General features: G+C 58.5%; 60 protein-coding genes (1 of these 60 running past the window's edge). 22 read left to right on the forward strand and 38 right to left on the reverse strand.

Annotated elements, in window-relative coordinates:
* On the forward strand, positions 1–716 hold a 716-nt coding region (locus tag AC2FND_RS00765), incomplete at its 5' end, for an adenylate/guanylate cyclase domain-containing protein (protein ID WP_496767337.1).
* Positions 717–792: 76 nt separating this feature from the next.
* On the opposite strand, the gene AC2FND_RS00770 is transcribed toward AC2FND_RS00765, so the two are convergent.
* The 6 genes from AC2FND_RS00770 to AC2FND_RS00795 form a co-directional block, all read right to left on the reverse strand.
* The gene (locus AC2FND_RS00770; protein ID WP_496767338.1) at positions 793–1,587 is read right to left on the reverse strand and encodes a DUF1217 domain-containing protein; all 795 of its coding nucleotides are present in this window, start codon (positions 1,585–1,587) and stop codon (positions 793–795) included.
* Positions 1,584–1,985, reverse strand: coding sequence for a flagellar biosynthesis repressor FlbT (gene flbT / locus AC2FND_RS00775; protein ID WP_480871141.1), 402 nt, complete (start codon positions 1,983–1,985; stop codon positions 1,584–1,586). Before flbT ends, AC2FND_RS00770 begins: the two co-directional genes overlap by 4 nt.
* Positions 1,985–2,359 carry a flagellar biosynthesis regulator FlaF gene (flaF, locus tag AC2FND_RS00780; RefSeq protein ID WP_267366590.1) on the reverse strand — a complete coding sequence of 125 codons (375 nt, stop codon included), beginning with the start codon at positions 2,357–2,359 and terminating at the stop codon, positions 1,985–1,987. The genes flbT and flaF overlap by 1 nt, the downstream gene beginning before the upstream one ends.
* A gap of 77 nt (positions 2,360–2,436) precedes the next feature.
* Positions 2,437–3,648, reverse strand: coding sequence for a flagellin N-terminal helical domain-containing protein (locus AC2FND_RS00785; protein ID WP_209505009.1), 1,212 nt, complete (start codon positions 3,646–3,648; stop codon positions 2,437–2,439).
* 209 nt (positions 3,649–3,857) lie between these two features.
* Positions 3,858–4,217, reverse strand: coding sequence for a flagellar biosynthesis protein FlgN (locus AC2FND_RS00790; RefSeq protein ID WP_209598372.1), 360 nt, complete (start codon positions 4,215–4,217; stop codon positions 3,858–3,860).
* Positions 4,207–4,482 (reverse strand): rod-binding protein, encoded by a 276-nt coding sequence (locus tag AC2FND_RS00795; RefSeq protein ID WP_209598373.1) that lies wholly within the window; start codon positions 4,480–4,482, stop codon positions 4,207–4,209. Before AC2FND_RS00795 ends, AC2FND_RS00790 begins: the two co-directional genes overlap by 11 nt.
* A 110-nt stretch (positions 4,483–4,592) precedes the next feature.
* Here AC2FND_RS00795 and AC2FND_RS00800 point away from each other — a divergent pair, with 110 nt between their 5' ends.
* Genes AC2FND_RS00800 through AC2FND_RS00810 form a run of 3 tightly spaced genes read left to right on the forward strand, consistent with a single transcriptional unit; the run spans position 4,593 to position 7,441 of the window.
* Entirely contained in the window at positions 4,593–5,837 is a 1,245-nt protein-coding gene (locus tag AC2FND_RS00800; RefSeq protein ID WP_496767339.1) for a flagellar hook-length control protein FliK, read from the forward strand.
* A gap of 3 nt (positions 5,838–5,840) precedes the next feature.
* A complete protein-coding gene (locus tag AC2FND_RS00805) occupies positions 5,841–6,503 on the forward strand; it encodes a flagellar hook capping FlgD N-terminal domain-containing protein (protein ID WP_496767341.1) in 663 nt (220 codons plus the stop codon).
* A gap of 50 nt (positions 6,504–6,553) precedes the next feature.
* Positions 6,554–7,441 (forward strand): phosphotransferase, encoded by an 888-nt coding sequence (locus AC2FND_RS00810; protein ID WP_496767343.1) that lies wholly within the window; start codon positions 6,554–6,556, stop codon positions 7,439–7,441.
* Here the strand turns inward: AC2FND_RS00810 and AC2FND_RS00815 are convergent.
* The 5 genes from AC2FND_RS00815 to AC2FND_RS00835 all read right to left on the reverse strand — a co-directional run bounded on the left by AC2FND_RS00815 (position 7,434) and on the right by AC2FND_RS00835 (position 12,722).
* Positions 7,434–8,738 carry an NAD(P)/FAD-dependent oxidoreductase gene (locus tag AC2FND_RS00815; protein ID WP_496767345.1) on the reverse strand — a complete coding sequence of 435 codons (1,305 nt, stop codon included), beginning with the start codon at positions 8,736–8,738 and terminating at the stop codon, positions 7,434–7,436. The two genes, AC2FND_RS00810 and AC2FND_RS00815, sit on opposite strands and share 8 nt — an antisense overlap.
* On the reverse strand, positions 8,735–9,553 hold the full coding sequence (locus AC2FND_RS00820) for an ABC transporter permease (RefSeq protein WP_496767347.1): 819 nt from the start codon (positions 9,551–9,553) through the stop codon (positions 8,735–8,737). Before AC2FND_RS00820 ends, AC2FND_RS00815 begins: the two co-directional genes overlap by 4 nt.
* The gene (locus tag AC2FND_RS00825; RefSeq protein WP_496767349.1) at positions 9,550–10,440 is read right to left on the reverse strand and encodes an ABC transporter permease subunit; all 891 of its coding nucleotides are present in this window, start codon (positions 10,438–10,440) and stop codon (positions 9,550–9,552) included. The genes AC2FND_RS00820 and AC2FND_RS00825 overlap by 4 nt, the downstream gene beginning before the upstream one ends.
* Positions 10,440–11,567 (reverse strand): ABC transporter ATP-binding protein, encoded by a 1,128-nt coding sequence (locus AC2FND_RS00830; RefSeq protein WP_496767351.1) that lies wholly within the window; start codon positions 11,565–11,567, stop codon positions 10,440–10,442. Before AC2FND_RS00830 ends, AC2FND_RS00825 begins: the two co-directional genes overlap by 1 nt.
* A gap of 69 nt (positions 11,568–11,636) precedes the next feature.
* Positions 11,637–12,722 carry a polyamine ABC transporter substrate-binding protein gene (locus tag AC2FND_RS00835; protein WP_496767353.1) on the reverse strand — a complete coding sequence of 362 codons (1,086 nt, stop codon included), beginning with the start codon at positions 12,720–12,722 and terminating at the stop codon, positions 11,637–11,639.
* A gap of 140 nt (positions 12,723–12,862) precedes the next feature.
* Between AC2FND_RS00835 and AC2FND_RS00840 the strand changes: the two genes are divergently transcribed.
* Complete coding sequence (locus tag AC2FND_RS00840) at positions 12,863–13,546, forward strand: GntR family transcriptional regulator (protein ID WP_496767355.1); 684 nt, start codon at positions 12,863–12,865, stop codon at positions 13,544–13,546.
* A gap of 77 nt (positions 13,547–13,623) precedes the next feature.
* On the forward strand, positions 13,624–15,021 hold the full coding sequence (locus AC2FND_RS00845; protein ID WP_209505020.1) for an aspartate aminotransferase family protein: 1,398 nt from the start codon (positions 13,624–13,626) through the stop codon (positions 15,019–15,021).
* Positions 15,022–15,070: 49 nt separating this feature from the next.
* Here the strand turns inward: AC2FND_RS00845 and AC2FND_RS00850 are convergent, their stop codons facing one another.
* Positions 15,071–16,363 carry a lytic murein transglycosylase gene (locus AC2FND_RS00850; protein ID WP_496767356.1) on the reverse strand — a complete coding sequence of 431 codons (1,293 nt, stop codon included), beginning with the start codon at positions 16,361–16,363 and terminating at the stop codon, positions 15,071–15,073.
* An 87-nt stretch (positions 16,364–16,450) separates the two neighbouring features.
* On the reverse strand, positions 16,451–17,164 hold the full coding sequence (locus AC2FND_RS00855) for a helix-turn-helix transcriptional regulator (RefSeq protein WP_209505022.1): 714 nt from the start codon (positions 17,162–17,164) through the stop codon (positions 16,451–16,453).
* 84 nt (positions 17,165–17,248) lie between these two features.
* Between AC2FND_RS00855 and AC2FND_RS00860 the strand changes: the two genes are divergently transcribed.
* The gene (locus AC2FND_RS00860; RefSeq protein ID WP_480900485.1) at positions 17,249–17,947 is read left to right on the forward strand and encodes a glutathione S-transferase family protein; all 699 of its coding nucleotides are present in this window, start codon (positions 17,249–17,251) and stop codon (positions 17,945–17,947) included.
* Entirely contained in the window at positions 17,944–18,330 is a 387-nt protein-coding gene (locus AC2FND_RS00865; protein ID WP_496767359.1) for a DUF1801 domain-containing protein, read from the forward strand. Before AC2FND_RS00860 ends, AC2FND_RS00865 begins: the two co-directional genes overlap by 4 nt.
* On the opposite strand, the gene rnr is transcribed toward AC2FND_RS00865, so the two are convergent.
* Genes rnr through dapE form a run of 4 tightly spaced genes read right to left on the reverse strand, consistent with a single transcriptional unit; the run spans position 18,321 to position 22,760 of the window.
* Positions 18,321–20,579, reverse strand: a complete 2,259-nt coding sequence (gene rnr / locus AC2FND_RS00870; protein ID WP_496767360.1) for a ribonuclease R — start codon at positions 20,577–20,579, stop codon at positions 18,321–18,323. The two genes, AC2FND_RS00865 and rnr, sit on opposite strands and share 10 nt — an antisense overlap.
* Positions 20,580–20,626: 47 nt before the next feature.
* Positions 20,627–21,202: a TIGR04282 family arsenosugar biosynthesis glycosyltransferase gene (locus AC2FND_RS00875; protein WP_496767361.1), complete on the reverse strand. Its 576-nt coding sequence runs from the start codon at positions 21,200–21,202 to the stop codon at positions 20,627–20,629.
* On the reverse strand, positions 21,199–21,624 hold the full coding sequence (locus AC2FND_RS00880) for a GNAT family N-acetyltransferase (protein WP_496767363.1): 426 nt from the start codon (positions 21,622–21,624) through the stop codon (positions 21,199–21,201). Before AC2FND_RS00880 ends, AC2FND_RS00875 begins: the two co-directional genes overlap by 4 nt.
* The gene (gene dapE, locus AC2FND_RS00885) at positions 21,621–22,760 is read right to left on the reverse strand and encodes a succinyl-diaminopimelate desuccinylase (protein ID WP_496767365.1); all 1,140 of its coding nucleotides are present in this window, start codon (positions 22,758–22,760) and stop codon (positions 21,621–21,623) included. Before dapE ends, AC2FND_RS00880 begins: the two co-directional genes overlap by 4 nt.
* Before the next feature lie 209 nt (positions 22,761–22,969).
* Between dapE and AC2FND_RS00890 the strand changes: the two genes are divergently transcribed.
* On the forward strand, positions 22,970–24,028 hold the full coding sequence (locus AC2FND_RS00890) for a transporter substrate-binding domain-containing protein (protein ID WP_209505028.1): 1,059 nt from the start codon (positions 22,970–22,972) through the stop codon (positions 24,026–24,028).
* Here the strand turns inward: AC2FND_RS00890 and AC2FND_RS00895 are convergent.
* On the reverse strand, positions 24,025–24,369 hold the full coding sequence (locus AC2FND_RS00895; RefSeq protein ID WP_496767368.1) for a DUF8846 family protein: 345 nt from the start codon (positions 24,367–24,369) through the stop codon (positions 24,025–24,027). The two genes, AC2FND_RS00890 and AC2FND_RS00895, sit on opposite strands and share 4 nt — an antisense overlap.
* Before the next feature lie 115 nt (positions 24,370–24,484).
* On the opposite strand from AC2FND_RS00895, the gene AC2FND_RS00900 reads away from it, so the two are divergent.
* Positions 24,485–24,820 (forward strand): cupin domain-containing protein, encoded by a 336-nt coding sequence (locus tag AC2FND_RS00900; protein ID WP_209598382.1) that lies wholly within the window; start codon positions 24,485–24,487, stop codon positions 24,818–24,820.
* 226 nt (positions 24,821–25,046) lie between these two features.
* The gene (locus AC2FND_RS00905) at positions 25,047–25,481 is read left to right on the forward strand and encodes a hypothetical protein (protein WP_496767369.1); all 435 of its coding nucleotides are present in this window, start codon (positions 25,047–25,049) and stop codon (positions 25,479–25,481) included.
* 117 nt (positions 25,482–25,598) lie between these two features.
* Here AC2FND_RS00905 and dapD read toward each other — a convergent pair whose 3' ends face one another.
* The 3 genes from dapD to AC2FND_RS00920 form a co-directional block, all read right to left on the reverse strand.
* A complete protein-coding gene (dapD, locus tag AC2FND_RS00910; RefSeq protein WP_496767371.1) occupies positions 25,599–26,426 on the reverse strand; it encodes a 2,3,4,5-tetrahydropyridine-2,6-dicarboxylate N-succinyltransferase in 828 nt (275 codons plus the stop codon).
* Positions 26,427–26,535: 109 nt separating this feature from the next.
* Positions 26,536–27,135: a GntR family transcriptional regulator gene (locus tag AC2FND_RS00915; RefSeq protein WP_209598385.1), complete on the reverse strand. Its 600-nt coding sequence runs from the start codon at positions 27,133–27,135 to the stop codon at positions 26,536–26,538.
* Positions 27,136–27,179: 44 nt separating this feature from the next.
* Positions 27,180–28,091: a threonine/serine dehydratase gene (locus tag AC2FND_RS00920; RefSeq protein WP_496767373.1), complete on the reverse strand. Its 912-nt coding sequence runs from the start codon at positions 28,089–28,091 to the stop codon at positions 27,180–27,182.
* 79 nt (positions 28,092–28,170) lie between these two features.
* Between AC2FND_RS00920 and AC2FND_RS00925 the strand changes: the two genes are divergently transcribed.
* Positions 28,171–29,013, forward strand: a complete 843-nt coding sequence (locus AC2FND_RS00925; RefSeq protein WP_496767375.1) for an LOG family protein — start codon at positions 28,171–28,173, stop codon at positions 29,011–29,013.
* Between the two features lie 3 nt (positions 29,014–29,016).
* The gene (locus tag AC2FND_RS00930; RefSeq protein WP_496767377.1) at positions 29,017–30,117 is read left to right on the forward strand and encodes a cystathionine gamma-lyase; all 1,101 of its coding nucleotides are present in this window, start codon (positions 29,017–29,019) and stop codon (positions 30,115–30,117) included.
* Here the strand turns inward: AC2FND_RS00930 and AC2FND_RS00935 are convergent, their stop codons facing one another.
* Positions 30,118–30,501: a hypothetical protein gene (locus tag AC2FND_RS00935; protein ID WP_496767379.1), complete on the reverse strand. Its 384-nt coding sequence runs from the start codon at positions 30,499–30,501 to the stop codon at positions 30,118–30,120.
* Positions 30,502–30,661: 160 nt separating this feature from the next.
* Here AC2FND_RS00935 and AC2FND_RS00940 point away from each other — a divergent pair, with 160 nt between their 5' ends.
* The 3 genes from AC2FND_RS00940 (at position 30,662) to AC2FND_RS00950 (ending at position 33,640) form a co-directional block, all read left to right on the forward strand.
* The gene (locus tag AC2FND_RS00940) at positions 30,662–31,582 is read left to right on the forward strand and encodes a DnaJ C-terminal domain-containing protein (protein WP_496767380.1); all 921 of its coding nucleotides are present in this window, start codon (positions 30,662–30,664) and stop codon (positions 31,580–31,582) included.
* Positions 31,579–31,917, forward strand: coding sequence for a hypothetical protein (locus tag AC2FND_RS00945; RefSeq protein ID WP_209505039.1), 339 nt, complete (start codon positions 31,579–31,581; stop codon positions 31,915–31,917). The genes AC2FND_RS00940 and AC2FND_RS00945 overlap by 4 nt, the downstream gene beginning before the upstream one ends.
* A 64-nt stretch (positions 31,918–31,981) precedes the next feature.
* Positions 31,982–33,640, forward strand: coding sequence for a U32 family peptidase (locus tag AC2FND_RS00950; RefSeq protein ID WP_496767382.1), 1,659 nt, complete (start codon positions 31,982–31,984; stop codon positions 33,638–33,640).
* Here the strand turns inward: AC2FND_RS00950 and AC2FND_RS00955 are convergent.
* The 4 genes from AC2FND_RS00955 to AC2FND_RS00970 all read right to left on the reverse strand — a co-directional run bounded on the left by AC2FND_RS00955 (position 33,637) and on the right by AC2FND_RS00970 (position 36,478).
* Positions 33,637–34,257 (reverse strand): cytochrome P460 family protein, encoded by a 621-nt coding sequence (locus AC2FND_RS00955; RefSeq protein WP_496767383.1) that lies wholly within the window; start codon positions 34,255–34,257, stop codon positions 33,637–33,639. The two genes, AC2FND_RS00950 and AC2FND_RS00955, sit on opposite strands and share 4 nt — an antisense overlap.
* A 286-nt stretch (positions 34,258–34,543) precedes the next feature.
* Positions 34,544–35,731 (reverse strand): dual-specificity RNA methyltransferase RlmN, encoded by a 1,188-nt coding sequence (rlmN, locus tag AC2FND_RS00960; protein WP_496767384.1) that lies wholly within the window; start codon positions 35,729–35,731, stop codon positions 34,544–34,546.
* 93 nt (positions 35,732–35,824) lie between these two features.
* Complete coding sequence (locus tag AC2FND_RS00965) at positions 35,825–36,202, reverse strand: lysozyme inhibitor LprI family protein (protein WP_496767386.1); 378 nt, start codon at positions 36,200–36,202, stop codon at positions 35,825–35,827.
* 108 nt (positions 36,203–36,310) lie between these two features.
* The gene (locus AC2FND_RS00970) at positions 36,311–36,478 is read right to left on the reverse strand and encodes a hypothetical protein (protein WP_209598391.1); all 168 of its coding nucleotides are present in this window, start codon (positions 36,476–36,478) and stop codon (positions 36,311–36,313) included.
* Positions 36,479–36,916: 438 nt separating this feature from the next.
* Here AC2FND_RS00970 and AC2FND_RS00975 point away from each other — a divergent pair, with 438 nt between their 5' ends.
* Positions 36,917–37,414 carry a DinB family protein gene (locus AC2FND_RS00975; protein WP_496767388.1) on the forward strand — a complete coding sequence of 166 codons (498 nt, stop codon included), beginning with the start codon at positions 36,917–36,919 and terminating at the stop codon, positions 37,412–37,414.
* Between the two features lie 82 nt (positions 37,415–37,496).
* Here the strand turns inward: AC2FND_RS00975 and AC2FND_RS00980 are convergent, their stop codons facing one another.
* A complete protein-coding gene (locus AC2FND_RS00980) occupies positions 37,497–38,033 on the reverse strand; it encodes an invasion associated locus B family protein (RefSeq protein ID WP_209505046.1) in 537 nt (178 codons plus the stop codon).
* 179 nt (positions 38,034–38,212) lie between these two features.
* Between AC2FND_RS00980 and AC2FND_RS00985 the strand changes: the two genes are divergently transcribed.
* A complete protein-coding gene (locus AC2FND_RS00985; RefSeq protein WP_209505047.1) occupies positions 38,213–39,211 on the forward strand; it encodes an asparaginase in 999 nt (332 codons plus the stop codon).
* 5 nt (positions 39,212–39,216) lie between these two features.
* Here AC2FND_RS00985 and AC2FND_RS00990 read toward each other — a convergent pair whose 3' ends face one another.
* From AC2FND_RS00990 to AC2FND_RS01040, 11 genes are all read right to left on the reverse strand, one after another.
* Positions 39,217–39,537: a YciI family protein gene (locus tag AC2FND_RS00990; protein ID WP_209505048.1), complete on the reverse strand. Its 321-nt coding sequence runs from the start codon at positions 39,535–39,537 to the stop codon at positions 39,217–39,219.
* A gap of 22 nt (positions 39,538–39,559) precedes the next feature.
* On the reverse strand, positions 39,560–39,988 hold the full coding sequence (locus AC2FND_RS00995; protein ID WP_209505049.1) for an SRPBCC family protein: 429 nt from the start codon (positions 39,986–39,988) through the stop codon (positions 39,560–39,562).
* Positions 39,976–40,305 carry an ArsR/SmtB family transcription factor gene (locus AC2FND_RS01000; RefSeq protein ID WP_496767390.1) on the reverse strand — a complete coding sequence of 110 codons (330 nt, stop codon included), beginning with the start codon at positions 40,303–40,305 and terminating at the stop codon, positions 39,976–39,978. The genes AC2FND_RS00995 and AC2FND_RS01000 overlap by 13 nt, the downstream gene beginning before the upstream one ends.
* A gap of 41 nt (positions 40,306–40,346) precedes the next feature.
* Positions 40,347–41,225 (reverse strand): phosphoserine phosphatase SerB, encoded by an 879-nt coding sequence (gene serB / locus AC2FND_RS01005; RefSeq protein WP_496767391.1) that lies wholly within the window; start codon positions 41,223–41,225, stop codon positions 40,347–40,349.
* A 35-nt stretch (positions 41,226–41,260) separates the two neighbouring features.
* Positions 41,261–41,989: a metallophosphoesterase family protein gene (locus tag AC2FND_RS01010; protein ID WP_496767393.1), complete on the reverse strand. Its 729-nt coding sequence runs from the start codon at positions 41,987–41,989 to the stop codon at positions 41,261–41,263.
* 121 nt (positions 41,990–42,110) lie between these two features.
* Positions 42,111–43,706 (reverse strand): phosphoglycerate dehydrogenase, encoded by a 1,596-nt coding sequence (serA, locus tag AC2FND_RS01015; protein ID WP_496767395.1) that lies wholly within the window; start codon positions 43,704–43,706, stop codon positions 42,111–42,113.
* A 64-nt stretch (positions 43,707–43,770) separates the two neighbouring features.
* Entirely contained in the window at positions 43,771–44,925 is a 1,155-nt protein-coding gene (locus AC2FND_RS01020; RefSeq protein WP_496767397.1) for a phosphoserine transaminase, read from the reverse strand.
* 196 nt (positions 44,926–45,121) lie between these two features.
* Positions 45,122–47,977 carry an aminomethyl-transferring glycine dehydrogenase gene (gene gcvP, locus AC2FND_RS01025; RefSeq protein ID WP_496767399.1) on the reverse strand — a complete coding sequence of 952 codons (2,856 nt, stop codon included), beginning with the start codon at positions 47,975–47,977 and terminating at the stop codon, positions 45,122–45,124.
* A gap of 113 nt (positions 47,978–48,090) precedes the next feature.
* Complete coding sequence (gcvH, locus tag AC2FND_RS01030; RefSeq protein WP_209505056.1) at positions 48,091–48,456, reverse strand: glycine cleavage system protein GcvH; 366 nt, start codon at positions 48,454–48,456, stop codon at positions 48,091–48,093.
* A 17-nt stretch (positions 48,457–48,473) separates the two neighbouring features.
* Entirely contained in the window at positions 48,474–49,568 is a 1,095-nt protein-coding gene (gene gcvT, locus AC2FND_RS01035; RefSeq protein WP_209598397.1) for a glycine cleavage system aminomethyltransferase GcvT, read from the reverse strand.
* A gap of 288 nt (positions 49,569–49,856) precedes the next feature.
* Positions 49,857–51,053: a Zn-dependent hydrolase gene (locus AC2FND_RS01040; RefSeq protein WP_496767401.1), complete on the reverse strand. Its 1,197-nt coding sequence runs from the start codon at positions 51,051–51,053 to the stop codon at positions 49,857–49,859.
* 139 nt (positions 51,054–51,192) lie between these two features.
* On the opposite strand from AC2FND_RS01040, the gene AC2FND_RS01045 reads away from it, so the two are divergent.
* The 4 genes in view from AC2FND_RS01045 to AC2FND_RS01060 are tightly spaced (at most 18 nt apart) and all read left to right on the forward strand, a layout consistent with a single transcriptional unit that may run on beyond the window.
* On the forward strand, positions 51,193–51,843 hold the full coding sequence (locus AC2FND_RS01045; protein ID WP_480506483.1) for a histidine phosphatase family protein: 651 nt from the start codon (positions 51,193–51,195) through the stop codon (positions 51,841–51,843).
* Positions 51,844–51,861: 18 nt separating this feature from the next.
* The gene (locus AC2FND_RS01050; protein ID WP_496767403.1) at positions 51,862–52,476 is read left to right on the forward strand and encodes a glutathione S-transferase family protein; all 615 of its coding nucleotides are present in this window, start codon (positions 51,862–51,864) and stop codon (positions 52,474–52,476) included.
* A gap of 14 nt (positions 52,477–52,490) precedes the next feature.
* A complete protein-coding gene (locus tag AC2FND_RS01055) occupies positions 52,491–53,546 on the forward strand; it encodes a saccharopine dehydrogenase (RefSeq protein WP_496767405.1) in 1,056 nt (351 codons plus the stop codon).
* Between the two features lie 3 nt (positions 53,547–53,549).
* On the forward strand, positions 53,550–54,044 hold the 5' end (the start) of the coding sequence (locus tag AC2FND_RS01060; protein WP_496767407.1) for a saccharopine dehydrogenase family protein. Its footprint extends 648 nt past the window's final position; 495 of the gene's 1,143 nt are visible here — the first part of the coding sequence; it begins with the start codon at positions 53,550–53,552; its stop codon lies off the right edge, out of view.

A 54,044-nucleotide genomic window follows, 5' to 3' on the forward strand; every position in this document is an offset into this window, starting at 1 on the left:
GCCTAGTGTTCGAATGCTCCTCGGTGATCGCCCGCTTTTACGAAGTGTTCATGCAACGCGAGAATGCGCAGGTTTTGCTGGAAACATATGTTGGAAAACGCTCTGGCGCACGCGTATTGGGGGGCGAGATCCGGCGCGGTGACGGGGATGAAATCGACGCTGCAATCATGTTCTGTGACCTCCGCAACTCGACAAGCCTAGAAGAGAAACTGGGGCGGGGCGCATATATCAGTGTTTTGAATGAGTTCTTTGAAACCGTCTCGGGTATCGTTCACGAAAACGAAGGCGAAGTTCTGAAATTTATTGGTGACGCTGTTTTGGCAGTTTTCCCGGCAACCGATGAAAACGCCAGCGCGGCCCGGGCTAACGCCCAGCGCTCGGCAATCAAAATCGTCGAAACGTTGGGAGAATTGCGCAAAGCAGGTACCGACATACATTGCGACTGTTCGATTGGCGTGGCTTATGGGCGTGTCACATATGGCAATGTGGGCTCTCGTGAACGTCTTGATTTTACGGTTATTGGACAAGCAGCTAACATTGCTGCGCGCTTGGGCGAATATGGGAAAACCGAAGGGCATCGCATAGTCGTATCCGAAGATATCGAGCCTGCCTGTTCTAACGCTATACCGTTAGGCGCGGTCAACCTGCACAACGTGTCTCGACCCGTTGTATGCTACGCTTTGCACACCACAGCCGACGAGATTTTGAACGGTTAACTTTTGGTTTATGCAGACCAAATGTGAGACCTAGGATACTAGATTGCGGCCCAGGCTTTTGCCCCGCGTCTTCTAATCACACAGCCCCAAGCAAGATTAAAGCGGTCTGCGCTGGCGATATCGTACTCTGAAGGCCCGCGATTTGACTTCTGGCCAGATAGGCGTCGGTCAGGTTCTCCACCGCCTTCTGGTCCGAAAACTGTGCCAAATCATCCGATCCGGTAAGGCGGAAAAGCCGACTTTTAAACTCGACCAATTGTTTGTCGATATCCAGTTGGGCGAATGACTGCGGCAGCCCAAGCGCCGTTTCCATCATTTTGCGCAGTGGTGGCAATCCCATTAGATCGAACCATTTCGTGTCTGTACTGTTTCCACTTTTCGCCAGGTCAGACAGCTCGCGCTGGGCATAGAGCGAAATGCGCATCGTTTCATCCGACTGTCCGACCGCAATCTCAAACCGCGCAGACAGATTGGCCTGAGCTATCTTTTCCATATTGGTTACCAGCACCGTTTTTCGAACAGCCCCTGGCCCAAACCCGAAAGCATCTGAAAATTCCCGGTACCGTTTATCCGCCAAACGATTGGACAAAGCGTCATCCGCCCGTGTTCCATCCTCCAGGATTTTCCGGATAAAGAACCGGTTATCCACATCCCCTTCCAGCCCAAATGCACCCAAAGCGACCTGCAACAATCTGCGGTCCGAAACCAACTGTTCGGCGGTCTTCACTTTCCCGATGTTGTCCAGGAAATACCTTGTCTCCCTCTCATTCACTGCCGAAGACGAGAAACTTTGAAACTGACCTTGATAAGTACGTTGCAGAAACCGCCAGCCAACGATTCCGCCAGTCGGAATGACAGGTTGAAAGCTCATTGCTGATAGGCCATCAACCGTTCTTCGCGCGGAAGAAGCGAGCGAAGTGATTTGAGGCATTTATAATATTGCTCGGCCACCAACGCATCTGTCACCTCGGACAATACACGGCGGCTGTCTGTATCTGTAAAAACCTGGCTCAGCTCTTCGACGCTGCGCAACAGATGTTGACGTGCCCGAGCCGGATCCATGTCTCCGGACAGAACAAGCTGTGCGGCATAGCAGACACGGCGCACCGGAGTATTTACTTCATCCGGGTGTATCGCATCGCGCAACCGCAGGACATTGGCCTGCGGCGTCATGATCGAAAACCGGCCACGGCGGTCGCCGTTTTCAATCACAACACCATTGATCAGCACCCTTTCCTTCGGGGCGAGTTTCAGAACCAGCCCGCTCATCAGGTTGCCCTCATCTGGCGCAATCCGCGCAAAATCGCCGTGTTTATTTCAAGCAATGGTTCGATCGACGCGCCATCCGCCAAAATGCGGCTGCTGTGCAGTTCCGTAAACTCGGCAAGGTAAAAGATCCTGGCGCGAATATCGTTTGGCAACGCGTTTGCCGAATCCGCGACACCCGTCGCCAACACGCCCCATAACCGGCGGTTTTCGTGCACGGCCTGAACAAACGCTGAGAAATCCGTTGCCTTGCGCGCTGTAGCCGCCTTGAGACGCCGTGTAATCCTGGAAATTGCCTCATATTCAGTATCACGGGGCGTTCGCGTCGGCGCGGCGGCTTGCGCATAGGTGTATTGAGCGAGGGTTTGCGGGGTCACTTGAAATCCTTCCAAAAAGCCGTCGTCAGGTGGTCACGACCGGGGCGCGAAAACCGCGCCCCGGACCGCGTTGCGTATTAGCGGAACAGCGACAGGATCGACTGCGGTGCCTGGTTGGCGATCGAAAGCGATTGTGTTGCCAACTGCTGCTGCACTTGCAGAGCCTGCAAACGCGCCGAGGTTTCTTCCATGTCAGCGTCGACCAGCGCGCCGATACCGGATTTGAACGAGTCAGAGAGATTCGAAATGAACTCTTTCTGGGTCTCGATCCGACCCTGTGCCGAGCCAAAGGCGGCCGAGGCATCAATCGAAGTATCGATAAGCGATTCGACAGCCGCCAACGCAGCGGTTGCCCCCGCACCTGTCGACACATCAATACCTGCCAGCGCACCCAGACCACCGGCACCCGCATTCACGAACTGAGCCGAGAACGAGATGTCAGATCCTGTGCCGTTTGTAACCGACAACGTACCCGCAGTGCCGGAGTCGTAATCGACGGTCAGGCCGGTAATTCCCAGCTCTTCGATCTTCGATTTCAATCCGACAGCAACAAGGTCACCGGTCGTCGTCGCAGCAGCATCTTCCGCGGAAACGGTATAGGAAACAACCTGATCGTTAATGGCGACCACAACCTTGTCTCCCGCCGCGAAAGCGCCACTGGATTCATCGGTAACCAACGCCGTCGCAGCCGTCGCACCATTGTCAATGGTTGCCCCCACGCGGTCATTGCCGGTCGATGCGCCGGTAGAGCCATCGAAAACCTGTTTGGTGACATATCCACCGGTCGACAGGTTCTGCCCCGAGACTGAGATTGACGACGCAGTCACCGCCCCGGTGTTGTCACGATCCAGCGATGCGAGGATCGATGCAGAGCCGGTCGAGCCATCGACAAGGTTCAGACCGTTGAACTGGGCCGCGCTGACAACCGATGCGATCTGATCCTTCAGTGCAGTCACATCGTCATTGATCTTACCGCGGTCAACGTTGTCTTCCTGCGCCGCGACGATCTTGCTTTTCATCTGTGTCAACAGGTCGGTGACTGTTTCAGACGCATTTCGCGCAACCGCAACAGTCGATTCGCCCAGCGCGAGGCTGTCTTTGATCGCGTTGAAGCCCTTGACGTCGGATTCCATCACCTTCGAGATCGCCCAAACCGCCGAGTTATCCTTGGCAGTCGCGACGTCCTTACCGGTCGAGATCGCGTTCTGGGTCATTGCCAGGTTCTTGTTGACCGACTTGAGAGTTTGCAGCGCAACCATCGCGCCATTGTTTGTCAGAATGCTGGACATTGCCTTTTCCTTTTACCTTCGGGCCATTTTCGCCCATGTTCACCCCGCTGTATCTGCGGGCATTGGTGTCTTTCTGACTTGTGCGACGCGCCGCGTGGCTGTTCGCGCCACCTGATGTTTCCAGGTGCAGCATCACTCTTGAGCCCGATCCCCTAACGGAGTGCTAAAACGCCCGGACCAGGTGTTTCAGATTTGAATCAAACCCAGGCCTATGCGCGTTTTTCCAGCTTTGCCGTATTTCGAACGGAAAACTCACTTCGTTGCCCATCCGCGCCGTACGTGCTGAATTCCTGCCGAACCCGTCGCAGTTCAGCCATGCGGCTGGCGACGGCCCGAATCCCGTCGGCGGCACTGTTCAGCAATGCCTGATTGCGTTCGACTTTCTGCTGCACTCGAACCAATGCATCACTGTCAAGCACCTGAAGGTCGTTGATCGCGCCGATCAGTTTTTCTTTTTCCGGCACCATATGCGTCAGTCGATCCAGATCGCCCTGGATAAGCGCCGCACGCTCCAGATCCAGAACTTCTTCCAGAGATTTGATCAGTGCCATGTCGACCTCAGACGTCATCGGTTTTCTCCATCAGAGATTTCAGCAGAATTTCTGACAAACCCACCCCACCAGCGCGGGCCAGTTCGCGTGCCTGATGCTGAACAAGAAACGAAGAGAACTGGTCTTCACCGGCCCCTCCTCCAAAGGACTGGCGCGTCTTGCCCAATCCGGCCGACTTCATCATTTCGCTCAGGAATGCGGCCTCCAACTCGATGGCCGCGTCTTTCAGTCGGGTCTGGGCCAAGGGCGTTTGAGCCACCTGGGGAGTTGCTGAGACTTGCATGGTTTTCTCCGAAAATGCTTTGAACTTTCTCGATCAAAGGTGAAAGCGGTTAAAATAAACGTAACTTCCTGCGGGCAGAGTTCTGATCAATTACACGGAGCCAGAGCAAAATGCCCAACCCACTAACGCTGGCGGCCGCAGCGCCAACAGCAATTGCGAGACCCAATTCGCCCGCCAAAGAACCGGGTCGGGATGACGGGGCGAGCAGTTTCGAGGACATCCTTGAACAGGGAAACGAAACAAGTCCCGCCACTGACAGTACGCTTTTGGATGCTTCTATCGAAACCACCGACGAAACTGCCGAGATTGAGGTTGAGGCCGTTCTGCCAAACACGGATGAAGCATCTGTCGAGGCGATTTCACCTTGGGCACCAGAGTTGGCAGATAACATTTCACCGCAGGCCGAAATGGCCGGGACATATGAAACGCCTGGGGCGGATTCGGTGCGTCCCGCGCCGTTTTTTTCTGCCGCAGCGGACATCCCTGCGACAGGCGCGACAGAACCGGAACAAACCGTTGCGTCAACGGGTTTGCCCCGTCAGACCGACATTCAACCCTTTGTGGCCGGGCAACCAACCGAAGGGCAGGTTCACACCGCTTCGACCCAGGTCACGCCAGCCCCAAAACCCTCAGAGGCTTTGCCTGTGCTGAGCCAGCCAACCCGATCAAAGGACCAGACAGCCGGGTTGAAAGCCGAACCCCTCGTTGAAAGCACAAAGGTGGCGCCCGAGACAGCAGAAGTCGCTGCCACGCCCAATCCGACAAGTCCAAACCGCGCGACACCCGTTGCACAGCTTCAACTGATCCTCAACTCAATCGAAGCGGAACAGGCGGCACCGGCACAGGAGGTTGACTCTGTGCCCATCGCCTTAGACGAACCCGTTCAGCAAGCCCCCCGCGAGGTGGCACAACACTCGGCGATGCCTTCTCCGTCCGCCCGTGCTGAAATTGCCCGTGCCATAGCTGGGCAATTGGCGGCAACGATTCAGACCCGACCGGGAACCGGTATCATGGAAATCTCGCTCAGCCCTGAAGAATTGGGGCGCGTATCCATTGTGCTGAACGGTCGGTATGACGGGCTGCAGATGACAATCGCCACCGAACGCCCGGACACGATGGAGCTTATGCGCCGCCACCTGTCCGTTCTTACGGAGGAGTTTCAGAAACTGGGCTATGAAAACCTGAACATCGATCTGGGGACTCCGTCGGATTCAGGTGCACGGGATCAGTGGGCAGATGAATTCGATGCTCAGGCCGCACCGGAATCCGAACCGGTTCAGTACGTACACCTCGCGCAAGCCGAGCCGCATCCACAAACTCTTGCCCCGGTCAGGGGCATCGATATGAGATATTGAAAGATGATCACACCCGTCACCGCCGTACAGGCTGCCACCTCTCAGCAAACTGCCGGTCCGTCCCGGAGTTCTGCGATCACCTCGGATTTCGAAACGTTTCTGCTGATGCTGACCGCGCAAGCCCAGAATCAGGACCCGCTGGAGCCGATGGATTCAACCGAATACGCATCGCAACTTGCGCAGTTTTCGATGGTTGAGCAACAGGTTCAAACCAATGACCTGCTTTCCGCCCTGACCAGCACGCTTGGCAGTGTCAATCTGAACGACCTTGCAAGCTGGGTTGGAATGGACGTCCGATCTGCATCGGGGTTCCACTTCAACGGCCAGCCGGTAACCTTGTTCTCGCACGCGGACCCTGACGCGGACGCAACCAAACTGGTGATCCGTGATCATGAAGGCACAGTCGTCGACACGGTTTCTGTTCCCACAACAGCGACGGAGTTTGCTTGGGCAGGTGTGAGTTCCTCAGGCGATCCGATGGCTGCTGGCAACTACACCGCGACGCTGGAAAGCTACAAGAATGACCGGCTGATTTCCGAGAATCCGGTCGCTGCCTATAACCGCGTCGTCGAAGCGCAGGTGGGAGAGGATGCTGTTCTGCTGACCCTGCAAGGTGGTCAAGTGATTTCCGCAGATCTGGTCACTGCGGTTCGAACGGGCGCTTGATCTGTCGGGCAGGACGGGCCAAAGGTTGGCAACTCGACTCGCCAGAAGAAGTGAAAAGACCTCTGCCCGACCTGCCTGTCCCCCCTCATGATCTGGTTGAACACCTCAGCACTTTGGGGTTGGTCAACATGTATGCGCAGTTCGAAATCCTGTATGGCGGTCGGACCAACAGGGTTTGGAAAGTGCTAGGGGACAACGGCGACAAAGTGCTGAAGCTCTACAGCCCGACCTTACGCAACCCCTTGTTTCGAAATGATGCCAAGCTGGAAGCCCTCTGCCTCAAGGCGTTTGGTCCGACCGGTTTTGTGCCCAGGCTACGCGCCGCAGGGCAATACAAAGACGCGCATTGGGTGTTTTACGACCACGCACCCGGAACACCTTGGCAGAATGGCTCGGACAAAGTTGGTGACCTGCTGCGCAGGCTGCATTCGCTGCCCAACACTATTCCAGCGCCTGTGGGGTGCAACGGCAGCGCGGACCTGATGGCCCATGGATGCAGAATTCTGCAAGGGTGCAGGTCAGAAACCCGAAACGAACTGGCAAAACTGCAACCTTCGGTATCCGTCCCCCCCACGACCAAGACTTGCCTGATCCATGGCGACCCGGTCGCTGGAAATATTCTGGTTGCATCCCGCGGCCTGACCTTGATCGACTGGCAATGCCCAGCCTTTGGCGACCCGTGCGAAGACCTTGCGATGTTTCTGTCCCCGGCGATGCAAAGGTTGTACCGGTGCTCACCTTTGTCGAACGCGGAAGAAGTACAGTTTCTGTCCGCCTATCGCAGACCCGAAATTGTTGCCCGCTATCAACGGCTCAAGCCATGGTATGCTTGGCGCATGGCCGCTTATTGCCTGTGGCGCGCGGAAAACGGTGCACCCGACTATTCCGAAGGGTTGAAACTGGAAATCGAAACCCTGAAACCGATTGAGTTTACCTGAGGTCGGAAAGCGCAAACAGGGCGTATGCCGGTGGCATCAATACGCGACGCCAGCGACCCAACGGAAACCGTTCAGGCGTTTGCTTCATCGGGGCTGGCAAACGGGCATCCTGGCCCAAAGCCAGCCGCGCCAATGCGCGCCCGCTGTAAGTACCCATAGCGACGCCGTTGCCATGATACGCAAATCCGGCAAACATGCCTGGCTGCTTGGGTACGGCACCGACATAAGGCATCAGGCTTCGCGAAAGGCACACCATCCCCGACCAGATATGAGTCGCCTCAACCGACGCCCAGGCCCGGAACATGCGTTTGAAATCCTGTTGAACCTTTGCCCGGATCGCGGCCTCGGACCGGGGCGACGACAACAAGCCGCCTCTCATTCCGAACAAAAAGCGCCCATCCGGCATTAGGCGAAAATAGTGCAGAAGATTACGCGTGTCGTAACATATCTGGTCCGAGTTCCAGCCCTGCGCCGATAGTTCTGCCTGGCTAAGCGGGCGTGTTACCATCACCGTCGATTGCGCAGGCAAGTAGCGTCCGGACATCCAATCAGGGATGTCTTCGCTGGAATACCCGTTGGTACAAATCAGCACGACCTGTGCGTTAACCTGCCCCGCGCTTGTTTGCAGCCTGAAGCCGGACGTCGTTTTTTCAATGTTCAGAACGGGGCTGTTCTGAAAGAAATTCACACCCGAAGCTGCCGCAGCGCTGGCCAGTCCGAACAGGTATTTCCGGGGATTGAGCCCAAAGCCGACCGGCAGAGTATACCCTCCGAAGAATGCACCACCCATACCAAGCGCTGGCAAATCAGCAGCTTGGTGCAGAATGCCGGTCTCGTCCGCGTGTCGGCGCAGGACATCCATCGCATGTCGCGAGTGGGCCAGTTGGGTCTCACCACTGGAATGCGTATCCGCATCTATCCGATGCCGCGCCAGCAGATCAGCAACCAGCTGGACCGCATCCTGTTCAGCCGTCTCATAGGCTTGCGCCGCTTCGCGGCCATAGCGGCGCACCATAGACTTTTGCCCTAGCTTCGATCCACCAAGACAGCAGAAACCGCCATTGCGACCTGATGCGCCCCACCCCGGTGGGCCTGCCTCGAACACAGCTACCGAGGTCGCGTTTTCGGCCAGATGCAAAGCCGCTGAGACCCCTGTAAAGCCGCCACCGACGATAGCAACATCAACCTTCAGGTCGCCGGAAAATTCCGGCCAGCTCGGGCTGGAAACGGTTTCGTCCCACCAGCATCCACCACGAGGCCCCGCGCCATAGGTGTACTCGGGAAATATCCGTTTCATTCGGTGCGCGCAGCGGCCTGCTCGTCCTGCCGTTGACGCATCATCGCGCTTTTGGTCACAAGTGAGGCCGTAATCACCCCAACCGTCACGACCGCGATCATAATCGTCGACAGCGCGTTTATCTCGGGGCTGACGCCCAGCCGCACGGCCGAAAAGATCTTGATCGGCAGGGTCGTCGCCGACGGACCCGATGTGAACGACGCGATAACCAGATCATCCAGCGACAATGTGAAAGCCAGCAGCCAGCCCGAGATTACCGCAGGCGCGATGATCGGCAGGGTGACCAGACCAAAGGCCTGCGCGGGTGAACAACCCAGATCCAAAGCGGCTTCTTCCAGCGACTTGTCGAATGTCACAAGCCGTGACGAGACGACGACCGACACAAAACACATCGAAAAGGTCGTGTGGGCCAGAACGATGGTCAGGATACCCCGGTCCAGCCCGATCCCGATAAACAGCAACAGCAGGGACAGGCCGGTGATCACCTCGGGCATCACAAGCGGTGCATAGATCATGCCGGAAAACAATGTCCGGCCAAAGAACCGCTTGCCCCGAACCAGCACATAAGCGGCCGTAGTCCCCAGAATCGTTGCCAGTGTCGAGGAAAACACCGCAACCCGGACCGTGACCCATGCAGCATCCAGAAATGCCTCGTTCTGAACCAGTTCGCCATACCATTTGGTCGAAAACCCGGCCCAGACCGTGACCAGCTTGCTTTCATTAAAGCTGAAGATGATCAGGATGATCATCGGAATATACAGGAACGCAAAACCCAGCGTCAGCGAAACCGTGTTGAACCAGCTTAATCTGTTCATCCGTCAGCCTCCGCCTGTTTCTGCTGGTTGCGCTGGAACAGCACGATGGGAACGACCAGAATAAGCAACAGCACGATCGCGACAGCACTTGCCACGGGCCAGTCTCGGTTCGAGAAAAATTCTTCCCACAACACCTTGCCGATCATCAACGTGCCGGACCCACCCAATAGTGACGGGATCACAAACTCACCGATCACGGGGATCATCACCAGAAAACAACCTGCGATGATGCCCGGTCTGGACAGTGGAATGGTGACCAGCCAGAAGGCTTGTGCCCTCGAGCAGCCCAAATCCTCGGCCGCCTCGATCAGCGAACCATCCATGCGTTCCAATGACGAATAAATCGGCAGGATCATGAACGGGAGATAGGTGTAAACAATACCGATATAGACAGCGGTCGAGGTGTTCAGGATCGTCAAAGGCGTCGAAATGATGCCCGTCCACAGAAGCAGTTGGTTAAGGTACCCTTCATTCGACAGAATGCCCATCCACGCATAGACCCGGATCAGGAATGACGTCCAGAAAGGCAGGATCACCAGCATCATCAGCGTTGGCCGCCATTCCTCGGGCGCGCGGGCCATGCCATAGGCGATGGGATAGCCAACCAGCAAAGTCAGAAAGGTTGAGATCAAAGCGATCTTGACGCTGGACAGGTACGCTTTCCAGTACAGGTCGTCCTCGGTCAGCCAGACGAAGTTTTCAAGATCAAGCTGGCTGAAGAACTCTTTGATCCCCGACCAACCAGCTGAAAAATCCAGTGTCGGTGTATAGGGCGGGATCGCAAGCGCGGTATCCGACAGCGAAATCTTCAGAACGATGAAGAATGGCACCATGAACAGCGCCAACAGCCAGACATAAGGTATGGCGATCAGAACAGCGCGGCGCATCAGTCGGCCAGCAGAACCGCAGCCGTGGCCGTCCAGGACAGCCAGACCGGGTCTTCCCAGGTGAATGAACGGCGCGAGATGCGGCGGGTGTTGGCCGTCTGTGCCTTGATGATTGTGCCGTTTGCAAGTTCAACGTGATAAGTGGACAGATTGCCCAGATAGGCTATGTCGTGAACCTTGCCCTGCACGGCGTTGACCGCATCGGCGGGCCGTTCGGCAGAGATCGTCACTTTCTCGGGGCGGATCGCCAGATGACACAACTGACCGTTTTCAAAGTTTTTTGCTGACCCAGCGGTCAGCGGCGCATGTCCTTCGGCCCAGTCTACCTGATAGGTATCCTCTCCGACAGATGTCGCGCGCCCTTCAATGATGTTCACGTCCCCGATGAAATCAGCGACATAGACCGAGGCAGGATTCTCATAAATCCGGTCCGGAGTGGCAACCTGCATAAGCTGGCCCTGATCCATCACCGCCACACGGCTGGCGACTGTCATGGCCTCTTCCTGGTCGTGCGTAACGATCACGAATGTGGTGCCGGTTTTTTCCTGAATATCCATCAGTTCGAATTGGGTGTCCTGGCGCAATTTCTTGTCCAGCGCGCCCAGCGGTTCATCCAGCAGCAAAAGCTTGGGTGCCTTGGCAAGCGAGCGCGCCAGCGCCACACGCTGTCTCTGCCCGCCTGAAATCTGATGCGGTTTGCGGCGGGCGAACTTTTCCAGCCGGGTCAGGCGGAGCATCTCTTCGACACGGTCTTCCAGATCGTGTTTGGGCATTCTGTCCCGGCGCAGGCCAAAGGCGATGTTTTCCCAGACGCTGAGATGCGGAAAAAGGGCATAGGACTGGAACATCATGTTTACGGCCCGCTTGTTGGGCGGGATCGGGTCGATATCCTTCCCCCCAAGCAGGATTTGGCCTTCGGTCGGTGTTTCGAACCCGGCCAGCATCCGCATCATCGTCGTTTTGCCACATCCCGACGGACCAAGCAGGGCAAAGAACTCTCGCTCGAAAATATCCAGAGACAGGTTGTCGATGGCAGTAAATTCACCAAAACGCTTGGTCACGTTTCGGAACTGGATCAAGGGTTTTGCCTGCGGGTCATCCCATGGCGCAAAGACGTCAGAATTCACTACGGCCCTCGTTCGAATAGCTGGAAAGAGAGGCAAGGCGGCGGAGCCGCCCTGCCGGTGCAATTCGGATCAGGTGCCCGATTTGACCTTGGTCCACAGACGCGTCACGACCCGCTGCGTTTTCGCCGGATAAGGTGTCGTGATGTACAGGTTTTGCATCGTGGCATCATCCGGGTAGATGGCCGGATCGCCGATCACGTCCTCTTCCAGAAATTCCTGAGACGCTTTGTTGCCGTTGGCGTAATACACATAGTTCGATGCCGCCGCCATGTTGTTGGCGTCCAGAATGAAGTTAAGGAACGTGTGCGCGCCTTCGGGATTTGGAGCATCGACAGGAATTGCCATCTGGTCGAACCACATCAGCGACCCTTCGGCGAAGGGGTGGTATTCGATCTCCACTCCGTTATCTGCTTCAGCGGCGCGGTCGCGTGCCTGAAGGATGTCACCCGACCAGCCAACAGCAACGCAGATGTCGCCATTTGCCAGTGCATTGATATATTCCGAGCTGTGGAATTTCTGGATATGCGGGCGGACTGCTGTCAGAACCGCTTCGGTCTTGCCGATCACGTCCGCGTCGTGGCTGTCAGGGTTTTCTCCAAGGTATTGCAGCACCATGGGAATGATCTCGGCCGGGGCATCCAGGAAATGCACACCGCATGTGGCCAGCTTCTCCATGTTCTCGGGTTTCAAAACCAGGTCCATGCTGTTCAGGGCAATGTCGTCGCCCAGAACCTCTTTGACCTTACCGACATTCACGCCGATCCCGGTTGTTCCCCACATGTAGTTGATCGAATACGCGTTGTCCGGGTCATAACCGGCGGTTCGCTCTTCGATTACATCCCAAAGGTTTCCGGCGTTCGAAAGCTTGCTTTGGTCCAGCTGCTGAAACGCACCAGCCTGGATCTGGCGCTGAAGGAATGTACCTGACGGCACCACCACATCATAGCCCGAGCCACCAGCCAGCATTTTGGTTTCCAGAACCTCGTTGCTGTCAAACACGTCATAGATCAGGGTCAGACCTGTTTCTGCTTCGAACTTGCTCAGCAGTTCTTCGTCGATGTAGTCGGACCAGTTGTAAACACGCACCTCTTCGGCGAATGCCGCCGAAGTCCCCAATGCGACGACCGCTGTCATGGTCAGCGTTTTGATTGTCATATTCTTCTCCCTGCAAGTGTACGGGTATTTTCCCGTTTTTTTGGATTTGATCAAGTTTTGCGTTTTCCCTCGATCCAGCGTATGGTTTCACGTGGCCTGTCACCTGACAAGTCAGGCTTAGTCGAAATGGGAAGAACCAATTGGATTTGATCAAAAATAAGGCATCTGCGTCGACATTCGACAAAGGGAAACAGCCCGCACATGAGCAGGTTTATCAAACGCTCAGATCACAGATCCTGTTCGGTGAACTGGTCCCAGGTCAGCCCGTCACAATCCAGGGTCTGACTGATTCGCTGGGTGTTGGCATGACCCCGGTCCGCGAAGCGATTCGCCGGTTGATCTCGGATGGAGGGTTGGTTTTCCAGGGCAATCGGCGCGTCAGTGTACCGCTGCTGAACTCCAACGATATCGAAGAGATGATCTTCGCCAGAATTTCAATAGAATCAGAGCTTTCAAGACGTGCAACCGCCAACCTGAAAACACAGGACATTGATCATCTGGAACGTTTGGACAGGCATTTGGATCGCATGATCGCTGATGGCGATGTCGGTGGCTATCTGCGTTTGAACCAAGCTTTTCACGAAACGCTGTATTCTTATGCAAACGCGCCGATCCTCAGTGACCTGGCCGAAAGACTTTGGTTGCGGTTTGGCCCTTCTTTGCGTGTTGTCTGCGGGCGCTTCGGCACTCAGAGCCTTCCGGATCGCCACAAGGACATTATTGCCGCTTTGCGCGTGGGTGACGCTGAAATGACCGCAAAGGCAACCGCCCAAGACATCGAACAAGGTATGGACCTGATGGCAGAAGCATTGACGTCCGTCTGATTCAGCCTGATTCGATTGACAGGAAAAAATTTGATCATATTGTGATCCGCAACTGCGTTCTTGTAGGAGATTCTCCGATGTCTACCATCACCAACCATATGCCGACCGCCGAGTTGCAGGCGCTGGATGCGGCGCATCACATTCACCCCTTCTCGGCCAATGGTGCGCTGGGGAAGGAAGGGGCGCGCGTGATCACACGTGCCAATGGTGTTTATCTGACCGACAGCGAAGGTGAGGAAATTCTGGACGCGATGGCGGGTCTGTGGTGCGTCAATATCGGGTACGGGCGTAATGAGTTGGCCGATGTTGCCGCGCGCCAGATGCGCGAGCTGCCCTATTACAACACTTTCTTCAAAACCACCCACGTCCCGGCGATTGCGTTGGCCGCCAAGATTGCCGAACTGGCACCGGGCGATCTGAACCATGTCTTTTTCGCAGCAGGCGGGTCCGAGGCAAACGATACCAATATCCGCCTCGTGCGCACCTACTGGGCCCAGAAAGGCCAGCCCGACAAGAACATCATCATCAGCCGCAAGAACGCCTATCACGGCTCATCCGTGGGCTCGGCCTCGCTGGGTGGTATGGCCGGGATGCACGCGCAGGGCGGCATTCCGATCCCGAATATCCACCACATCAACCAACCGAACTGGTGGGCCGAAGGCGGCGACATGTCCCCCGAAGAATTCGGTCTGGCCCGCGCGCGCGAGTTGGAAGAGGCGATTGAAGAGTTGGGCGAAGACAGGGTCGCCGCCTTTATCGCCGAGCCGGTTCAGGGCGCAGGTGGTGTAATCGTGGCGCCCGATACATACTGGCCGGAAATTCAGCGTATCTGCGACAAGTACGATATCCTGCTGATAGCTGACGAGGTCATCTGCGGATTTGGCCGGACAGGCAACTGGTTCGGGTCGCAAACCGTTGGTATCAAGCCGCATATCATGACCATCGCCAAGGGCCTTAGCTCGGGTTATGCACCCATCGGCGGGTCCATCGTGAACGACGAAATCGCCGAAGTAATCGGCGGTACCGAATTTAACCACGGCTATACCTATTCCGGCCACCCGGTCGCGGCCGCCGTGGCATTGGAGAACCTGCGCATCCTCGAAGAAGAGAAGATCGTTGAGCATGTGCGCGACGTTGCCGCCCCCTATCTGAAAGAGAAATGGGAGGCACTGGCAGATCATCCGCTGGTGGGTGAAGCCAAGATCGTTGGCATGATGGCATCCATCGCGCTGACCCCGGACAAAGCCAGCCGCGCCAAATTCGCATCCGAACCCGGCACGGTCGGCTATATCTGCCGTGATCGGTGCTTTGCCAATAACCTGATCATGCGCCATGTTGGCGACCGGATGATCATCTCACCCCCGCTGATCCTGACACCTGCGGATATCGACGAAATGTTCGTGCGGATCTACAAGTCGCTGGACGAAGCTCAGGCCGAGATCATTGCGCAGGGGTTGATGAAAGCTGCATCCTAACTCAGCGATTTATGCGTCTTTTTAGGCGGCCCATTCGGGCCGCCTTTTCTTACCGCAACCTCTCCAGCAGGTTTGGTGTGGGGTATCCGTCCGGGACCAGCCCCTGCGCCAGTTGATACGCCCGAACGGCGTTGATCGTATTTGGCCCGGTGCGCCCGTCGACACCCTTTGTGTCAAAGCCCGCATCCGTCAGACGGGTCTGAAGTTCCTTTTTCTCGGCAAAGCTCAGCACCCGGTCGCCGTGCGGCCAGTCGGATTGAAACGGTGCGCCCCCTGCAAGCCGGTCGGACAGATGCCCGATGCCGATCACATAGGCGTCGGCCCCGTTATACGCCTCGATCACGCTGAAATTTTCGAAAATCATCAGCGCAACGCCCTGACTTCCGGCCGGAAGCAGGATAGCGGCCTTCCCATGATCCGGCACGACGGTACCATCCCGCGCCACAACACCCTGAGCGGCCCATTCAGACGGCATCAGCGTAAAATCACGACGGGCTGAGGCGTAATCGAAATCGGCGGGCAGACGAACCTCCACGCCCCACGGCTGACCTTTCGTCCAACCATGCCGCGCCAGATAAGACGCCGCCGAAGCCAGCGCATCCGTCGGGTCATCCGACCAGATGTCCCGCCGGCCATCACCGTCAAAATCCACCGCGTGATCCAGATATGACGTGGGCATGAATTGTGTATGCCCCATTGCGCCCGCCCAACTGCCAAGCATGTTGCCGGCGCTGATATCGCCAGCCTGCACGATCCGCAGAGCAGCGACCAGCTGCGTTTCAAAGAATTGTGCCCTCCGCGCATCAAAGGCAAGCGTTGCCAATGAACGAAGCGTTGGACTGCTACCGCGATAGGACCCGAACGAGGTTTCAAGCCCCCAGATGGCAGCGACCACCTCTTTTTCGACACCGTATTCAGCCTCGATCCGGTTCAACACCTGCCGATGCCGCTGCAGGGCCGCACGCCCGTTCGACAGGCGCGTTTCCGACACTGCGGTCTCAAGATACTCCCAGATGGGTTTCGAAAACTCAGCCTGATTGCGATCCCGTTCCAGGACATCTTCGTCATAGCTCATCCCCGAAAACACCTGAGTCAGTGTTCCCTGCGAAATACCCTGCCGTCGCGCACGTCCCTGAAAGGCGCCAAGCCAGGACTGAAACCGTGCCGTTGTCGCAGAAGCCACGGGCAAGGCCTCAATCAACGGGCGCGAGACCGGGCGGATCGAAACGGTTACATCCGCCGAAGCCAGTTGCAGCACATCGCGCGATTTCCCGCCGTCTGCCCATCTGGAGTTTTCTGTTATTTCCGCCTGCACTATGGATGCCCACAATGCGACGGTCATGACGCCGCCTACGCATTTTCGCATTCCGTTTTTTCCTGATTACTGCTCGACCACAGGGTAGCGCAAAATCGGAAATTCACAAAGTGCTCAGACGTTCGCCTCACGCTCCTGCGCGGCACGCTCTGCCCGAATGCGTTCCAATGCCTCGCGCAGCAGTGGCACGCGGTTCGGCCTGAAGCTTTGTTCAGTCACTGACATGTCCTGCAACCGATCCAACCGGAAAACGCGGAAATCCTGTCGCAGGTGGCACCAGCCCAACAACACGTTCGAGTGATCCAGATAGACGATGCTCAAAGGGTTGACGCGCCTGTGCGTAGCATCGCCTTTCGCATCCGTATAGAAAAACTCGACCGCGCGCTCATCCCACGTCGCCTGCCGGAGAGTGGCCACGTCAATCGAGGGTTCAGGCGGGCGGTTGAACCGCGTAGCCGCCAGAACCGCATGGCTGAGCCGATGGGACTGGCGTTGCGGCAAGCGTCCCTGAAGTTTCCGCAGGGCCGTACCCGCCGCGCCCGACAAAGCCGGATCGCCAATCACCTGAACTTCGCGCAGGCCAAGAACCAACGCTTCAAGCTCATCATCAGTGAACCCCAATGGGGGCAGGGTCGCGTCCTCGATCAGGGTAAAGCCAAACCCCGCTTCGCCGTCGATCACGGCACCCAGCCCGCGCAATGCATCAATATCCCGATGAATTGTTCGGGACGAAACACCCAAATCCTGCGCCAGCTGTTCGGATGTTCTGGGCGAAGGGCCAGAACGCAGGGCTTGCATAAGTTGGAACAATCGGGCGGTGCGGGACATGATGTACAATAGCTTACCCCTAATGACAGAAACTGTCATTAGGTCCCGATACTCAGTCAGCACACAATGACACGGAGCCTCATAATGCTGACCCTTCTCACCTTCCCCTCTGCCTTCGGCCTGTTCAGTGCCAGCCCCTTCTGCGTCAAGACAGCATTGATGCTTCAGCAGTCCGGTCAGACTTGGCAACGCTCGGATATGCTTGACCCCCGCAAGATGCCCCACCAGAAGCTGCCCGTTTTGCGAACGCCGGAACGCCTGGTTCCGGACAGTGACCTGATCCGCGAATGGTTGGAACAGCAGGGCGCGGATTTCGACAAAGGGTTGACAGATGTCGAAAAGGCGCAGTCCCGCGCACTGGTGCGCATGGCCGAAGAGCATCTGTATTTTCACATCGTTCTGGATCGTTGGGGCAATGACGAAGTCTGGCCAGTCTTACGCGATACGTTCTTTACCGGAATTCCGGCGTTGATCCGGAAACCGGCATCCAATGCGATCCGGAAATCCGTTCTGAAGGGGATTACGTCACAGGGAATCGGGCGGTTTTCGCTGTCCGAACGGTTGGACCGGATCGAACGTGACCTCGAGGCGATCTCAGCCTATCTGTGGCAATCCTCTTTCCTGCTTGGGGACCGTCCGACATCGGCTGACATGAGCGTTGGTCCAATGCTTGCCGCGATGCGCGCCACACCTGCGGACACCCCCCTGACCCGCCGGATCAAACAGGATAACCTGCTGAACAGCTACGTGGACCGGTTGGAACAGGCGATACCAATTGCATGAAACCCTTTGAGAACCCTTTGGTCGCTTCGGCCTTTGAAGCCCTGCCCCCGCAAACCCGTGCGGGGGCTCTGGCCTTGCGGGAGCTTGTGTTTGACACGGCAGCCTCTCTGCCTGCCGTCACCACGGTGCAAGAGGAGCTGCGCTGGGGTCAGCCCGCCTATCTTGCACCCAAGGGGTCAACGATCCGGCTGGGCGCGCACAAATCGGCAAGTTTCGCCTTGTTTGTGCACTGTCAGAGCCGGTTGATAAGCGATTTCACATCCGCCTTTCCGGGCGAGGACCGGATCGATGGGAACCGTGCCGTTCTGTTTGATGACACCGCACAAATCGATCCAACACGCCACGGATGGCTGATTGCCCGCGCGTTGACCTATCACCTCTGACGACGCTTGCGTTCGACCTTGCGCTTGATCTTGTCTTTCTTGCGCTTGGTGCTGATCGCTTTGCGCCGGGATGATCGCCCTTTTGGCCCATGTCCGCGCGGCAAGGCCTGGTCATCGATGGACAGCAGCTCCAGCTCCAACCCGCCGGTCACAGGTGTCGCTTCGGTCAGTCGAACGGTGACACGTTGGCCGATGGCGATAATCAGCCCCGTGTCCGCCCCCATAAGGGTCCCGGCCTCGCGGTCGAAATGGAAGAACTCGCGCCCCAATGATCGCACCGGAACCAAGCCATCCGCGCCGGTTTCGTCCATTTTGACAAATGCACCAAACCGGGCAATGCCGCTGATCCGGCCAGTGAACTCATTGCCAACCCGTTCGCTGAGATACGCGGCCAGATAACGGTCAGTCGTGTCCCGTTCAGCCATCATGGATCGGCGTTCGGTATCTGAAATATGAGTCGCCGTTTCTTCGAGCCGGGTAATCTCGTCTTCGGTCAAACCGTCCGTGCCCCAACCGTGGGCTGAGATCAGCGCCCGATGCACGACCAGGTCGGCATAGCGCCGGATCGGCGAGGTGAAATGCGCGTAGTTCCGCAGCGCCAGCCCGAAATGGCCGAAGTTTTCTGGGTTGTAATAGGCCTGTGCCATCGACCGCAGGGTGGTCAGGTTGATCAGTTCCGCATCCTCGGTCCCGGCGGCGGCGTTCAGCAGCGCATTCAGGTGTCGGGTTTGCAGCACCTGCCCCTTGGCAAGGTTCAATCCGGCAGCCTGCGCCGTTTCCCGCAGGCTTTCCAGCTTCTCGGGCGCGGGTTCCTCGTGCACGCGAAACAGCAGCGGACGGCGCTTGGCGATCAGTGTCTCGGCAGCCGAGACGTTGGCGAGGATCATGAACTCTTCGATCAACCGATGCGCATCCAACCGGTCGCGGAACGCCACGCTTTCAACATGACCCGTCTCGCTGAGCACGATCTTACGCTCGGGCAGGTCCAGTTCCAGTGGCTGTCGCACAGCCCGCGCTTTCTTTAGCGCGGCATAGGCGGCATAAAGCGGTTTCAAGACCGTCTCCAGCAATGGCCCAGTGCGGTCGTTCGGGTTGCCGTCGATGGCCTCCTGCACTTCGGCATAGTTCAGTGACGCAACCGAACGCATCAACCCCCGCACAAAACGATGACCAATCTTGTTACCGTTCGCGTCAATCTGCATCCGCACAGCGACACAGGCACGCGGGACGCCTTCATGCAGGGAACACAGATCACCCGACAGCCGATCAGGCAGCATCGGCACCACTCGGTCAGGGAAATAACTTGAATTGCCCCGCTTGCGCGCCTCGCGGTCCAGGGCCGAGCCGGGCAGCACATAAGCAGCAACATCGGCGATAGCGACCCAGATCACATGTCCACCAGGGTTCTTGGGGTCTTCATCCGCGTGCGCGTAACAGGCATCATCACGATCGCGCGCATCCGAAGGGTCGATGGTCAGCAGCGGCATGTCCCGCAGGTCCTCGCGGCCCTTCAGGCCAACGGGTTTGGCATTGTCTGCTTCTGCAATGACCTTGTCGGGAAAGTCATCCGGGATACCGTGCTGGTGGATCGCGATCAGCGAAACAGCCTTGGGCGCGGTCGGATCACCCAACCGTTCAACAATGCGCGCACGCGGCAGGCCCATGCGATTTTTCGGCCCGGCCTGTTCGGCCTCGACCAATTCGCCGTCTTTGGCACCATGCACCGCGCCATCGGCAACCAGCCATTCAGTCTGGCCTGCCTTGTCGATAGGAACGATTCTGCCCCCTTCGGCCCCTTTACGGAATATGCCCACAATCTTGCGCGGGTTGGTCCCGATTCGGCGGATCAGGCGGGCTTCGTAATTGTGATCTTCTTCGTGCACGACGGTCAGGCGGGCCAGAATGCGGTCACCCTCACCCAGGGCCGGGTCGCTGGCCCGCGCGATGATCAGAACGATGGGCTCGACGCCTTCGCCATGCCATTCCAGTGGGCGGGCAAACAGATCACCATCGGCATTCGGGGCCTTCACCTGCAAGACACTGACAGGTGGAAGACGGTCTGGATCGCGATAGCTGCGCTTGCGTTTTTCAAGGTGTCCTTCGGCCTCAAGCTCTTTGAGGATGCGCTTGAGGTCAATGCGATCCGCGCCCTTGATACCAAAGGCTTTAGCGATGTCGCGTTTCGAGGTCAGGGTGGGGTTCGCCGAGATCCAGTCAAGGACCTCCTGCTTGGTGGGGATGCGAGTCATGCTTCCGGCGTAGCACGCGTTTGCGACCGCGTCATGACCAAAAAACCTCAGGGTTTCAGATCAGCAGCCGTATCCACATCGCGTAGCTGATCCAGCAGGGTCACACGGCAGTTTGGGATTGAGGCAAGTGTGTCGCCCAAAGCATGTTCTGTCGACCAGCGCACATCGCGGAACAGACCTGCGGGCAGCGCGCCATAACGCTGCGCACCGACCAGCCAATAGCCGCCATCCGGCGCGGGGCCGAACACCATCTGGGATCGCCCAAGCGCACCAAATGCACGGGCAATATGTGCACGCGAAATACCCGGAATATCCGCACCAATCAGGCAAACCGGCCCTTTGGGCATCCCGCGCAGCATCCGCCCCATGCGATCCCCCAGGTCGCCACGCCCCTGCGCCGCGCGCGGCAGGTCAGCAGGCCAGACACGGCTGGTCAGACCCTGGTGATCGGGCGAGACGGCCAACACGATCTGCCAGCGGGGATCACGCAATCTTCGGATCAATAATCGGGTCTGGTGCCTGAACCACCATGCTGCACCGACCATTCCAATGTCCCGCCCCAGGCGCGTTTTCACACGACCCGGATGAGGTTCCTTCACCATGATCACCAATGTACGGGTCACGGCAATTCCTGTACCATGTCGCGATGCTCAATCCCGGCGTCCAGATAAACCGGACCCAAAGCGGTAAAGCCGAGTTTTTCATAAAAACTGATGGCGTGTGTCTGTGCTCCGAGTATTACCTGATGGATCGCTGGGTCGGCTCGGACAATATCGACAGCCTTGCGTATCAGGTCGGCGCCCAACCCCTGTCCCCGGACTCGGCTCAGAACGCAAACGCGACCGATCTTGGCCGCACCCTCGCCACAGACAATACGTGCTGTTCCCACAGGCCCTTGAACGTCCCGCGCCAGAAGATGGATCGCGAAACTGTCCAGCGCGTCCTGTTCTTCCGAGACAGGGACCCCCTGCTCGAGAACGAAGACCTGATGCCGCAAAGCGAAACAAGTTGGTAAGTCCTGGGTAACTTCAATGTCAAAACTCATTCAAAATAATCCGTCAGGATACGGGAGTAGATCGCTTTGAGCTGCTCAATCTGCGCCACCTCAACACACTCGTCGACCTGATGCATCGTGCGCCCGACTAACCCGAACTCAACAACCGGGCAGTGGTTCTTGATAAAACGCGCATCCGACGTACCGCCGGTTGTCGAAAGCTCGGGCGCTACGCCTGTTTCAGCCTCTACCGCTTTGGCCACCAGATCCGACAATGGTCCGGGTGGGGTCAAAAAACTTTCGCCCGAAATCCTGATTTCAGAATCAATTTCAACACCGTACTGAGCAGCCACCTGATCAGCTTCCAACTTCAGCCAGCCACTTAATCCGACCCCAGAGTGCAGGTCATTGAAGCGAATATTCACCGTTCCGCCGCACTGGGCCGGGATCACGTTGGTTGCGGTATTTCCAGTGTCGATAGTGACCACTGCCAACGTGGAAGCATCGAAGTGATCTGTACCCTGATCCAGTTCGTGACTCGCCAACCGATCCATCAGCCGGGCCATGGCCGGCAAAGGGTTCTTGGCCCGATGCGGATAGGCCGAATGCCCCTGAACGCCTGTGATCGTAAACCAGGCAGTCATCGAGCCCCGACGGCCGATCTTCATCATCTCACCCATCTTGTTCGGGCATGTCGGTTCACCCACCAGGCAGACGGACATATGCTCATTCGCACCGGCCATGTAGTCGAGCAGGGCGGTGGTGCCATCCAGCGCATCGCCTTCCTCATCACCGGTGATCGTCAGGACAATTGCCCCGTCCGGCGGGGTGTCACGCACGAAATCCATTGCGGCAGCCGCAAAAGCCGCAACTCCGGATTTCATATCGGTGGTGCCGCGCCCATACATCACACCATCCCGCACCTCGGCCCCGAAGGGCGGCGCAGTCCAGGCAGCTTCGTCGCCGACAGGAACGACGTCCGTGTGACCATTGAATCCGAAACTGCGCGCATGACCTTTCGGCCCCCAACGCGCGAACAGGTTGCTGATACCGCCGCGATCGACGCGCGTGCATTCGAAACCTGCATCCGACAGCACTGTCTCAAGCAAGACAAGCGCTCCGCCTTCTGAAGGTGTTACCGAAGGGCAACGGATCAGTTCGGCTGTCAATTGGACGGGATCAGTCATACGGGGACCTCTGGGACTGTGTCTGACGCGGGTTCGCGCACAGATTCAACGATTTGGCCGATTTTCCAACCCCAATCCGTCAAAAATCGGTAATCCGAATATTTAGATGTCAAAGCGGCACCCCAATAAAACATGGAACTTTACCCCGCGACCACCTTGCCGCCCGCCACAAATTCGCGTTACAGGGCCGCGAAACAGGTGTATTGAATATGAAGCGCGCCTTCTTCGCACTGATCTGCCTGACTTTCGCCGTCATCGCACAGCAAAGCCTGGCACAGTCCCTTTCGGTCACAACCGTGACCCGCCCGCCATTTTCCTATGTCGAGGATGGCGACGAAACCGGTTTCTCTATGGATTTGCTGGCGGCTTTGGCCGAGGCTCTGAACTGGGACTACACGGTCAACCGCGTCGACGCCTTTTCTGACATGTTGGGTGCCGTGCAGAGCGGATCTGCAGACCTTGCCATCGCCAATATCTCGATCACTGCCCTGCGCGAAACGCAAATGGATTTCTCTCAACCGATCTTTGAGGCCGGTCTTCAGATCATGGTACCCTCGGACGCGGTACGAAAACCATCGCTGTTGCAGGCCCTGCTATCGAAAGAACTGTTCATCGCAATCGGGCTGGCCTTTGCCATTCTCCTCGGTGGCGGCATGTTGATGTGGAGCTTTGAACGCCGCGCCCAACCCTATTTCGACCGCGACCTGAACGAAGCATGGTTCCCATCGTTCTGGTGGGCGCTGAACTTGGTTGTGAATGGCGGTTTCGAAGAGCGAATGCCGCGCACTCCGTTCGGTCGAATGTTGGGTGTCGTGTTGGTTGTGTCATCCTTGTTCATCGTGTCGGTGTTCACCGCCCGTATCACCTCGGTCATGACTGTGGACGCCATTACCGGCAGCGTGAATTCGGTGAACGACCTGTACGGCAAGACTGTCGGGACAATATCAGGGTCGACTGCGGCCAGTTTTCTGAACCGGCGCGAGATCGAGTTTACCAGCTATCCGGGGTTGAATGAGATGCTGGACGCATTCAAGGCCGAAGATCTGGATGCTGTCGTGTTCGACGCGCCGATCCTGTCCTATTTTGCAGCCCATGAAGGCCGGCGGATTGCGTCGATGACAGGCGGTGTTTTCCTGCGCGAGAATTACGGCATCGCTTTCCCGACCGGATCACCACTGGTCGAGGATGTAAACCAGGCATTGCTTGGCTTGCGCGAAGACGGAACCTATGACGAAATCTATCGCAAGTGGTTCGGGTCGCGGAACTAGACCTGCGCCTCGTCTCCGAAGAACGGTGTCATCTGCGCGACGATCACTGCGTTTTCATCCAATGCCCTCTGCATCAGCGCACGTTCGTCCGCCTCGATATCGTGACCTTGCGCTTCACGCTCGGCCAATGTGCCGTATCCGGTGACATCCAGCGGTGCGGTGTCCGCCTGCTTCAGGATCGCAACCGTCTCACGCACGGCCTCGGCCTCATCCACGCCGCTGGCATAGCACATCAGCGCCGCACCGGTCGCCCCATCAGGCAGCCCGTCGCCCTCCTTGCGGCCAATCTGGACCAGAAGGGTGTAGACTTGCTGACGCGAGGGTTTCTTTTGCTTATCCATGCACCGGGCCATAGCCCCACGCCGGTTCGCGGTCAAGCAGCCAACAATTGCAGGAATCCCGCCTTGCGCCCATAGTACCCAGAATAAACCGATCCCGGATACAAAGGACACCTTCATGCCCTACCCAGATTTCATAGCAAGTTTTCCTAGCCTCGACGTACCATTCCCTGACGACGTGGTGCAAACGGCCGTGATCCGGTCGGATGCGGGCTTGGTGGCGTTCTTTACGTTTCTTCAGGATTTCGAATTGCCCTTACATTCTCACAAAGCCCAGTGGGGCACAGTGGTCGAGGGTGAGATTGAATTGACCATCGACGGGCAGACCCGGACCTACCGCTCGGGCGACAGTTATTCGATCCCATCAGGCGTGGAACATGGCGGCAAAATCAAGGCTGGCACACGGGTCATAGATGTTTTCGAGGAACCGGACCGATATCCGATCAAGGGATAAGCTGGGTGAGAGACTCAGTGAACGCGAGTCTCGGCCTCCCTTATTGATTGAAGGCCTCCGGCCTGAAAAGCTGTTGAGTTGAATCCGGCACTTTTGCGCCAGTCTTCCTCTTCATTTTGGGCCAATTCCCGCTAGCCGGGACACGACGCCAGCAATTCACAACTAAGCGTCGATGCCGGCCCTACGCTGTGGGTACTGCAAAAGTCATTTTCAAAGGAGAGTTGAGATGAGTGTTCTGTCCAGATTGATGACAACAACAGCAAGCGTGATTGTACTTTCCGGTATACCGGCTGTTGCAATTCTGTCCTTTGTAACAAGTGATGCTGCTTATGCCCAAGAAGCGGGCGGTGAAGGCGGCGAAACCACCGGTGGCGGCGAGGCCGAAGGCGGCGCGCAGACCGAAGGCGGAGGTGAATCCGGCAGCGATGGTGAGGCCGAAGGTGGCAGTGAAACCGAGGGCGGTAGCGATTCCGAAGGCGGTAGTGAGGCCGAAAGCGGAGGCGAATCCGGCGGCGATGGTGAATCCGAAGGTGGCAGTGAAGCCGATGGCGGTGGTGAGGCCGATGGCGGTGGTGAGACCGATGGCGGTGGTGAGGCCGATGGTGCGGAAACCAATGCAGGAAGCACAGAAGTGGAAGCCATGCAGGGTGAGAGCCGCTAAGCAGCACTTCAAGGCAGGCTAGGGCCACAAGCTTGGGATCTGCCTTAGCCGACCTGACCCAAAGAACTAATAAGGCCGGAGCGTAACTGCTCCGGCCTTATGACATTCCCAGAACGATCAGTCCCGCAGCAATTCGTTGATGCCCGTTTTCGAGCGGGTCTTTTCGTCAACCCGCTTCACGATCACCGCGCAATAGAGACTGACATTGTTCTTTGACGGCATGGAACCCGCGACCACAACCGAATAGGGCGGAACCTCGCCATACATGACTTCTCCGGTTTCTCGGTCCACGATCTTGGTGGACTTACCAATGAACACGCCCATCCCCAGAACCGAGCCTTCGCGGACGATACATCCCTCGACCACTTCCGAGCGCGCGCCGATAAAGCAATTGTCTTCAATGATTGTTGGGCCAGCCTGCATCGGCTCAAGCACTCCACCGATGCCAACGCCGCCCGACAGGTGCACATTCTTGCCAATCTGCGCGCAGGATCCGACGGTGGCCCAGGTATCAACCATCGTGCCTTCGTCAACATAGGCCCCGAGGTTCACGAAAGACGGCATCAGCACCACGCCCGGTGCAATATATGCCGACTTGCGAACCACACAGTTTGGAACCGCGCGGAACCCGGCAGACCGCCACTGGTTTTCACCCCAACCGGCGAACTTGCTGTCTACCTTGTCCCACCAGCCGCCGTCCTGCGGACCGCCCGGCTGGATTTCCATGTCCTTGATACGGAAGCCCAGCAGAACCGCCTTTTTGGCCCATTGATTTACGTGCCAGTCACCGGTTTCCAGCTTTTCCGCCACGCGCAACGAGCCTCTGTCCAGCGCATTCAGCGTTTCTTCGATCGCCTCGCGCTGCTCGCCTGTTGTGGCGGGCGTAATGGTCTCGCGTGCCTCCCAGGCGGCTTCGATGGCGGCTTCCAGTTGCGCGTTGGACATGGGGTGTCTCCCTACAGAATCTGTTCACGTTGATTTGGCCTATACGCAAGCCCGACCCATGGCGCAATGCGACGTAGACGGGCCCAATTGCGTCTGAGGCAAAGGGTCATCAGCTTGCGCGCCGGATATGGCGGGTCAGGATCGCCGTTGCTGTAGCCATTTCCTTGCGCTTCAACGCCCGCACAATGGCAGCATGATCCGTGTCAGCCCGTTGCACCCATTTCAACCGCCATTGCGCGAACAAATGGCGTGCGCTTGCGATATGCAGATCGTCGATTGCGTGTAAAAGCCGAGGCAACCCGCAAGGTGTCAGGATGGCGCGATGAAACGTTCTGTTCAGAGCCTCCCATTGCGGCATCGACTGCGCCTCGTCACAGGCAATGCGTGCGTTTTCGATCTTTTCTAACGCGACCGGAGACATGTTTTGCATCGATTGCTGCAACGCCAGCGTTTCCAACGCCACGCGCATTTCGATCACCTCCCGAACCTCTGCCGGGTCCAGCGCCGTAACCCGCATTCCCTTGCGTGGTTCATGCCGGGCCAACCCATGCGCCTCAAGCCGCAACAAGGCTTCGCGCACCGGAACATGGCTGGTGTCGAAGGTACGGGCAATATGGTCTTGCCGCAGCTTTTCACCGGCCGCCAGCTCTCCGGTGATGATCCGCTGGCTGAGGCTTTGGTAAATCGTGTCGGAAATCATTGCAGTCATGGATTATAGATAAAATCCACCATCCACATCCACAACCCGATAATTTACCCAGCGAACGGGTCCGGCGCGATATTTGCACCGCACACCAGAACGGCCACGCGTTCACCCGGTTCAGGCCGATACGCACCCGAGGTCAAGGCTGCCAATGCGGTCGCGCCCGCAGGTTCTACCAGAATGCGATGCGCGCGCCAAAGCGCCAGTTGTGCCGCAGCGATGGCATCGTCAGACACCAGAACCGAACTCATACCCTGTGCCAGTTCAAAACAGATTTCGCCGATCCGCCGCGCGCCCAGCGCGTTTGCGGCGATGCCCGACACGGAAACATCAACCGGCTCACCAGCGCGCAACGCTGCATTCAACGCACAGGACGTTTCCGGCTCGACCGCCACAACCTTGCGCGCGCCACCGAACCAGGCCAGCGCCCCGGCGATCAGCCCGCCGCCGCCAACAGCGACCAGTACCGTATCCGCCTGCAAGCCCTGGACGTCCCATTCGGCAAAACAGGTCCCTTGCCCCGCCACCGTGGCCGGGGCGTCATAAGCATGGATCTGCATTGCACCCGTCGTTGCCTCATGCTCTTGCGCTGCGGTCAGCGCGTTCGCGTATTCACCGGAAACAACACTCAGGTCGGCACCGGTTTGCCGGATCAGTGCGATCTTGGACGGGCCCGCCAGTTCCGGCACAAATATTTTTGCAGGATACCCCAGCGTCTGCGCTGCATAGGCCGCCGCCGCACCATGATTGCCACCGGATGCGGCGACCACACCCGCAGCCGGCACGTCCGAGCTGAGCAGCGTATTGAACGCACCCCGCGCCTTGAAACTGCCGGTATGCTGCATGTGCTCGAGTTTCAGCTCAACCGGATAGCCGGGAATGTTGCTTTCCATAACCGGGGTTACCTGCGCATAACCCGCGATGCGGTCCCGTGCTGCCGATATTTCACTTTTCCAATTCATTCTCGTCTTTCCGTGACTGGCACTCTGCCCGCGAACCCTATAGCTGTTTGTCAAACACGCAAGCAGGGATCGATCACCGATGAGAGAAGACCGCCACAGTCCGTTTCGCGATGCGCAGACCGACCGCTCGACCGCAAAAGAGGTTCCGGACACACCGCAAACACGCTCTCCGGCCTACCGTCTGGCTTTCGCGGATGACGAGTTTCTGTGCCGGGACGAGCTGCGCCCTGTACGCTTGCAGCTTGAGTTGCTGAAACCCGAAATGATCATGACCGAGCGTGAGATCACGTCGACCATCGTCATGTTCGGCGGTGCCCGCATTCCCGAACCTTCGCAAAAGCACACCGCGCGGACAGAAACCCTGGCCGGTCTGTCGAAATATTACGATGAGGCGCGCGAGTTTGCCCGGCTGATGACCGTGAAATCGAAAGAAACCGGCTGCCGCGAGAATGTGATCGTCACTGGCGGCGGCCCCGGTGTAATGGAAGCCGGCAATCGCGGGGCACACGAAGCAGGCGGGTGCTCGATCGGGCTGAACATCGTGCTTCCGCACGAACAGGCGCCAAACAGTTTCGTGACGCCAGCGCTCAGCTTCAACTTTCACTATTTTGCGATCCGCAAGATGCATTTCCTGATGCGCGCCCGCGCCATCACCATCTTTCCCGGTGGGTTTGGGACTCTGGATGAACTGTTCGAATCCCTGACCCTGATCCAGACCGGCAGAATGGATCGCGTGCCATTCCTGCTGTTTGGCCGCGCGTTCTGGGAAAAGGTCATCAACTGGGACGCACTGGCGGATGCCGGTACGATCTCGGACGAGGATCTAGACCTGTTCCGCTTTGTCGATACCGCGCAGGAGGCGGTCGATATCATCAACAACTGGGAACCCGCACCGCCCCGCGACGAAATTCCGGGGCGCTGAGCGATGAAATCCCCAAAGACCGGCGAAATGCTCCACCTGCGTGGCAACGCGCTGTCAAAAGGCGAACCCGTCGCCCTTCCGCTGACGCAAAGCAGCATGTTCCATCTGCCCGGCGCGCCGGACGGTCACCCGACCTATGGCCGTGTCGATAACCCCACATGGGTACATCTTGAGCATGTTTTGTCGCATCTGGAAGACGCACCTTGCCTCAGCTTCCCGTCCGGCATGGCCGCGATTTCTGCGGCTCTGTTTGCAACGGTGCAAGCCAGGTCGCGCCTTCTGATCCCTTCGGACGGGTACTATGTCACCCGTCTGCTGGCGGACCGGTTCCTTTCGCGTCTTGGCGTGACAGTTGAAGAGCGCCCGACCACTGCGTTTGCCGAAGGTGGTTTTGACGGGTTTGACGTTGTGTTCGTCGAAAGCCCTTCGAACCCCGGTCTGGACATGATTGACCTGACAGCCGTAGCTGATCAGGTGCGGTCTGCTGGCGGGGTGACGGTTGCCGACAATACGACGATGACACCGCTGGGTCAGCGCCCGTTGGATTTGGGCATCGACGTGGTCGTGTCGTCCGACACCAAGGCGATGGGCGGGCATTCCGACATGCTGATGGGTCACGTGGCCAGCCGCAACAGTGACATCATGGAACGGGTCGAGGAATGGCGGAGAGTCTCCGGCTCGATCCCAGGACCGCATGAGGCATGGCTGCTGCATCGCGGGTTGGAAACGCTGGATGTCCGGTTCGACCGGATGTGCAACTCGGCTCAGGTAATAGCAGAACGGTTGGCAGTTCACCCAGCGGTCAAGCGGGTCCGCTATCCCGGGCTGGCCGATGATCCATCACACGTACTGGCGCAGGCACAAACGGCACGGTTCGGATTTCTGCTATCCTTGACTTTGGAAAGCGAAGACAAGGCCGAAGCCTTCATCAACACTTGCCCGCTTTTGCGCCCCGCCACATCCTTCGGAGGTGTTCACAGCTCGGCCGAGCGCCGCGCGCGCTGGGGCGATAGTGTCGACCCGGCCTTCATCCGACTGTCCGTTGGATGCGAACCGGTGGACGAACTGTGGCAAGCGATCGAGGCCAGCCTGAACGCGCTGTGATTACTTCTTCGCGGTACGCAGGTCCTTGAAAACGTAGATCGGCAATACCACGCTGGCAATCAGCGCCCCCAGCCAGACAAGCAGCGTCGCCGCCAGCAGGTTCGAGATACCGCCAACGGTCAGCCCCGACGCGATGAGGTCGGTCACCAGCAGGCCCACAAATGTCACGACTAGGGCGATCCCGCCTTTCAATGCGGGCGCTTTCTTTTCGCCAAGCTTCAGTATCAAGGGCTCGGCGATCACCTGAACGACGGTGAAAACAATCACAACCACGATAAATGAGATCGGTTTGATCGCGAAACCGGACAGTATCAGCGAAGCCAGCAACAGCCCGATGGCATTGCCGGCCAGCAGGGCCAAAGCGGATTTAATTCTGCGCGACATGGGATGGCCTCCGTCAATCTACAATCAGAAATATGAAGATATTAGCAGGCTTCTGAGTTTTTTCGAGACAATTCAATCGCCTCTTCCTTTTGACCCGTTGAAAACACGTGGTAGAACACATTCATCAAGATCAGACCTGTCCCTGACCCATGAGTGTGAGATGAGCGACGATCCCTATTCCGTCCTTGGCGTATCGAAAGACGCCAGTGCCGACGAAATCAAGAAAGCCTACAGGCGTATTGCCAAGGAGTGCCACCCGGACCTGAAACCCGGCGATGCCAAGGCCGAGGCCAAATTCAAGGCCGCAGCTGCTGCGTATGACTTGCTGAAAGATCCTGAAACCCGCGCCCGTTACGACAATGGCGAAATCGACGCCTCGGGTCAGGAACGCCCGCAACAACACTATTACCGGGACTATGCCGAGGCCGCTGGAAACCCCTATCGCGGGCGTCAGGCGGACCCGGACGACATGTCGGACATCTTTGCTGAATTCATGCGTGCCCGCGGTGGATTTGGCGGCCAGCAAAGGCATGAGTTTCATGCGCCGGGGCATAACCTGAACTATTCCCTTCAGATCAGCTTTCTGGATGCCGTGTTTGGCGCCAGTCAGAAACTGACCCTACCAGACGGCAACCGGATCGAGGTCAAGATCCCCGCCGGTATAACCGAGGGTCAGACCATCCGTCTGCGCGGCAAGGGTGCTCCGGGTTATGGCGAAGGTCCTCCGGGTGATGCGTTGGTGACTGTCACGGTCGCCAAACATCCGGTGTTTGACCGTCAGGGCGACGACATTCATATTACGCTGCCGATCAGCATCGATGAGGCCATTTTGGGCGGCAAAGTCGCCGCCCCCACCATCGATGGCGGTGTGAACGTCAATGTTCCGGCGGGTACCAGCAGCGGCAAGACCCTTCGCCTGCGCGGCAAAGGGGTGAAGAAACGCGGCTCATCCCAGCGCGGCGACCAACTGATCGAACTGACCATTGCGATGCCCGACAAGGTCGATGATGACCTCAGGCAGTTCATGGAGACCTGGCGCGAAACGCACCGCTACGATCCGCGGAAAGGAATGCCATCATGACCCTGACCGAAAAGGAACTGATCGAAACCGTCTCGCGCCTGACCTCGGACCGCCTGACCGAATATCTTGCGGCCGAGATCGTGATCCCTGAACAATCGGAGCAGGGGCTGGTCTATCACAGTATTGACGTTGCCCGGCTGGAACTGGCCTGCGAGTTGCACGAGCAATACGACATGGAGGCCGATGCGCTGTCGATGATGATCTCATTGATTGATCAGATGCATGGGCTGCGCGCCGAACTGCGCGAGGTTCTGAACGCAGTCGAGGCGCAACCCGAGCCGGTGCGCCATCAACTGATCGAAGTCATCGGCACAGCGCGGTTCCGTCGCAGATAACAGGGTTTTGGGCGCAATGATTTTGGCGTAGAAGGCCGCCTTGATCCTTTGTCAGGTAGCTTCCATGACCCAGCCCAGATCCGAGTTGCTGATGCCTGCGGGCAATCTGCGCAAACTGAAACTCGCCATCCTCTATGGGGCAGACGCCGTGTATCTGGGCACGCCGGATATGTCGCTGCGCACCAAGTCCGAGTTTTCGCTGGACGAGGTGATCGAAGGGGTCGAGTTCTGCCACAGCCATGGCCGGCGCGCCTACCTGACACTGAACCTGTTCTCGCATAACAAAGACATTCCGAAACTGGACGAATATATCGACACGGTGCGCAAGGTGCAGCCCGACGGGTTGATCATCGCCGATCCGGGCGTATTCCAATACGTCCGCGAGCGCGCGCCCGAACTTTCGCTGCACATCTCGACCCAGGCTAATATCTGTTCGTGGCTGTCGGTGAGGTTCTGGCAGGATCAGGGGGCCGAGCTGGTGGTTCTGGCCCGCGAGGTTTCCTATCCCGAACTGGTCGAGATCCGTGAAAAATGCCCCGACATCAAGCTCGAGGCCTTCGTGCACGGCGCCATGTGCATGACCTATTCGGGCCGCTGCCTGCTGTCGAACTTCATGGCCGAACGCGGGGCCAACCAAGGCAACTGCGCCAATTCCTGTCGCTGGAACTATGGCCTGAAACTGCGCCTCAAGGATGGCACGCATCAGGAATTGCGTATCACCGACGAAAACGCCGACCTGTTCGAATTTCTGCTGGAAGAAGGCTGTCGCCCCGGTGACCTGATGCCCATCGAAGAGGATGATCGCGGCTCGTACATCCTCAACTCACGCGACCTCTGCATCATGCCGAAGCTGGACGAGTACCTGAAAATCGGAGTCGACAGCCTCAAGGTCGAAGGGCGCGGCAAATCGGAATACTACGCCGCGATCGTCGCGCGGGCCTATCGTATGGCCATCGATGACTATTTCGCGGACCCCGAGAATTGGGACCCCAAGCGTTACATGCGCGAGTTGGAGACCGTGGGTAACCGCGGCTATACGCTGGCCTTCCACGAAGGGCGGCTGACCAATTACGCCCATGATTACGAACACACGGCGTCCATCGCGCAGTGGGAATATGCCGGGATCGTCACCGAAGTGACCGAGGATGCCTTTTTGGTCGAGGTAAAGAACAAGCTGGAACCGGGCGATGTGCTGGATTTCGTCTCGCCCATCTCGCGCGAGACGGTTCTGCTGCGGGTTTATGATTTCGAACGCGCATCCGATGGTGCTCGGATGGACGTGGTGCATGGCAGCACCAAAACAGTGATCCGCCTGCCCTTCACCCTGTTCGACCACGAGGATATCGACAACCTGCGCGCCCGTTTTCCGGTCTACTCGGTGCTGCGCAAGGAACGCGCCCTGACCGACGAACACTGGAGCCGCATTCGCTTTGACAAGCTCGTGCAGGGATTGGAAACCTCCGGTCGAGACAATCCAACAGCTTATGCACGCCGTCGCGATGATCTGGTTGAAAAGATCGGCGAAGACGGTAACGAACGCCGGTTCAAGACAAACCGCATCGGCACGGAAGGATGCTGCGGCAAGGGCTGCAACGGATGCCTGATCTTCTGGCAGGATGACAAATACGCGTTGGCACGCGAGGTACTGTCCAAACGGAAGCAAGGCGAGCAACTCAGCCGCCGCGAGGCGACAGAACTCAAGCTGCCGGGTGAACCGGCTTAGTTTCCCACCCGATATTCTTCGGGGATAAAGAATGTATAGTCACGATCCGCCACTTGTTCGTGACAGACATGGCAATAGGCAACTTCGCTGGCACGGGCGCCCATGGTATCGCCATACAAGGACCCGTCTGGCAGCACCATGATATAACGCCAGTCAGCGGTGTTCGGGCTGGTACCCTCTGGCAGTTTTTCCATTATGAACATGGCGCCGGGATGTATGTGACCTTCATCGGTCACAGTCATGCTGTCCTTGGCAAGCACCGATCCCATGGGAAGTTCTTCGCCTTGCTGCAATGTCCCGTAGTTATGGGCCATTCGGTTGGCATACGTGTTTACGTAACGCTGACCGTGTGTCGCGGAAATATATGGCACGTCGTTGAAAAGCGGCCAGCTTTGATAGTTTAGAACCAGATCCAATTGCGCCGCAGCATACCCCCGTGCCATGCGGCGGCGCAGTGAATGGTAGTGAGCCGCAGCTTCATCCTTGCTCAGCTCTGCCGGATTTTCGATCGCGATATGAGCGTTGTGGCCATCCGCCGTTGCCAGCCCTGCTGAAACCAGAAGTATCGCGCACGCAATGGCCTTGTGCTGGAGAATAATTCGAAGATACGAGTCCATTATTACGACCCACCTGAAAATCAGTTCGCCTGAGCGCCACTTGACGGCAGTATTCGCATTTTAGCGGCTCCGAGATCTCTTACCAGCTCAGGTCCCGGAAACTCACCGCCTTGTGCATCGATTTGAACCTGCATCCTGCGGCATTGAATCATTAAAATATAGCAAATTTTGCATATTGAATCAGTACCTGAAACATTAAGTTTACAGGCACACTTCATGCGTGCAGGCGGTCATCTTTGACAATCAAAGCACGACCATCCAAACCATGATGAATCCAACAGAAAAACTACCGGGTTAAACCGGCTTCGGACTCAATCTGTTTGCGCGATTTGCGGGCGCGTTCGGTTGCCGATTTCAACTGACCGCACGCCGCCATGATATCCTCGCCCCGTGTCTTGCGAATGGGAGAGGCGTAGCCTGCCTGATAGATGATGTTGGCAAAAGCGCGGATGCGGTTGTTCGAGCTGCGCTTGTACGGCGCGCCGGGCCATTCGTTAAACGGGATCAGGTTGATCTTGGCCGGAATTTTGTGACGCTTGATGTGGTCGATCAAACGATGGGCATCCGAGTCGCTGTCATTCACACCGTCCAGCATCACGTATTCGAACGTGATCCGCTCGGAGTTCGAGGCATTCGGATAGCTGGCCAGCGCCTTCAACAACTCTTCAATATTCCAGCGTTTATTGATCGGAACCAGAACGTCGCGGGTTTCATCCGTGGTTGCATGGAACGAGATCGCCAGCAAACAGCCGATTTCCTCAGCCGTGCGCGCAATTTCGGGTACCACCCCGCTGGTTGACAGCGTAATGCGGCGGCGCGACAGGGAAATCCCCTCGGGGTCCATCGCGATCTTCATCGCATCGCGGACGTTTTCGAAATTGTATAGCGGCTCACCCATTCCCATCAGAACTATGTTCGACAGAAGGCGCGTTTCATCCTTTGGCGCACCGGGGGTCGGCCATTCGTCAAGATCGTCGCGCGCCATCATGATCTGCCCGACAATTTCGGCAGATGTTAAATTACGTACAAGCTTCTGGGTGCCGGTATGACAAAACGAACATGTCAACGTACATCCGACCTGAGACGATATGCACAGCGTTCCGCGATCTTCCTCGGGGATGTAGACCACCTCGACCTCGTGCCCACCCGTGATCCGGCACAGATATTTGCGGGTGCCGTCCTCGGACACCTGTCGGGTCACCACCTCGGGTATCTCGACCACAAAGTTGTCGGCCAGTTGCGCACGGTAGGCTTTGGCGAGATTCGTCATCTGGGAAAAATCGCGCACGCCCCATTGATAGATCCACTGCCAGATCTGACCGGTGCGCATCTTTGCCTGCTTTTCGGGCGTACCATGTTCGATCAGGACCTCGCGCAAACGGTCGCGGGTGAGACCGACAAGGTTCACCTTCCCCTCGGGCAATTTGCGAGGGAGGGTCATGACGTCTTGAGTGATCGGCGCTTTGGGCGACATTGTGGTACCTGCTGAGGCGTATCTTCAAGGATTCTGGCTTGGGATGCGCCTCTATATAGGAACCTGTGCAAAGATCAAAAGGAATCGTTTCAGTCAGTCTGCAAAACTCAACAGTTCTTCAACGCGTGCCCGCCCCAAATTCACCCGGCATGATGTGATTGCGATACCTGTACCCGATCCGCCACCAAACGACGCGCCGACGGCGGTGCAATGCGTATCGCGATAGGTTTCCCAGGCTTGTTGCGCCGCTATGAGGGCAGGTTCAGCCACTATCCGCCCGGTGACCTCGTCCAGCTCCTTGGCAGATTGTACCGCCAATTCAAAACTCACCTGCAGCGCGCGCGACACCCGTGTGTCCATCTCTCCGACGCAGGATCCGATTTCGACTTGTGATCCGGCGTCGGAACACTCCAACGCCGGGTCGGCGGTTGCGGTGGCTGGCAAAAGCAGCGCAATCAAGATCAGACGCATGGCCGCCTCATTCAAATATTCGGCAGGGGTCAGGCCAGAGTAACATGTTTTACCAGAAAGGTTTAGATGCAGGTTGGCCCCCTGAACCAACGGAAATGCAGTTCCGCGTCAGACACCCGCGGGTGGGACATAGCAATCTTCGGCATCCAGGGTCTTAACCGGATCATTCGGCCCGCATTGTTCGCCTGTTACAGGGTAAGTCTCGCCCTTGTTTTCACAGGCGCTCAGCAGCATGGCCGATATCATCATCAGCGCGGCAAGAGATTTGTTCAGCATGGTGGCAACTCCTTGGTTTCTCTTGAACTGATTAGTTCAGAAACCGTCAGAGCTCACATTGATACGGATCAAGTAAACGGGTTGATCCTGCGTAAAGTTGCATCTTGCGCTCTGGGGTGAGTAACAATGCTGTTCCACGTTGTGATTGAGTTCTGCGGTGTTGAAGGTTCCCCATCTCTGAGGGTTTCAACATAGCTACGACGGAAGCGCTTGTGTGGCGTGCTGTTTGAATGCGGAGCGTACCGAAAGCGGCGCTCGGTGATACTGAACCCCGACATGCACAAATAAGAAAAAGATTACGCAAAGTCGGTGGCGCATCTAACATGGCCTCACTCGGCGGCGCGCTAGCCTGCCCGTTTGAAGGCGCAATTTGCTAAATGCCAATGCAAAACGCCCCATCTTTCCACAATCCCTTCAATAGAACTAAGGTCATTGAAAATGATTTCAGCCGAATATTGCCAACTCATGGCACGCTACAACAGCTGGCAAAACTCCTCACTCGTAGCAGCGGCCAACGAATTGACGAATGCCGAGCGCTGGTTTGATCGAGGCGCATTCTTTCAGTCCATCGCCGGGACATTGAACCACCTCTATTGGGCCGACGCGCTAATACTTGAGCGCATCAAAGGCAATGAACGCCCACAAGACACGATCACACACTCACTAACCAGTCCAACAGACTGGTCTGAGTTCAAAAGCTTACGCATAGAACGAGACGCGGAAATCGAGCGGTTGGCAGCCGGTACAACCGACACAGATCTCAAGGGCGCGATCAAATGGTACCCTCCGGACGGCTCTGCCAAAATTGAAATGCCGAAAGCTGTCTGTGTCGTTCAGCTTTTTAACCACCAAACCCATCACCGGGGACAGATACATGCCATGCTCACTGCGACAGGTGTAACTCCTGAACCAACGGACGTTTCAGGAATGCCGTAGCAATTGCTTTACGCCAACGTTGACGGTAGCCAATCAAAAAAAGCACCGCCAAAGACGGGACCATTTGCTTAGGTCGGGGTGCTTACTTGGTGCACCGCTTTTCAGCGTCTTCGATTGCTGCGGTAAAGCCCAGCAGCGAGAAGGTGTCCTTGGTTTGTGTGCCGCGTTCGGACCGGGCGGTCAGAACAGCCTCGGTTCCGCGTTTCAGCGCGGTGACGATCTTGGCGTCATCTGCATCTGATGCAGGCCAGGCCCACTCGCCTTCGGTGAACAGTTCAAACTCGGACCCGTCGACATTCAGGTTCACCGTCGACCCCGGTGCAAACGGGTAGCCGCCGGTAAAGGTCACTTGTCCTTTGACCTCGGCATTGGGGCGATAGAACACAAACAACAGGATGTCGCTGCGCCGCACGGATACGACACGCCCGCCCCGGGTGTTCACGGTTTCCTTGGGGGCCGAAACGCTCCAGCATTCGGTGGGATCATCTTCGACAAAAACGCTCCAGTCCGTTTTTGCAGCAACCCGGTTTGTGCTTGTCGCCTGTTGGGCGAGTGCAGACGTTGCGGCGATGCCTGCCACACACAGGCCCGCAATCGTACGAACGAGCATTGATCCCATTTGTCCAGCCTCCTAGCTCGACCGATACCTCAAATCCATCGGTCATGGCTGCGAACCCTTCCGGCCCGTCTATTCCGTTGCGCATTCCGATGATTGCCGACATACACACACTAACGCAGGTTTCGCCACAGGCGAAAGGGCGATTGGCAGATTTTTGCGCATAAATTTCGGAGGTCCTGATGACGCAGCCCGTAGCAATGACAGAACTGTGGCGCGGCAACTTGCTGGAAAGCCTGCATCTGGGCCACGCGGTCATCTGCGACGACACCGGCCAGATCGTGCGCAGCTGGGGCGACCCGCAGGCGGTTATCTATCCGCGCTCATCCGCCAAGATGATTCAGGCGCTTCCGCTGGTCACGTCTGGAGCCGCGGCAAAATACGGATTGAACAGCGAACATCTTGCGCTGGCCTGCGCGTCCCACAATGGGGCCGCGATCCATACCGACCGCGTGACAGCGTGGCTTGATCATCTGGGGCTGAGCGAGCACGACTTGCGCTGCGGGCCACAGGAGCCCGCAGACACCGCAGCGCGGGATCGGCTGATCCTGGCGGATGACACCCCGTGCCAGATCCACAACAATTGTTCCGGCAAGCATTGTGGTTTCCTGACACTGGGTCAGCATATGGGCGCAGGGCCGGAATATCTGGAAATCGATCACCCGGTGCAGCAGGCCTGCCTGTCTGCCATCGAAGAAACGTCAGGCGAAACCAGCCCCGGTTATGGTATTGACGGCTGTTCCGCCCCGAATTTCGCCGTGTCCCTGTCCGGGCTGGCCCGGTCGATGGCGTGGTTCGCCAGCGCCTCGGATCGGTCCGACCGTTCCAGCGAGGCAGCGGTTCAGTTGGTGGCGGCCATGGTGAAACACCCGGAACTGGTCGCCGGTGAGACCCGTGCCTGCACCGAACTGATGCGCGCCATGAACGGACGCGCCGCCATCAAGACCGGGGCCGAGGCGGTGTTTGTAGCCATCATCCCGGAAAAACGCATGGGCGTTGCGCTCAAGATCACCGATGGCACCACGCGGGCCAGCGAATGTGCCATCGCCGCCATTCTGGTGAGCCTTGGTGTGCTGGAGGCCGATCACCCGGCCACCCGCAAATTCATGAACGCCACGCAATACAGCCGCCGGGGGCTGGAATGCGGCGTGATCAAACCTGCGCCGGGTTTCCCCGGCTAAGGCCCCTACATCTCGATCTCGTGCACCTCGGCCACTTCAACCGAGCCCGAGCCGTTGACAACCATCGGACAGCCCTTGGCCATCTCGGTCGCGGCGTCGATGCTGTCGGCCTTGATCACGGTAAAGCCCGAGGCCGGGTTTGCACCGCCATTGTCGACAACCCCGCTGCTGCTGACCGTATAGGATTGTCCGACCGGGTTGCCGGGGATCTCTAACGCTTCGGCCATACCCTGAAACCATGCGCCCCAAGCGGCCATGGTCGCCTCGATCTCGGCGGGGTCGGTCGGGGTGTGTCCCCCGTGATAGACAAACAAATATTGAGGCATATCGCTCCTCCCTGATGAAACCTTATTTGCACTTCGCTTCGAGTTTGCGCAGCGAAGACGTCCAGCCCTGTTTGTGGTTCGCGGCTGCTTCGGCATCGGCCAGTTCGCGGTGGTCCAAAACCAGACGTGACCCCGTGCCTGTCGCTGTGACTGTGAAGGTGACGTGGCTTTCGGCCCCGCGCTGATCCTGATCGTCATGCCAGCCCCAGGTAAACCCCACCGAGTTTGGCGGGTCGACATGCGTGACGTGGCCCGAGACCTTGTATTGCTGGCCCTCGCTGTTTTCCATGACCGAATACCACGGGCCGGTGCGCGAGAAATCCAGATTGTGTTCAGGCACGTGCATCCCTTCGGGCCCCCACCATTGCAACAACCGGCTGCCGTCGCTGATCCATGCAAACAGGTCTTCTGGGCTGACGGGGAAGTCCCGTTCCAGTTTCAGGTCGGCCATGAATTCTCCCTTTCGATGATATCACTGAGGCGATCGAGGCTGCTCTCCCAGAATTGCCGTTTGGAGATGGTCCAGTCGGCAATCATCCGCAGCCCTTCGGACCGGATGGAGTACATCCGTTGTGTGCCCCGCACACGCTGCTGAACCAACCCTGCCTCGCGCAGCACCTTGAGGTGTCGCGAGATCGCAGCGCCGGATATTCCACGCCCTTCGATCAGGTCACCGGCGGGCAGTTCGCCCTGCTCCATCAGTTGCTCGACAATCGAGAACCGGGTGGCGTCAGACAAAGCGGAAAAGGTGGTCAGAAGCGTACTCATGACCTCTATTTAACACAAATGTTAAATAATGAAAAGCCCTGTCAGGATTCGACAAAATCCGTGCGACTGTACCCTTGCAGGTAAAGCAGTGCCGTCAGGTCGCCGTGATTCACCCGCACGTCGCATTTTGCGGCCACCGACGGTTTGGCATGAAGCGCAACCCCGGTTCCGGCCCGCCCCAGCATGCCCAGATCATTGGCCCCGTCGCCCACGGCGATCACGTCACTTTCGGACAGGCCAAGGCGTGTCGAGATCTGTTCAAGCGCTTCGATCTTGGCCTGACGTCCCAGAATAGGACGCGCCACATCGCCCGTCAGTTTGCCATCTGAGGCCAGCAGAGTGTTGGCGCGGTTTTCATCGAACCCCAGCAGTTCTGCCACCCGCGCGGTGAAGGCGGTAAAGCCACCGGACACCAGTGCAGCATAGGCACCGTTGGCCCGCATCGTTGCCAGCAACACCTGTCCGCCGGGCATCAGGGTGATCCGTTCGCGCAGGACTTTGCCAATGACGCTTTCATCCAGATCCTTCAGCAGACCAACCCGTTCGATCAGAGCACCTTCGAAATCCAGCTCTCCGTTCATGGCGCGGGCGGTGATGTCCTTGACCCTTTCGCCGACGCCAGCCTCATCCGCCAGTTCGTCAATGCATTCCTGCTGGATCATGGTGCTGTCCATATCGGCCAACAGCATCTGTTTGCGCCGCCCATGTGCGGGCTGCACAATCAGGTCCACGCCCATGCCTTGCAAGTCTGCCCAAACGTCCCAGCGATTGGCGGGCATGTCACTCAGCTCAAACTCGACCGCTTCGTCCGGGCTGAGCCACAGGACATCTCCACCGCCCCACGCGTTGCGCAGCGATTCTGGCAAGGCGCGGTCCAGTGAGGGTGCAGCCGGGTTGGTCAGCAAAGTGGCGACGTACATATTCCAATCTCCAGTGTCATACCCATGCGGAACGGTCAGGGCGTCAATGGTGTTCGACCTTGTTCGGTCAGTTCCCAGCAACTCCGTCCCTCGAATACGGCGACGCCCGTCGGGCGTCCGTACCCGGCCCCCGTGTCCAGATTGATCCGGTTGCCATAATGCGTCGCCTGATCCACAGGCGTGTGTCCATGAACGATCAGTTTGGGATGCGGGCCTTGGTAGTCGTGGAAGTCCTGTCTGATCCAGATCAGATCACTTGCCTGCTGTTCATTCAGCGGCACACCCGGACGGATACCCGCATGAACAAAGGCAATCTCGGGCGTCTGATGCATCGCCACCAGATCGCGCAGAAAGGTCAGGTGCGATTTCGGCACGGCTGCCTGTGCCATCCGGTGCAGGTTTTCAAGGCGGATCTGACCTTCGAATTCCACCCCATAGCTGCGCAGGGTTTCGACCCCGCCCAACCTGTCATGCAGCCAGTGGTATCCCACCAACAAATGCGGATCGTGGCGCGGCGTGTCCTCCATGAACCAGGCAAACATGCGATCGTGATTGCCCAGCAGAGTGATCCAGTTCCGACCCGCATCACGCCCGGCAATCAGGCGTTCGATCAGCCCGCGACTGTCAGGGCCGCGGTCAACGTAGTCACCCAGAAACACGATCTGAGCATCGGGGCCGCCGTCGCTTTGGATCAGGGACAGCGCGCGCTCCAGCTCAGCCACCTGCCCGTGCAGATCACCAATAACATAGATTGGCTGCGTCATAGACGGCCTCCGGCGGTAAAGTTCAGCTTGCTTGTGCCTCAGATCATGGTTTGAGAGAACAAAGGACCCGGATATTCGCATAACCGGGTCCTGAACTGTTCCTCAAACTCAACAGCCCCGATCAGGCGACGTCGAATTCCAGTGGCTTGATCTGTGTGAACAGGCCTGTTTCGGCAAGCTTCGCCCGCGCTTCGGCCGGGACCGGTTCGTCGACATAGAGCAATGCAATCGCTTCGCCTCCGGCCTCAGCGCGGCCGAGGGTAAAGTTGGCGATATTGACGTTGCTCTCACCCATGGTCTGACCCAGCGTGCCGATGATGCCTGGCACGTCTTCGTTGGTGGTGTACAGCATATGAGCGCCGACCTCGGCATCGATGTTGATGCCCTTGATCTGGATGAAACGCGGTTTGCCATCGCTGAACACCGTACCAGCGATCGACCGTTCACGCTTGTCCGTTACGACCGTGACCTTGATATAGCCATCAAAAACACCCGATTTGTCCTGATTGGTGGTCGAGATCTTGATCCCACGTTCCTTGGCGACAACCGGGGCCGACACCATGTTAACCTCGGGGTTGAACTTTTTCATGATCCCGGCGACCACCGAGCAGTTCAACGCCGCCAGATTCATTTCAGCGGCCACACCATCATACAGGATATTGATCGCCTTGACCGGCTCATCCGTCATCTGGCCGATGAAGCTGCCCAGATGGCCGGCCAGCTTGATCCACGGCCCCATCACCTTGGCTTCTTCCGCCGTCACACTGGGCATGTTCAAAGCGTTCTCGACCGCACCTGTCAGCAGATAGTTCGAGATCTGCTCGGCCACTTGCAGCGCCACATTCTCCTGCGCTTCGGTCGTTGCTGCACCAAGATGCGGCGTGCAGACCACGTTGGGCAGGTTGAACAGGGGGTTGTCCTTGGCGGGTTCCTCACCGAACACGTCAAACGCGGCGCCAGCAACGTGACCGGTTTGCAGCGCCTCGGCCAAAGCCTCCTCATCCACCAGACCACCACGAGCGCAGTTGATGACGCGCACGCCCTTCTTGGTCTTGGCAAGGTTCTCACGGCTCAGAATATTGCGGGTCTGATCCGTCAGCGGCACGTGCAGGGTGATGAAGTCAGCGCGCGACAGCAACTCGTCCAGCTCTACCTTTTCCACGCCCATTTTGGCGGCTTTCTCTTCGCCCAGATAGGGATCATAGGCGATGACTTTCATCTTCAGGCCAAGCGCGCGCTCGCACACGATGCCACCGATATTCCCCGCACCAATGACGCCGAGTGTCTTGTTGGTCAGCTCGATCCCCATGAACTTGGACTTTTCCCACTTGCCCGCATGGGTCGAAGTCGAGGCCTCGGGGATCTGCCGCGCCACGGCAAACATCATCGCAATAGCGTGTTCTGCCGTTGTGATCATGTTGCCGAATGGCGTGTTCATCACGATCACACCTTTTTTCGACGCCGCTTCCTTGTCGATATTGTCAGTGCCGATTCCGGCCCGGCCGATCACCTTCAGTTTGTAGGCTTTTTCCAGAATGGTCGGCGTGACCTTGGTGGCCGAGCGGATGGCAAGACCGTCATACTGGCCGATCACCTCGGCCAACTTGTCCTTGTCCTTGCCCAGATCGGGCATGAAATCCACGTCGATGCCGCGATCACGGAAAATCTGAACGGCGGTTTCGCTGAGTTTGTCGGAAACGAGTACTTTGGGAGCCATGTTTGTGGTCCTTGAATGTATTGAGAGGTCCGGGCCGATGCGGCCCGGTGAAGATGGGATAGGATCAGGCGGCTTCTGTTTGCGCCGCGATTTCGGCCTCAAAGGCCCATGCCAGCCAAGGCAGCATCGCTTCGATATCCGAGGTCTCGACCGTACCGCCGCACCAGATCCGCAAGCCCGCAGGCGCGTCGCGGTAGGCACCGATATCCAGCGCGATATTCTCGGACTCCAGCCGTTTGGCCACAGCCTTGGCAAAGCTTGCGCCGTCCTGAATGCGCGCGTCGGTGAATTTCAGACAGACGGATGTGTTTGACCGCGTCGCAGCGTGTTCGGCCAGGTTTTCGATCCAGTCGTTCTGGTCGCAGAACGCATGCACGGCACCGGCATTGGCGTTCGCGCGGGCAATAAGGCCTTTCAGACCGCCGACCGATCGGGCCCAGTCCAGCGCAAACAGATAATCCTCAACCGCCAGCATCGACGGTGTGTTGATCGTCGCCCCGGTAAAGATGCCTTCGATCAGCTTGCCACCCTTGGTCAGGCGGAAAATCTTGGGCAGCGGCCATGCGGGGGTATAGCTTTCCAGCCGTTCAACAGCGCGCGGCGACAGGATCAGCATCCCGTGGGCCGCTTCGCCGCCCAGCACTTTCTGCCAGCTGAAGGTCGTTACATCCAGCTTGTCCCAGGGCAGATCCATCGCAAAGGCAGCCGAGGTTGCATCGCAGATCGTCAAACCCTGACGATCATCGGCGATCCAGTCGCCATTCGGCACGCGCACGCCTGAAGTCGTGCCATTCCAAGTAAAGACCACGTCATTTGCGAAATCGACCGATGCCAGATCCACGATCTGCCCGTAATCCGCAGTTTTCACCTCGGCGTCGATCTTCAGCTGCTTGACTACGTCGGTCACCCAGCCGGACCCAAAGCTTTCCCACGCCAGCATCTCGACCTTGCGCGCACCCAGCAAAGACCACAGCGCCATTTCAACCGCGCCAGTGTCCGAGGCGGGAACGATGCCAACGCGGTAATCCGCCGGAATGCCCAGAATCTCGCGCGTGCCTTCGATGGCCGCCTTCAGCTTGTCCTTGCCGACAGCGGCGCGGTGCGACCGGCCCAATGCGGCATCGGCCAGTTTTGTCAGGTCAAATGTGGGGGGTTTGGCACAGGGGCCCGAAGAAAAGCGCGGATTGGCCGGCCGCGTCGCCGGTTGTTCGATCGTCATGTGTATTACCCTTCCAGATACACGCCCCTCGTTGGGGAGGGGTGTCCCACGGACAGACCTAGGGGGCCTTCGCACCTGCAGCAAGCGGAAAAGACGCTTTACCGGGTAAAAACGACATCTGAAACGGGCACAAATCAGAACACGCGTTTCCGATTGGCGAAAAACCCCGCCGATGTTTCGGCGGGGTTTGTTTGTGTTACTCAGCGGCGTCTTCGTATGCGTCCATTGGTGGGCATGTGCAGACGAGGTTTCGGTCGCCGTATGCGTTGTCGACGCGGTTGACGGGGGACCAGTATTTGTCGACGCCCATGGATCCCGGCGGGAAGCAGGCCTGTTCGCGGGTGTAGGGGCGGTCCCAGTCGCCGACCAGATCGCGCACCGTGTGGGGGGCGTTTTTCAGCGGGTTGTTCTCCGCGTCGATCTTGCCGTCGATGATGTCCTGCGCCTCGGCCCGGATCGACAGCATCGCGTCGCAGAAGCGGTCGAGCTCGGCCATGGGCTCGGACTCGGTCGGTTCCACCATCAGGGTGCCGGCCACCGGCCAGCTCATCGTCGGCGCGTGGAAGCCTGAATCGACCAGACGCTTGGCCACATCGTCGACGGTGACATGCGCCTCGGCGTCCAGCGGGCGGGTGTCGAGGATGCATTCATGCGCTACACGACCCGTTTCCGAGGTGTAGAGGATGGGATAGGCATCCTTGAGCCGTGCCGCGATGTAGTTGGCGTTCAGGATCGCCACTTTGGTGGCCTGAGTCAGACCCGCGCCGCCCATCAGCAGCACATAGGCCCATGAGACCGGCAGAATGGACGGAGACCCAAAGGGCGCCGCCGAGACCGGCCCAACGGCGGTGCCGTATTCCGGGTGGCCGGGCAGGTGTTCGGTCAGATGCGCCTTGACGCCGATCGGACCCATGCCGGGGCCGCCACCGCCATGCGGGATGCAGAAGGTCTTGTGCAGGTTCAGGTGGCTGACGTCGCCGCCGATGTCACCGGGACGTGCCAGCCCGACCATGGCGTTCATGTTGGCGCCGTCGATATAGACCTGACCGCCGTGATCATGGGTGATCTGGCAGACCTCCTGCACGGTGGTCTCGAACACGCCATGGGTCGAGGGGTAGGTGATCATGCAGGCGGCCAGATGGTCCGAATGCTTTTCCGCCTTTTCGCGGAAATCATTCAGATCGATATTGCCCTTGTCATCCGATTTCACCGGCACAACCTGCCAGCCCACCATCTGCGCCGAGGCCGGGTTGGTGCCATGGGCCGAGGTCGGGATCAGGCAGACATTGCGCTGCCCTTCGCCGCGGGCGAAGTGATAGTTGCGGATGGTCAGAAGACCCGCATATTCGCCCTGCGCGCCCGAGTTGGGCTGCTGGGAGATCGCGTCATAGCCGGTGATCTGGCACAGCTTGTCGTTCAGATCCGCAATCATCTCGTGATAGCCCCGCGCCTGATCTTCGGGCACGAAGGGATGCAGGTTGCCGAACTCGGGCCAGGTGACCGGGATCATCTCGATCGTGGCGTTCAGCTTCATGGTGCACGAGCCCAGCGGGATCATCGCCCGGTCCAGCGCCAGGTCGCGGTCGGCCAGACGGCGCATATAGCGGGTGATCTCGGCCTCGGCCCGGTTCTTGTGGAAGATCGGGTGGGTCAGGTACGCGCTTTCGCGCAGCGCGTAATCCGGCAGGCGGTATTGCTTGTTCGAGCTGTCATCCTTGCGGTCGATGCCGAAGGCACCCCAGACCGCCTCGATGGTCTCGGGCCGGGTCTGTTCGTCCAGGCTGATGCCCACGCGGGTCTCGCCGACCTTGCGCAGGTTGACGCCGCGGGCAACGGCGGCCTCCATAACGACATTCTGCAGATGGCCGACCTCGACCGTGATGGTGTCGAAGAACACCTCGGGTTCGACCGCAAAGCCCGCCTCTTCCAGACCGGCGGCCAGGCGCGAGGTCTTGCGGTGCACCGATTGCGCGATCGCCTTGATGCCGTCGGGTCCGTGATAGACCGCATACATCGAGGCAATGACAGCCAGCAGCGCCTGCGCGGTGCAGACGTTCGAGTTCGCCTTTTCGCGGCGGATGTGCTGCTCGCGGGTTTGCAGCGACAGGCGGTAGGCCTTGTTGCCGCGGCTGTCGATGCTGACCCCGATGATCCGGCCCGGCATCGAGCGCTTCAGCTTGTCGGTGGTCGCCATATACGCGGCGTGCGGGCCGCCATAGCCCATCGGCACGCCAAAGCGCTGGGTCGAGCCGATGGCGATATCCGCGCCCATCTCGCCGGGGGATTTCAGCAGCGCCAGCGACAGGATGTCGGCGGCGACAACGGCGATGGCGTTATGTTCATGCAGCGCCGCGATCTCGGTCGTGAAGTCGCGCACATGGCCATGGGTGCCCGGATACTGGAAGATCGCGCCAAAGACGGCACCTGCATCCAGCTGATCGGGATCGCCCACCTGCACGTCGATGCCCAAGGGTTCGGCGCGGGTTTTGATGACCGCGATGGTCTGCGGATGACAGTTGCGATCCACGAAGAAGGCCGCGTTATTGGCCTTGGACCGGCCGCCGCGCTTGGCCATTGCCATGGCTTCTGCCGCAGCCGTGGCTTCGTCCAGCAGGGACGCGTTGGCCACATCGAGCCCGGTCAGGTCGCTGACCATAGTCTGGAAGTTCAGCAGCGCCTCGAGCCGGCCCTGGCTGATCTCGGGCTGATAGGGCGTGTAGGCCGTGTACCAGGCCGGGTTTTCCAGGATGTTGCGCAGGATCGGCGCCGGAGTGGTGGTGCCGTAATATCCCTGACCGATCAGCGAGGTCAGAACCTTGTTCTTGCCCGCCACCTGCTTCATGTGAAAGAGCGCATCGCGTTCCGTCATCGCCGGGCCCCAGTCCAGCGGTTCCTTCTGCCGGATCGCGGGCGGGACGGTGGCGTCGATCAGCTGGTCCAGCGTCTTGAAGCCGATCACCTGCAGCATGTCGCGCATTTCGGTGGGCGACGGGCCGATGTGGCGGCGATTGGCGAAGTCATAGGCTTCGTAATCGGTCAGTTTGAAGGCCATTGCAGCGCTCCTCAAGGATAGGTCAGACCCGGCGGAGACGGCAGGAGCCTCCGGCGGGAGTATTTGGAAAAGATGAAGCAGGGAGCCCCGGTCTCTGGGGCTCCGGGCCGGATTCAGCCGATGAAGGCCTTGTAGCCGGCTTCGTCCATCAGATCTTCCAGCTGCGCGGCATCGGCGATCTTGATTTTGTAGATCCAGGCCTCGCCCTCGGGGTCGTCGTTCAGCGCACCGGGGTTGTCAGCCAGCGCCTCGTTCACTTCCGTAATCTCACCATCAACCGGCGCGTAAAGCTCGGAGGCGGCCTTAACGGATTCGATCACGCCGATCTCGCCATCCTTCTCGAACTCGTCGCCCACCTCCTGCTGCTCGACAAAGACCACCTCACCCAGCTGCTCGGCCGCGTGTTTGGTGATGCCCAGCGTGGCCGTGTCGCCGTCGACGGCCAGCCATTCGTGCTCTTCGGAATAATAGGTTGCCATGTCTCTCTCTCCTGACTTCAACGCTTGTAATTCTGTGTGACGAAGGGCAGCGCCACGATCTGTGCCGGTTGCGCCTTGCCCCGGATGATCAGGTTGACCTTCTCGCCCGGCTCGCCATGGCCCGCGGACACATAGCCCATCGCAACCGGGCCGCCGACCGTGGGGCCAAAGCTGCCCGAGGTGATCTGACCGATGGTATTGCCCTCAAGGCATTGCACCTCGACCCCCTGACGCGCGGGGGCGCGGCCGTCGGGCTTGATGCCCACCAGCTTGCGCGCAGGCCCCTCGGCCAGTTCGCGCTGCACACGTTCCGCTCCCGGGAACCCACCTTCTTCCTTGCGACGCTTCTGGATCGCCCAGCCGAGGCTGGCCTCGACCGGCGAGGTGCTCTGGTCGATGTCATTGCCGTACAGGCACAGCCCGGCTTCAAGCCGCAGGCTGTCGCGCGCGCCCAGACCCGCCGGTTCGCAATCCTCATGCGCAAGGAACGCACGGGTGATCTCGATCGCCTTGTCTTCGGGGATCGAGATCTCGTACCCGTCCTCGCCCGTGTAGCCCAGCCGCGAGATGCGGCATTCGACACCCAGGATGTCGGCAATCGTGGTTTCCATGAACTTGAGGTCGCGCGCCGCGGGGCAGAGCGCGCCCACCACGTCCTCGGCCTTGGGGCCTTGCACCGCAACCAGCGCGCGGTCGAAGATCTCGGTCACCTCAACCCCGTCCAGATTGTCGCGCATATGCGGAATGTCCTGATGGCGCAGCGCCGCGTTCACCACCACAAAGTAATGATCCCCCGCGTTCGACACGATCAGGTCATCCATGATCCCGCCTTCGGCATTGGTGAAGAACCCGTACCGCGCCTTGCCTTCCTTCAGCGTCGCATAAGCCTGCGGACACAGTGCTTCCAGCTTCTCGCCCACATTCTCGCCCCGCAATATCACCTGACCCATATGCGACACATCAAACAACGCCGCCTTCTCGCGGCACTGCTTATGCTCGCCCATGATCCCCAGCGGATACTGAACTGGCATCTCCCACCCGGCAAAATCAACCATCTTGCCGCCCAACTCAACGTGAAGCCCATACAACGGCGTGCGTCTAATCTCGGTCATCTTGGATACCTTTTCGTATCTATCGGTTTCGAACGCATTCCCGTCAGTCTGCCCCACGCTATCAATTTTGCAACGATTCCGGTCAACTTGCGAACCAGAGTACCGTCTGTTGGACAAGCCTGTATACGGGTGCATGCATCCTTTGCGTTCCTATAGGAAACTTTTTTCCCTTAGGCAACATTCGTCTTTTGGCTTTTGCAAAGGTTTGCCGATCACAGTTTCGAGCGCGACGATAACACCAGACCAACCAACCGCAATGGCCTGTAAAAACAGTATTTTGCCCGCACCTTATCGCGCCTGCCCGTCAAGTGACTGCACTGCGAGATCCAGCACCCTCAGCCCGGCCACAAGATCGCTTTCGGTGGTATCTTCGGCAAAATCGTGGCTGACACCGTTGATCGAGGGCACAAACAGCATCGCAACAGGCATAAGGCGCGACACGTTTGTGGCATCGTGCAGAGCGCCCGACGGCATCCTGCGCCATCTGCCGGGTGCCACCTGTTCGGCCCCATGTTCCAGCGCCGCGCGCAGGGACTGATCCATCGTGACGGGTTCCAACCCAAGCAAAGGGCCGTAGGTCAGTACCATGCCCTGTTCGCTGGCTATTTCCTGCGCTGCGGTACGGATGATCTCCTCCATCCGCGACAGCCGATCCGGATCGCCATCGCGCCACTGCATCGAGAACCGCGCCCGACCCGGCACGATGGACGACGCATTGGGGTGAAGATCGACCCGCCCGATGGTCCAGACGGTTTGCGGTGTCACCACGTTGCGAAACCGTTCGTTGAGGCGCGTATTGAACAGTGACAACGCCTGAAACGCATCGCGGCGCAAATGCATCGGCGTGGTGCCCGCGTGATTCTGCTGCCCTTCGAAAGTGATCGACATGTCCCGGATGCCGACGATATCGGTCACGACACCGATCTGCTCGTTCGCAGCGTCCAGAGAGGGGCCCTGTTCGATATGCATCTCGACAAAGCCGCTGAACCGCGCGGGATCGACAAAACCCTGCGACAGGTTCGCCATGGAAGATCGGGCCTCGCCAAAGCTGACGCCGGCACCGTCGGTCAACACATCGGCCTTGTCCAGCGGCAGTCCGCCGGACCAGACCACCGAGCCCGTGGTCACACCGAACCGGCCTTCTTCGTCCTGAAAACTGACGACCGAGATCGGCTGGTCGCTGGACCGCGCGATTTCCAGCGCAGCAATCACGCCGAGCGCGCCGTCCAGCCAGCCGCCTTCGGGCTGGCTGTCGGAATGCGACCCCATGAGCAGAGAGCGGCCAGGCGCCAGCCCGAACAGGTTGCCGACCGGGTCGAAATGCGGTGTCAGACCCGCATCGGCCATACGGTCCGCCAGCCATTGGCGCGCAGCGATATCCGCTTTGGAATAGGCCGGGCGAATGACCCCTTTGCCCACACCTGAGGCACCGAATTCACGCAGCTTGTGCAGATCCTCCAGAAAACGCGTGTGATCGACGGCCATGAATCCCTCCGGGCGTGGTTGGTCAGGGCGACCATAGCCAGAAACCGGACAGCTGCGAATGTTTTTCCGGCGAGATCAAGAAACCCCTCTGGTCCCGGCAGGGAACCTGCCCTAAGACTTCGGCGCAAGAGGGAGCGACATGTCACATATCACATTGGTGCGCCACGGGCAGGCAAACACGACGGCGCGCGACGAAGCAAGCTATGACAAGCTGAGCGAACTGGGCCATCAACAGGCCCGCTGGCTGGGCGCGCATCTGCGTGACACCCGCAGCCACTATACACGCGTCTATTGTGGCACCCTGACCCGCCACACCGAGACGGTCACCAGCATGGGATTGACCGATCCTGTCTGCGACGCACGGCTGAACGAGATTGAGTATTTCACCCTTGCACAGTTGTTCGAAGAACAACACGGCGTCGAAATCCCGACCGATCGCGAGGGATTTGTCGAACACCTGCCCAAAACCTTCGCGGCCTGGGCCAGCGGAAAGATCGAGAACGCGCCGGAATCCTTCGACGCGTTTGAAGCCCGCGTCCGCGATGCATTGCACGAGATCGGGACCGAGGGCGGACCGGCCATCGTCGTGACCTCGGGCGGGTTGATCTCGATGGTGGTGCGGCAGGCGATGGGGTTGGACATCCCGTCGATGGCACGGGTGGCCCTTGCCATCATGAACACGTCGATGCATCGTCTGCACCCGATTGGCGCGCAGCTGAGCCCGGTTCTGTTCAACGCGGTGCCGCATCTGGAAGCACCCGACCGGCAGTTCGCGCAAACCCACCTCTAACCAGATCGGAGATCCCAGATGCAACTTTATTATGCACCCCGAACCATCTCGGTCGCTGTTGTGATTGCTCTGGAAGAGGCCGAGCTGGACTATGAAGCGATCAAGCTGGACTTTGCCGATGGGGAACAGACAAAACCGGCCTACAAGCAGATCAATCCCAAGGGGCGCGTTCCGGCGCTGGTGGTCGATGGCGGCATCCTGACCGAGACCGGCGCGTTGCTGGAATATATTGCGGCCAAGGCACCCGAGGCCGAATTGGTGCCAGCTGATCCGGTCATGGCCGCCCGCATGCGTGAGGTGATGTTCTATCTGGCCTCGACCATGCATGTGAACCACGCCCACAAGCTGCGCGGGCATCGCTGGGCCGACAAGAAATCCAGCTGGAAAGACATGACAGACAAGGTCGTGCAGACGATGACCGCATCTTGCGACTACATCTCATCAAACGGGTTGCGCGGGCCGTTTGTTCTGGGGGACACGTTCTCTCTGGCCGATGCCTATCTTTATGTGGTTTGCAGCTGGCTTGAAGGTGACGGCGTCGATGTCTCGGCCTTCCCCAAAATTCTCGCCTTCCGCAAGGCGATGGAGGCACGGCCTTCGGTTCAGGCGGTGCGCGCTGCCGGGATGCTCTGACAAAAGGAATTAAGATGACACATCTCTGGGTCAGGGCGGAACAGCGCCCGAACGAGGAACGGGTGGGGCTGACACCGGACGGGGCCGCGGCACTGATCGCGGCCGGCATCCGCGTGACGGTTGAGGAAAGCCATGTCCGCGCCATTCCGATTGATGGCTACAGGGACGTCGGCTGTGCAATCGCGGCTGAGAATTCGTGGCCCGAAGCCCCGCTGGATGCGATCATCTTTGGCCTCAAGGAACTGCCCGAAGATGGCACCCCCTTGCCCCATCGCCACATCATGTTCGGCCATGCCTATAAGGGCCAGCATTCGGGTCGCGCGCTGCTGGAGCGGTTCAAGGCAGGGGGCGGTACGCTTTATGATCTGGAATATCTGGTGGGCGAAGACGGCCGCCGGGTTGCCGCCTTTGGCTATTGGGCCGGGTATGCCGGTGCTGCGGTAACGCTCAAGACATGGGCGGCGCAACAACGGGGCGAGGAATGCCCGCCGGTTGGGGTGTATGCAGGCAAAGACGTTCTGAACGCCGAATTGCTGGCCGAGTTGGACGCCACCGGAGCCCCACGCCCCCGCGCCATCGTCATCGGTGCACTGGGTCGCGTGGGTACGGGGGCCGCAGACCTGTGCGACGCGATGGGCGTCGACGTCACCAAATGGGACATGGCGGAAACCGCAAGCGGCGGGCCGTTTCCCGAAATTCTGGACCACGACCTGTTCCTGAACTGCATCTTCGCGCGCCCCGGAACCCCGGTCTTTGTTCCGCGTGAGGCGTTGACTGCCCCGCGCAACCTGACCGCCATCGGCGATGTCGCCTGCGACCCGGACAGTGATTACAACCCGGTGCCGGTCTATGACCGTGCAACCACATGGGACGCGCCTGCTTTGCGCGTGGCGACCGATCCGGTGATGGACGTGATGGCCATCGATAACCTGCCGTCGATGCTGCCGGTCGAAAGTTCGGAAGATTATGCGGCACAGCTTCTGCCGTCGCTTCTGACCCTGACCGATCTGGACAGCGGCGTCTGGGGTCGGGCAGAAGCGATTTACAAAACACATATCGAAGGGATCTGAGCGATGACGATTCACTGGTGTGGCACCGGCCTGTCGGCCATCCCCGGCCTGCGCCGTCTGATCGAAGGCGGTCACAAGGTCACCGTCTGGAACCGGACGATCGAAAAAGCCAAGGCCGAGGTCGGAGACCTGACCGACGATATTCGCGCCTTCGACATCGACGCACTGGGTGATGTGCTTGAGAAGAGCGACGTGATCGTGTCCATGCTGCCGGGCGACTGGCACGTACCACTGGCGGAACTGGCGATCTCGAAACAGGCCAATTTCGTGTCGTCGTCTTACATTGCGCCCGAAATGCGCGCACTGGACGACAAGGCGCGCGAGGCCGGTGTAGCACTGGTCAACGAAGTTGGTCTGGACCCGGGCATCGACCACCTGATGGCGCATGCGCTGGTCGATGACTATCGCGCCTCGGATGCGTTCGATCCGCAAAACCACCTGAGCTTCATTTCCTATTGCGGTGGCATACCCAAAATCCCGAATCCGTTCCGCTATAAG

This window comes from Ruegeria sp. BHSB056 (assembly GCF_059613305.1).

What these genes read in the sequence shown, in the direction of transcription:
- AC2FND_RS00850 (WP_496767356.1), bottom strand. Translation starts at nt 16,363, where the DNA reads ATGACCGTCGCATTGTGGGCATCCATAGTGCAGGCGGAAATAACAGAA.
- AC2FND_RS00825 (WP_496767349.1), bottom strand. Translation starts at nt 10,440, where the DNA reads ATGCGCCGCGCTGTTCTGATCGCCATACCTTATGTCTGGCTGTTGGCG.
- AC2FND_RS00800 (WP_496767339.1), top strand. Translation starts at nt 4,593, where the DNA reads ATGCCCAACCCACTAACGCTGGCGGCCGCAGCGCCAACAGCAATTGCG.
- AC2FND_RS00965 (WP_496767386.1), bottom strand. Translation starts at nt 36,202, where the DNA reads ATGCGTCTGATCTTGATTGCGCTGCTTTTGCCAGCCACCGCAACCGCC.
- AC2FND_RS00835 (WP_496767353.1), bottom strand. Translation starts at nt 12,722, where the DNA reads ATGACAATCAAAACGCTGACCATGACAGCGGTCGTCGCATTGGGGACT.
- AC2FND_RS00860 (WP_480900485.1), top strand. Translation starts at nt 17,249, where the DNA reads ATGCTGACCCTTCTCACCTTCCCCTCTGCCTTCGGCCTGTTCAGTGCC.
- AC2FND_RS00925 (WP_496767375.1), top strand. Translation starts at nt 28,171, where the DNA reads ATGAGAGAAGACCGCCACAGTCCGTTTCGCGATGCGCAGACCGACCGC.
- AC2FND_RS00990 (WP_209505048.1), bottom strand. Translation starts at nt 39,537, where the DNA reads ATGCCTCAATATTTGTTTGTCTATCACGGGGGACACACCCCGACCGAC.
- AC2FND_RS00790 (WP_209598372.1), bottom strand. Translation starts at nt 4,217, where the DNA reads ATGACGTCTGAGGTCGACATGGCACTGATCAAATCTCTGGAAGAAGTT.
- AC2FND_RS01050 (WP_496767403.1), top strand. Translation starts at nt 51,862, where the DNA reads ATGCAACTTTATTATGCACCCCGAACCATCTCGGTCGCTGTTGTGATT.
- gcvH (WP_209505056.1), bottom strand. Translation starts at nt 48,456, where the DNA reads ATGGCAACCTATTATTCCGAAGAGCACGAATGGCTGGCCGTCGACGGC.
- AC2FND_RS00920 (WP_496767373.1), bottom strand. Translation starts at nt 28,091, where the DNA reads ATGAATTGGAAAAGTGAAATATCGGCAGCACGGGACCGCATCGCGGGT.
- AC2FND_RS00895 (WP_496767368.1), bottom strand. Translation starts at nt 24,369, where the DNA reads ATGGATAAGCAAAAGAAACCCTCGCGTCAGCAAGTCTACACCCTTCTG.
- AC2FND_RS00815 (WP_496767345.1), bottom strand. Translation starts at nt 8,738, where the DNA reads ATGAAACGGATATTTCCCGAGTACACCTATGGCGCGGGGCCTCGTGGT.
- AC2FND_RS00900 (WP_209598382.1), top strand. Translation starts at nt 24,485, where the DNA reads ATGCCCTACCCAGATTTCATAGCAAGTTTTCCTAGCCTCGACGTACCA.
- AC2FND_RS00845 (WP_209505020.1), top strand. Translation starts at nt 13,624, where the DNA reads ATGTCTACCATCACCAACCATATGCCGACCGCCGAGTTGCAGGCGCTG.
- gcvT (WP_209598397.1), bottom strand. Translation starts at nt 49,568, where the DNA reads ATGACCGAGATTAGACGCACGCCGTTGTATGGGCTTCACGTTGAGTTG.
- AC2FND_RS00985 (WP_209505047.1), top strand. Translation starts at nt 38,213, where the DNA reads ATGACGCAGCCCGTAGCAATGACAGAACTGTGGCGCGGCAACTTGCTG.
- AC2FND_RS00820 (WP_496767347.1), bottom strand. Translation starts at nt 9,553, where the DNA reads ATGAACAGATTAAGCTGGTTCAACACGGTTTCGCTGACGCTGGGTTTT.
- dapD (WP_496767371.1), bottom strand. Translation starts at nt 26,426, where the DNA reads ATGTCCAACGCGCAACTGGAAGCCGCCATCGAAGCCGCCTGGGAGGCA.
- AC2FND_RS00980 (WP_209505046.1), bottom strand. Translation starts at nt 38,033, where the DNA reads ATGGGATCAATGCTCGTTCGTACGATTGCGGGCCTGTGTGTGGCAGGC.
- AC2FND_RS00935 (WP_496767379.1), bottom strand. Translation starts at nt 30,501, where the DNA reads ATGTCGCGCAGAATTAAATCCGCTTTGGCCCTGCTGGCCGGCAATGCC.
- rlmN (WP_496767384.1), bottom strand. Translation starts at nt 35,731, where the DNA reads ATGTCGCCCAAAGCGCCGATCACTCAAGACGTCATGACCCTCCCTCGC.
- AC2FND_RS00970 (WP_209598391.1), bottom strand. Translation starts at nt 36,478, where the DNA reads ATGCTGAACAAATCTCTTGCCGCGCTGATGATGATATCGGCCATGCTG.
- AC2FND_RS00890 (WP_209505028.1), top strand. Translation starts at nt 22,970, where the DNA reads ATGAAGCGCGCCTTCTTCGCACTGATCTGCCTGACTTTCGCCGTCATC.
- AC2FND_RS01045 (WP_480506483.1), top strand. Translation starts at nt 51,193, where the DNA reads ATGTCACATATCACATTGGTGCGCCACGGGCAGGCAAACACGACGGCG.
- AC2FND_RS00940 (WP_496767380.1), top strand. Translation starts at nt 30,662, where the DNA reads ATGAGCGACGATCCCTATTCCGTCCTTGGCGTATCGAAAGACGCCAGT.
- AC2FND_RS01000 (WP_496767390.1), bottom strand. Translation starts at nt 40,305, where the DNA reads ATGAGTACGCTTCTGACCACCTTTTCCGCTTTGTCTGACGCCACCCGG.
- AC2FND_RS00975 (WP_496767388.1), top strand. Translation starts at nt 36,917, where the DNA reads ATGATTTCAGCCGAATATTGCCAACTCATGGCACGCTACAACAGCTGG.
- AC2FND_RS00865 (WP_496767359.1), top strand. Translation starts at nt 17,944, where the DNA reads ATGAAACCCTTTGAGAACCCTTTGGTCGCTTCGGCCTTTGAAGCCCTG.
- AC2FND_RS01040 (WP_496767401.1), bottom strand. Translation starts at nt 51,053, where the DNA reads ATGGCCGTCGATCACACGCGTTTTCTGGAGGATCTGCACAAGCTGCGT.
- AC2FND_RS00795 (WP_209598373.1), bottom strand. Translation starts at nt 4,482, where the DNA reads ATGCAAGTCTCAGCAACTCCCCAGGTGGCTCAAACGCCCTTGGCCCAG.
- AC2FND_RS00805 (WP_496767341.1), top strand. Translation starts at nt 5,841, where the DNA reads ATGATCACACCCGTCACCGCCGTACAGGCTGCCACCTCTCAGCAAACT.
- AC2FND_RS00785 (WP_209505009.1), bottom strand. Translation starts at nt 3,648, where the DNA reads ATGTCCAGCATTCTGACAAACAATGGCGCGATGGTTGCGCTGCAAACT.
- AC2FND_RS00880 (WP_496767363.1), bottom strand. Translation starts at nt 21,624, where the DNA reads ATGAGTTTTGACATTGAAGTTACCCAGGACTTACCAACTTGTTTCGCT.
- AC2FND_RS00930 (WP_496767377.1), top strand. Translation starts at nt 29,017, where the DNA reads ATGAAATCCCCAAAGACCGGCGAAATGCTCCACCTGCGTGGCAACGCG.
- AC2FND_RS00945 (WP_209505039.1), top strand. Translation starts at nt 31,579, where the DNA reads ATGACCCTGACCGAAAAGGAACTGATCGAAACCGTCTCGCGCCTGACC.
- serA (WP_496767395.1), bottom strand. Translation starts at nt 43,706, where the DNA reads ATGGCTCCCAAAGTACTCGTTTCCGACAAACTCAGCGAAACCGCCGTT.
- AC2FND_RS00855 (WP_209505022.1), bottom strand. Translation starts at nt 17,164, where the DNA reads ATGTCCCGCACCGCCCGATTGTTCCAACTTATGCAAGCCCTGCGTTCT.
- flbT (WP_480871141.1), bottom strand. Translation starts at nt 1,985, where the DNA reads ATGAGCGGGCTGGTTCTGAAACTCGCCCCGAAGGAAAGGGTGCTGATC.
- serB (WP_496767391.1), bottom strand. Translation starts at nt 41,225, where the DNA reads ATGTACGTCGCCACTTTGCTGACCAACCCGGCTGCACCCTCACTGGAC.
- gcvP (WP_496767399.1), bottom strand. Translation starts at nt 47,977, where the DNA reads ATGGCCTTCAAACTGACCGATTACGAAGCCTATGACTTCGCCAATCGC.
- rnr (WP_496767360.1), bottom strand. Translation starts at nt 20,579, where the DNA reads ATGACTCGCATCCCCACCAAGCAGGAGGTCCTTGACTGGATCTCGGCG.
- dapE (WP_496767365.1), bottom strand. Translation starts at nt 22,760, where the DNA reads ATGACTGATCCCGTCCAATTGACAGCCGAACTGATCCGTTGCCCTTCG.
- AC2FND_RS00915 (WP_209598385.1), bottom strand. Translation starts at nt 27,135, where the DNA reads ATGACTGCAATGATTTCCGACACGATTTACCAAAGCCTCAGCCAGCGG.
- AC2FND_RS01055 (WP_496767405.1), top strand. Translation starts at nt 52,491, where the DNA reads ATGACACATCTCTGGGTCAGGGCGGAACAGCGCCCGAACGAGGAACGG.
- AC2FND_RS00995 (WP_209505049.1), bottom strand. Translation starts at nt 39,988, where the DNA reads ATGGCCGACCTGAAACTGGAACGGGACTTCCCCGTCAGCCCAGAAGAC.
- AC2FND_RS01020 (WP_496767397.1), bottom strand. Translation starts at nt 44,925, where the DNA reads ATGACGATCGAACAACCGGCGACGCGGCCGGCCAATCCGCGCTTTTCT.
- AC2FND_RS00950 (WP_496767382.1), top strand. Translation starts at nt 31,982, where the DNA reads ATGACCCAGCCCAGATCCGAGTTGCTGATGCCTGCGGGCAATCTGCGC.
- AC2FND_RS00905 (WP_496767369.1), top strand. Translation starts at nt 25,047, where the DNA reads ATGAGTGTTCTGTCCAGATTGATGACAACAACAGCAAGCGTGATTGTA.
- AC2FND_RS01010 (WP_496767393.1), bottom strand. Translation starts at nt 41,989, where the DNA reads ATGACGCAGCCAATCTATGTTATTGGTGATCTGCACGGGCAGGTGGCT.
- AC2FND_RS00770 (WP_496767338.1), bottom strand. Translation starts at nt 1,587, where the DNA reads ATGAGCTTTCAACCTGTCATTCCGACTGGCGGAATCGTTGGCTGGCGG.
- AC2FND_RS00955 (WP_496767383.1), bottom strand. Translation starts at nt 34,257, where the DNA reads ATGGACTCGTATCTTCGAATTATTCTCCAGCACAAGGCCATTGCGTGC.